General features: G+C 37.6%; 31 protein-coding genes, 2 tRNA genes, 4 pseudogenes and 1 riboswitch. Of the genes and pseudogenes, 17 read left to right on the forward strand and 20 right to left on the reverse strand.

All coding sequences use genetic code 11. The features are described 5' to 3' along the window. Nucleotides 1–117 precede the first annotated feature (117 nt). A tRNA-Gln gene (locus ACFIKX_RS05285) sits at nt 118–191 on the reverse strand. A gap of 368 nt (nt 192–559) precedes the next feature. On the opposite strand from ACFIKX_RS05285, the gene ACFIKX_RS05290 reads away from it, so the two are divergent. After that, a complete protein-coding gene (locus ACFIKX_RS05290; RefSeq protein ID WP_375629931.1) occupies nt 560–742 on the forward strand; it encodes a hypothetical protein in 183 nt (60 codons plus the stop codon). 1,656 nt (nt 743–2,398) lie between these two features. Next, nucleotides 2,399–2,604 (forward strand): annotated as a pseudogene (locus tag ACFIKX_RS05295) (DNA adenine methylase); the annotation flags it as partial. A gap of 137 nt (nt 2,605–2,741) precedes the next feature. On the opposite strand, the gene ACFIKX_RS05300 reads toward ACFIKX_RS05295, so the two are convergent. From ACFIKX_RS05300 to ACFIKX_RS05320, 5 genes are all read right to left on the reverse strand, one after another. Then, nucleotides 2,742–2,815, reverse strand: a tRNA-Gln gene (locus ACFIKX_RS05300). A gap of 64 nt (nt 2,816–2,879) precedes the next feature. Beyond that, nucleotides 2,880–3,638, reverse strand: coding sequence for an ABC transporter ATP-binding protein (locus ACFIKX_RS05305; protein ID WP_375629926.1), 759 nt, complete (start codon nt 3,636–3,638; stop codon nt 2,880–2,882). Beyond that, nucleotides 3,635–4,510 (reverse strand): iron chelate uptake ABC transporter family permease subunit, encoded by an 876-nt coding sequence (locus ACFIKX_RS05310; RefSeq protein WP_375629923.1) that lies wholly within the window; start codon nt 4,508–4,510, stop codon nt 3,635–3,637. Before ACFIKX_RS05310 ends, ACFIKX_RS05305 begins: the two co-directional genes overlap by 4 nt. Before the next feature lie 67 nt (nt 4,511–4,577). After that, nucleotides 4,578–5,534 (reverse strand): ABC transporter permease, encoded by a 957-nt coding sequence (locus tag ACFIKX_RS05315; RefSeq protein WP_375613670.1) that lies wholly within the window; start codon nt 5,532–5,534, stop codon nt 4,578–4,580. A gap of 103 nt (nt 5,535–5,637) precedes the next feature. Further along, complete coding sequence (locus ACFIKX_RS05320) at nt 5,638–6,588, reverse strand: siderophore ABC transporter substrate-binding protein (protein WP_375612402.1); 951 nt, start codon at nt 6,586–6,588, stop codon at nt 5,638–5,640. A 198-nt stretch (nt 6,589–6,786) separates the two neighbouring features. Here ACFIKX_RS05320 and ACFIKX_RS05325 point away from each other — a divergent pair, with 198 nt between their 5' ends. From ACFIKX_RS05325 to ACFIKX_RS05360, 8 genes and pseudogenes are all read left to right on the forward strand, one after another. Then, nucleotides 6,787–13,164, forward strand: coding sequence for an autotransporter outer membrane beta-barrel domain-containing protein (locus tag ACFIKX_RS05325; RefSeq protein ID WP_375661225.1), 6,378 nt, complete (start codon nt 6,787–6,789; stop codon nt 13,162–13,164). Nucleotides 13,165–13,841: 677 nt separating this feature from the next. After that, nucleotides 13,842–16,961, forward strand: a complete 3,120-nt coding sequence (locus tag ACFIKX_RS05330) for an autotransporter outer membrane beta-barrel domain-containing protein (protein ID WP_375629913.1) — start codon at nt 13,842–13,844, stop codon at nt 16,959–16,961. A gap of 1,176 nt (nt 16,962–18,137) precedes the next feature. Then, entirely contained in the window at nt 18,138–20,909 is a 2,772-nt protein-coding gene (locus ACFIKX_RS05335) for an autotransporter outer membrane beta-barrel domain-containing protein (protein WP_375629910.1), read from the forward strand. A 446-nt stretch (nt 20,910–21,355) separates the two neighbouring features. Next, nucleotides 21,356–24,841, forward strand: a complete 3,486-nt coding sequence (locus tag ACFIKX_RS05340; protein WP_375661226.1) for an autotransporter outer membrane beta-barrel domain-containing protein — start codon at nt 21,356–21,358, stop codon at nt 24,839–24,841. A gap of 231 nt (nt 24,842–25,072) precedes the next feature. Next, nucleotides 25,073–25,513, forward strand: a complete 441-nt coding sequence (locus ACFIKX_RS05345; RefSeq protein WP_375661227.1) for a hypothetical protein — start codon at nt 25,073–25,075, stop codon at nt 25,511–25,513. Between the two features lie 28 nt (nt 25,514–25,541). Further along, a pseudogene (locus tag ACFIKX_RS05350) lies at nt 25,542–26,269 on the forward strand (autotransporter outer membrane beta-barrel domain-containing protein); the annotation flags it as partial. Between the two features lie 172 nt (nt 26,270–26,441). Then, nucleotides 26,442–29,789: an autotransporter outer membrane beta-barrel domain-containing protein gene (locus tag ACFIKX_RS05355; RefSeq protein ID WP_375661228.1), complete on the forward strand. Its 3,348-nt coding sequence runs from the start codon at nt 26,442–26,444 to the stop codon at nt 29,787–29,789. Continuing rightward, nucleotides 29,735–29,944: an autotransporter outer membrane beta-barrel domain-containing protein gene (locus ACFIKX_RS05360; protein WP_375661229.1), complete on the forward strand. Its 210-nt coding sequence runs from the start codon at nt 29,735–29,737 to the stop codon at nt 29,942–29,944. Before ACFIKX_RS05355 ends, ACFIKX_RS05360 begins: the two co-directional genes overlap by 55 nt. A gap of 811 nt (nt 29,945–30,755) precedes the next feature. Here ACFIKX_RS05360 and ACFIKX_RS05365 read toward each other — a convergent pair. From ACFIKX_RS05365 to ACFIKX_RS05380, 4 genes and pseudogenes are all read right to left on the reverse strand, one after another. Then, nucleotides 30,756–31,520: pseudogene (locus ACFIKX_RS05365) on the reverse strand (autotransporter outer membrane beta-barrel domain-containing protein); the annotation flags it as partial. 532 nt (nt 31,521–32,052) lie between these two features. Continuing rightward, a complete protein-coding gene (locus ACFIKX_RS05370) occupies nt 32,053–33,024 on the reverse strand; it encodes a WD40 repeat domain-containing protein (protein WP_375613645.1) in 972 nt (323 codons plus the stop codon). Nucleotides 33,025–33,034: 10 nt separating this feature from the next. Continuing rightward, nucleotides 33,035–34,057: a CobW family GTP-binding protein gene (locus ACFIKX_RS05375; protein ID WP_375612283.1), complete on the reverse strand. Its 1,023-nt coding sequence runs from the start codon at nt 34,055–34,057 to the stop codon at nt 33,035–33,037. 21 nt (nt 34,058–34,078) lie between these two features. Continuing rightward, nucleotides 34,079–34,822, reverse strand: coding sequence for a creatininase family protein (locus ACFIKX_RS05380; RefSeq protein WP_375621597.1), 744 nt, complete (start codon nt 34,820–34,822; stop codon nt 34,079–34,081). 2,223 nt (nt 34,823–37,045) lie between these two features. On the opposite strand from ACFIKX_RS05380, the gene ACFIKX_RS05385 reads away from it, so the two are divergent. After that, nucleotides 37,046–37,402, forward strand: a complete 357-nt coding sequence (locus tag ACFIKX_RS05385) for a hypothetical protein (RefSeq protein WP_375612285.1) — start codon at nt 37,046–37,048, stop codon at nt 37,400–37,402. Between the two features lie 810 nt (nt 37,403–38,212). Here the strand turns inward: ACFIKX_RS05385 and ACFIKX_RS05390 are convergent. Further along, nucleotides 38,213–39,547, reverse strand: coding sequence for an NAD(P)H-dependent oxidoreductase (locus ACFIKX_RS05390; protein WP_375612286.1), 1,335 nt, complete (start codon nt 39,545–39,547; stop codon nt 38,213–38,215). Between the two features lie 163 nt (nt 39,548–39,710). On the opposite strand from ACFIKX_RS05390, the gene ACFIKX_RS05395 reads away from it, so the two are divergent. After that, the gene (locus tag ACFIKX_RS05395) at nt 39,711–40,190 is read left to right on the forward strand and encodes a MaoC family dehydratase (protein ID WP_375612287.1); all 480 of its coding nucleotides are present in this window, start codon (nt 39,711–39,713) and stop codon (nt 40,188–40,190) included. A gap of 171 nt (nt 40,191–40,361) precedes the next feature. Here the strand turns inward: ACFIKX_RS05395 and ACFIKX_RS05400 are convergent. From ACFIKX_RS05400 to ACFIKX_RS05415, 4 genes and pseudogenes are all read right to left on the reverse strand, one after another. Beyond that, nucleotides 40,362–40,656: pseudogene (locus tag ACFIKX_RS05400) on the reverse strand (integrase); the annotation flags it as partial. 451 nt (nt 40,657–41,107) lie between these two features. Next, nucleotides 41,108–41,767, reverse strand: coding sequence for a methionine ABC transporter permease (locus ACFIKX_RS05405; protein ID WP_375609233.1), 660 nt, complete (start codon nt 41,765–41,767; stop codon nt 41,108–41,110). After that, the gene (locus tag ACFIKX_RS05410) at nt 41,760–42,794 is read right to left on the reverse strand and encodes a methionine ABC transporter ATP-binding protein (RefSeq protein ID WP_375612288.1); all 1,035 of its coding nucleotides are present in this window, start codon (nt 42,792–42,794) and stop codon (nt 41,760–41,762) included. The genes ACFIKX_RS05405 and ACFIKX_RS05410 overlap by 8 nt, the downstream gene beginning before the upstream one ends. Nucleotides 42,795–42,842: 48 nt before the next feature. Beyond that, the gene (locus ACFIKX_RS05415) at nt 42,843–43,661 is read right to left on the reverse strand and encodes a MetQ/NlpA family ABC transporter substrate-binding protein (protein ID WP_375629897.1); all 819 of its coding nucleotides are present in this window, start codon (nt 43,659–43,661) and stop codon (nt 42,843–42,845) included. A 454-nt stretch (nt 43,662–44,115) separates the two neighbouring features. On the opposite strand from ACFIKX_RS05415, the gene ACFIKX_RS05420 reads away from it, so the two are divergent. Next, nucleotides 44,116–44,754 (forward strand): SH3 domain-containing protein, encoded by a 639-nt coding sequence (locus ACFIKX_RS05420; RefSeq protein WP_375629894.1) that lies wholly within the window; start codon nt 44,116–44,118, stop codon nt 44,752–44,754. A gap of 284 nt (nt 44,755–45,038) precedes the next feature. Here the strand turns inward: ACFIKX_RS05420 and ACFIKX_RS05425 are convergent, their stop codons facing one another. The 4 genes from ACFIKX_RS05425 to ACFIKX_RS05440 all read right to left on the reverse strand — a co-directional run bounded on the left by ACFIKX_RS05425 (nt 45,039) and on the right by ACFIKX_RS05440 (nt 49,503). Next, nucleotides 45,039–46,070, reverse strand: a complete 1,032-nt coding sequence (locus ACFIKX_RS05425) for an aspartate-semialdehyde dehydrogenase (RefSeq protein WP_375629891.1) — start codon at nt 46,068–46,070, stop codon at nt 45,039–45,041. A 1,257-nt stretch (nt 46,071–47,327) separates the two neighbouring features. Continuing rightward, entirely contained in the window at nt 47,328–47,708 is a 381-nt protein-coding gene (locus tag ACFIKX_RS05430; protein WP_375612292.1) for a helix-turn-helix domain-containing protein, read from the reverse strand. Between the two features lie 912 nt (nt 47,709–48,620). Beyond that, on the reverse strand, nt 48,621–48,827 hold the full coding sequence (locus tag ACFIKX_RS05435) for a Trm112 family protein (RefSeq protein WP_273791466.1): 207 nt from the start codon (nt 48,825–48,827) through the stop codon (nt 48,621–48,623). 13 nt (nt 48,828–48,840) lie between these two features. After that, nucleotides 48,841–49,503, reverse strand: coding sequence for an LON peptidase substrate-binding domain-containing protein (locus ACFIKX_RS05440; RefSeq protein WP_375610818.1), 663 nt, complete (start codon nt 49,501–49,503; stop codon nt 48,841–48,843). A gap of 446 nt (nt 49,504–49,949) precedes the next feature. Beyond that, nucleotides 49,950–50,047: riboswitch (glycine riboswitch) on the forward strand. 136 nt (nt 50,048–50,183) lie between these two features. On the opposite strand from ACFIKX_RS05440, the gene gcvT reads away from it, so the two are divergent. From gcvT to ACFIKX_RS05460, 4 genes are all read left to right on the forward strand, one after another. Further along, entirely contained in the window at nt 50,184–51,296 is a 1,113-nt protein-coding gene (gene gcvT / locus ACFIKX_RS05445; protein WP_375629887.1) for a glycine cleavage system aminomethyltransferase GcvT, read from the forward strand. Nucleotides 51,297–51,302: 6 nt separating this feature from the next. Next, complete coding sequence (gcvH, locus tag ACFIKX_RS05450) at nt 51,303–51,671, forward strand: glycine cleavage system protein GcvH (protein ID WP_375618535.1); 369 nt, start codon at nt 51,303–51,305, stop codon at nt 51,669–51,671. A gap of 5 nt (nt 51,672–51,676) precedes the next feature. Beyond that, on the forward strand, nt 51,677–54,472 hold the full coding sequence (gcvP, locus tag ACFIKX_RS05455) for an aminomethyl-transferring glycine dehydrogenase (RefSeq protein ID WP_375629934.1): 2,796 nt from the start codon (nt 51,677–51,679) through the stop codon (nt 54,470–54,472). A 718-nt stretch (nt 54,473–55,190) separates the two neighbouring features. Beyond that, nucleotides 55,191–55,337: a hypothetical protein gene (locus tag ACFIKX_RS05460; RefSeq protein ID WP_375629883.1), complete on the forward strand. Its 147-nt coding sequence runs from the start codon at nt 55,191–55,193 to the stop codon at nt 55,335–55,337. A 677-nt stretch (nt 55,338–56,014) separates the two neighbouring features. Here the strand turns inward: ACFIKX_RS05460 and alr are convergent. After that, nucleotides 56,015–57,130, reverse strand: coding sequence for an alanine racemase (alr, locus tag ACFIKX_RS05465; protein WP_375612295.1), 1,116 nt, complete (start codon nt 57,128–57,130; stop codon nt 56,015–56,017). Nucleotides 57,131–57,671: the final 541 nt, after the last annotated feature.

Raw genomic sequence — 57,671 nt, forward strand, 5'->3', positions numbered from 1 at the left:
ACATCTTTAAAACTCTTTGAGAAAAAATAAATTGGTACAAAACCTAGTGGCAAAATATACAAAACCTGCTGGCAAGCTACAGGCAAGCTACATACAAAACCCGCTGGCAAGCTACACTGGCTGGGGAACTTGGATTCGAACCAAGATTGACGGAGTCAGAGTCCGCTGTTCTACCATTAAACTATTCCCCAATAAGCCAATTTTACCATTTCTAGCAGATTCTATAGTGTAGGCAAGTGCAAAAAATCTTTAGATTATCGATAATAAAGAGCGATAGGGATATCATTATAATCCCCGTAGTGGCGGTCTCAATATTTTAGCATATAGCAATAAGCGAATAAAAACATATAAATAGAGCACTCCGCGAATGGAGGCATCACAAACTCTTGTTGAAATATTCTCTAATAGGTATATGCCTGTCAGGCAACAGCTACTAAATCATGGAGAATTTATGAGTAATATTCCTACTTATCCTGTTACCCCAAACCTACAGTTGGTATACGTTTCAAACATAGAGTACTCTACGGCTTTTTACAAATTCATCTTCAAGAAAGAACCTGTGTTTGCCTCGCCACGCTATGTTGCATTTGCTTCTTCGGGGGATGCTCTCTTTGCTCTCTGGTCTGGGGGCGATACGCCTGAGGAAAATGCACCTCGTTTTTCAGAAATCGGCATTATGTTGCCTACTGGAGAGGACGTAGATAAGCTCTATGCGGAATGGAAAGAGGCAAACCACTGTTGAGATAAATGTTTTGAAGGAACCGTATACTGATGTATTTGGACGTACCTTCCTAATCAAAGATCCAGACGGACATATTATTCGTGTTTGTCCACTGGATTAAAAAGCTTGAGATCTGATCTTTAATCGTCTGAATTATAATACCTGAATTATAATAATTGTCTGTTTCCAAAACCTATAAGCTATGTACGCTAAGAGGCTTACTTACGACGCGTGGCTTATCCGTTCGGTGCTGTTCCATTATATTCAGCCCCACAACCTGTCTGTTTCCACAGACGGTCTCATTGGCTTGGACATCAGTCGACGTTATTGCATGGCCAGTGATCAGTACTTGTAAAATCATAGAATCTATCCCTCATCGCCTTATGTGGAGTCTTTTGTTGGAATGGGAGGAATATTCTTTACAAGGAAATTGATATCTTTATGAAGTTAAAAAGGTATTGTACATAAAAACTAATAAAATCAATACATTAAGTGCAGTTATTTTGTATGAATCCACTTAAGAATCCATACTTTTATGCATGTTTGAATTGATCATTTTTTATATAAGAATGCCATGGATGTATAGACTATAAAAAGCAAATCATGATGCAAATACTATAACGCATGGGTGCATTCAAATGAAATGAAAAGCGGTTATCATTGATAACGTATCATAAATTTTATGATACGTTTTTATCACAGCACAAATCACATTGTTTTAAATTTCAGTCGTTTGGAATTATCGATAACATAAATTGCATACGTTTAAGAATGGGATGTGTTTTGCTCTTTATTTGAGTGCAACCTTAAAAGGAATAATCGTTTGAAACTATCATAAGTTTATGGATTGAGTTCATAAAGATTGCATAAAAGAATTTAAAGACAAGATCGTTTTTAAAAACGCTTACTAAAAAGTTAGTAAATGATAGGCAGGCATTATATAGATACTATCATCACAATATAGAATGAAAATCACAATGTTATGTCTTATGAAATTGAAAGCCTTTTAATGATATAACGCAAGCAAGCGAGAAAAAAACGTTTTAAAAGTTACAGTTTAAAAATACGAAACCAAATGAGCTCTCTCAAAATTTGGGGGGCACCTATTGAAAAAAAGATGAGGCAGCAAAATTCAAAACCATTGTAACATCTAAGGTATGGGATTTTATTCAATTTTGAGTCAAAAGCTATAATGTTTAAAGATGGCTCTTCTAAAGATAACGCCTCCAAAATTGGATTGGTTAATTTTGCCAACTCAAATTTGAGCTGGTTAATTTGCAAAGAAGTTACATTTGAGTGCAAAATGAAAAGATACTTATGAAAGCCTTATTGAGAAGACATTCATTTAAGATGCATTTTCTTTTGATTGGATTGATAAAGTTACCAAGCGTTTATAGATTCTATAATGCTAATGAATGATATCAAAATCATAGCGATCATTTACGTTTCTTTTGATAAGTTTTCATATTTCTAAATAGAGCACTTGCAATATGATACGTTTTGTATATATGAATTTATTACTCCATTGTGGATGATTCATTTGAATCTTATAATCAATATCTGAAAGCCGCGTCATATCATTTGGCTCGGCTTTCTTTTTTGAATTCTCTCTTTAGATAGATTTATAGCTATTAGATAAGGCTTTCCCATAAACAGAGCCAGATATACGTGTATTACTATGGAAAGGATTTATTTGTGAGGAGATTACCAGACAATGTTTGCTTTGCTTGCGCAAGAGAAAAATTCTTCTCTCTCAATGATGTGTCTCAGATCCGAAAAATATTTAGCCAATTTAAGATAAAAGGGGTTGCCACATCTTATACATGTGGTTCAAAGAATCCGCACCGGCTCAAGAGCTTATCATCTCAAATTGCAATTTTTAGAGGAAGAGAAAATATGCATTAAAGGGATTTTAAATAACCCTTGAAAGTTTTTGAAGATCCTTTGAAAAAAATAAATTGATGCAAAACCTGCTTTCAAATTATACAAAACCCGATGACAAGCTACAATCATTAAATACTGGCTGGGGAACTTGGATTCGAACCAAGATTGACGAAGTCAAAGTCCGCTGTTCTACCATTAAACTATTCCCCAATAAGCCAATTTTACTATCCCTAGCAGATTCTATAGTGCATGCAAGCGCAAAAAATCTTTATGATTATCGATAATAAAGAGCGATAGGGATGTCATTAATTGTTTTGATTTGAATATCGACATCATAAATGTCTTTAAGAATTTTTGGTTGCATAATTTCTTTTGGAGTCCCACAATAGGCCGCTTTCCCATTTTTCAATGCAACAATCATATCTGAGTAAGATGAGGCAAAATTAATATCGTGCATAACAATAAGAATGGTTTTTTTCAGTTCATCAGCTGTGCGGCGTAATTGCTTCATCATAGAAACCGCATGTTTCATATCCAGATTGTTTAATGGTTCATCTAAAAGAAGATAATCAGTGTCTTGGCAGATAACCATGGCTATAAAAGCGCGTTGACGCTGACCGCCAGAAAGCTCATCTAAAAAACGGTCTTGTAAATCTTGTAAGCCGAGATAGCGTAGCGCACTGTCGATAAATTGTTTATCTTCATGTGTATACCAGCCTTTTGAATAAGGATAGCGTCCGAAACTTACTAAATCGTACACGGTTAAGCGAAAAGACAAAGGATTTTCTTGACGCAGAATTGAGAGTTTTTGAGCCAAAATATCGTGGGGCATTTTATCAATATCAAAGCCGTCGATATGAATTGTACCATTATGGTGTGGCAAAAGACGTCTTATCAGCATTAAAAGAGTTGACTTTCCCGAACCATTGGGCCCAATAAGAGAAATAATCCCCCCTTTTGGAAGATGAAGGCATAAATTATCGATAATCAATCGTGTTCCGTAAGCCTTGGAAAGATGATTGATCTCAATCATTTTAGTTTTCCCTTCATCAGTAACATTAAGAAAACAATTCCCCCACAAAACTCAATGATAAAACTTAAACGCCCTGCCATATGAAAAATTTGTTCTAAAATAAATTGTCCCCCCACCAGACAAATAATAGCCAATAATATTGCAATTGGAACAACAATACTGTGTTTTGCTTGAGGAGAAAGTTCATAGGAAAGGTTGGCAACTAACAGTCCAAAAAAGGTGACGGGGCCTACCAATGCGGTGGAAATGGATACGAGAATGGAAATAAAAATAAGGACAGCTGTCGCACTTTTGTGGTAATTAACGCCAAGATTGAGGGCATTTTCACGTCCCAAAGCCAAAATATCAAGAAGATGACGGGAATGCCATCCAATCAGACTCACAATGAAGACAATGATTGTGGCAAAGCTTATTAATGGTGTATTAAATTTATTAAAATTTGCAAACATAATATCGGTTAAATTCATCATTTGGTCTGGATTTAGTTGCAATTGCATAAACATCCGTAAACTGAAAAAAAATCCGCCTAAAACAACACCGATTAAAAGCGTCAAATGAAGTCCTTTTAGGCTTCCTGAAAAGAGCCAGCGAAAAAGGCTTATTGAAAAAAGAATAAGAATGAGGGCTTCAAGAACGAGCTGTCCTTCTTCATTCAAAAAGGGCAAAGAAAGAGAGCCTACAAAATACATTAGGGCAGTCTTTATTAAAATATAAAGCTGATCAAATCCCATAATTGAAGGAGTAAGAAGACGGTTATTAACGATTGTTTGAAATAAAACCGTGGAAACGCTTATTGCATAGGCAATAAGAAGCAAAGAGGAAAGTTTTGTAAGACGAAATTTCCATGTATAAACATTGATGTTCCACGTCATGTAAAGACTAATGACAGTGCATGCTATGATGATAAGTGTTGTTAGTACACATATTGTTTTTCTTCTTCTATCCAAGACGCTTTCTCCAGCGTAAAAGCAGTATCATAAAAATAAAACTACCGATTACACCCATTATGGTGCTGATGGGAATTTCAAGAGAGGGATGAATGATTCGTCCTAAAAGATCACAAATCAAGACCAATCCTGCACCGCTGATGGCCACCCAAGGAGCGGTATAGCGCATATTATCTCCCATGAAACTTGAAACAATATTTGGAATAATCAACCCAACAAAAGGAATACGGCCAATGGTACACACAACAACAGCAGTGATTGAGGCGACAATAAAAAGACCAAAAAACATGACAACACGATAATTCAATCCAAGGTTATTGGTTAAATCTTCTCCCAAACTTGCAACCGTAAAGCGATCAGCAGTACAATAGGCCAGAATACAAAGGGGAAGAGATAGCCATAAGAGTTCATATTTTCCTTCAAGAACCATCGAAAAACTGCCAAATAAGTAAGCTTGAAGAGAAGGAAGTAACATTTCATAATCTGCAATGGCATTGGTTAAAGAGCCAATAATATAGCTTAGCATAATCCCTGTAAGGGGTACAATGAGAGCAGATTTTAGAGGAATGCGTCGCAATAAAAACATAAAAAGTAAAGTGCCTACCATGGCAAAAATTGTCGCAACGACCATTTTTCCTAAAACAGGAATATCGGGCCAAAAAATCATAATAAAAAGAATGCCAAGGGAAGCAGATTCAATGGTTCCAGTGGTTGATGGCTCGACAAAGCGATTGCGTGTTAATAGTTGCATAATCATGCCTGAAAGTGCAAGTGCTGCGCCTACTAAAAGGATTGCAATGGTACGAGGAAGACGTGTTTGCCAAAAAATAAGCCACGCATGGGGATCGGCTGCGAAAAGGTTAGAAGGTGTGACATCAGAATAACCAACAAAAATGCTGAGGATAGACAGGAAAATTAGAAGTGTTATGGTTATCCAGTAATTCTTCACGTTAAATCATTTTCTAACAAAATCTACAAAAAGCAAAGACTGCTTAATAAACAACCTCTGCTTTTAAATTTTATTTATATAGCAAGCAAGCTCTTTCGTGCGCTTATTTGCTCTTTGTAAAGGCTTCATTGATCTGCTGTGCGGTTTCAATGAGTGCCGTTAAACCGCCATTTGCACGATACCAACTCCAAGAGTCCAAATAAATAATTTGGTTTTGTTTGCTTGCTGTTGTGCGGTGAACAAGCTCATTGTTGAGCAATTGTGCTGCGGATTGTCCTTCCCGTCCAATGGCTGCATCGCGATCAATCACTAACAACCAATCAGGATTGGTTTCAAGAATGAATTCAGGAGAAATGAGTTGTCCATGTTTTTGCACGGTAAGTTTATCGGTTGCAGGGGCAATTCCAAAAGCGGAGTGAAAAATATCGAAACGTGATTTTGGTCCGAAAGCACTGATTTTTCCACCAGAGGTCATGAGTATGAGCCCGGTGCCTTTTCCTTGGGTATTTTTACGGACTTCAGCAAAAGCTTCATTGATTTTTGCAATTTCTTTTTCTGCTTCTTGTGTTTTACCAAAAATTTTTCCAAGGATAGACACATTTCGTTTTATATCTTCAAGAGAATTTTCGTTTTCTACGGTTAGATCAATTGTTGGGGCTATTTTGGATAAGTCTTTATATTTTGCTTGAGTTCTGGAGGAAATAATAATCAAATCGGGTTGAAGAGTGGCAATTTTTTCATAATCTGGCTCAAAAACGGTTCCAATTCTTTCATATTTTGCATCGTCAAATTGTTGCAGATAGGAAGGTTTTTTTCCTTCAGGAAGGCCGATAACTGCTTGGATACCAAGGCGATTCATATTATCTAGCGAGGCAAGATCAAACACAACAACCTTTTGCGGAGAAGTGGGAACAGAAGTCGTGCCTGAAACATGATCAATTGTTATATTTGTCTGGGTACTCGTATTTGCAATACTCGTATGCGTCCACAAAATCGTTGCAAAACTAATTGCAACCAGTAAAACAGAAGTCATCCATTTCATATATTTTATCATCGTGATTTTATCCTTTTATCTAATATTACAAGGGTTTGTGCACTTAAAAACTTAACTTTGGTATTTTTATGCACAAAATGAAGCGTAAATAAATAACACTATGTTGTAAAGTTGACTGATATATGTTACAAATCGTTCACTTACCTCATTTTCACTTAATTCTAGTGTTTTTGCAACATTATTTAGAAAGTTTGACATATGATCAATGTATTTAAAAAGCGTACACGTTTGTACGCACTGACAACAAGTGCTTTCTTCTTTTTACAAGGTGTAGATGTTTCTATGGGGAGTAGTTGGTTTTCACTGCCTTCAATTTCATTGCCAAATCTAAGTGGATTATCATCTCTGGTGCCATCTTTTAGAAGTTCATCAAAATCTCCTGCACCTAAAGTAGTTGAATTACCTGCACCTCCTTCGCCACAAGTCGCTAGCCAAGGGGATGGTGGTGGCGCTGGTGTCCCTGGTGCTGTCCCTGGTGCTGTCCCTGGTGCTGTCCCTGGTGCTGTCCCTGGTGCTGTCCCTGGTGCTGTCCCTGGTGGTGGCGCTGGTGGACTTGGTGGCGCTGGTGTTCCTGGCGGTGTCCCTGGTGGCGTTGGCGGTGTCCCTGGTGGTGTTGGCGTTGGCGGTGTCCCTGGTGGTGTTGGCGTTGGCGGTGTCCCTGGTGGTGTTGGCGTTGGCGGTGTCCCTGGTGGTGTTGGCGTTGGCGGTGTTCCTGGTGGCGTTAGTGGTGGCGGTGTCCCTGGTGGTGTTGGTGGTGTCTCCGGTACTAATACTCCTGCTTCTGGTGCAAATTCATGTTCTGATGGGAGTTTTAAGACCCTTAACTCTGTGATCTGTTCTGATGGGGGGTCTCATACACTAAAGAGAAGTACTATTGGTGTGTTGAAATTTGGCGATAATGCTATGCATGCAACAGGACAGGTTACTCAGAAAGACGTGTATACCGCAGGTGATAAAGAAGTCTTGTATTTAGTTCGAGGGACAACTGTTGAGTTAGAGAAAGTGTCTATTAGGGGGAAGGCTTTTCCAGAAGGTAATGTTATTTTGAGTTCTAATGAAAATGATGATTCTAACAATTTTAATGGTTATCTTAATGCAAAAATGGGGGCGGGGGTATTAGCAACGCTTAATTCAAAAGTTAAGCTAGAAAATTCAAGTATTAAGGAATTTATAGTCGGGGTTGATGCACAAAACGAAGGAAGGATTCATATGAAAGGTGGGGGGATCTATTATAGTCAGATAGGAGCTTCTACTGATTTTGCGTCATTTGTTTTTCTAGATGGAGTGAATTTTTATGCAGTTGGGGTTGGGTTGAACAGTTCTGGTAGATCTGGAATTATGATGCAATCTGGGTCGATTAATCTTGATAAAGGGGCGGTGGGAGTTGTAGCAGGGTATAAAGGGGTTGTAAAATTAGATGAGGTTAAGATTAATATTAAAAAGGGGATAAGCGGGCGAAATAGTGTTGCTTCTGTTGATTCTACAGAATCTCCAAATCTTATTTTCTTGTCAGATGGGGGTTCTATTTCTTTTAATAAAGGAAAAGTTGAGAGTTCTGATGCAGTTGTTTTGTGGGTTACTCCTGGTATTGACGAGTTTTTAGTCGGTGCAATGGATGATCGTGCTTTCGGAGCTGGTGTTTTGGCGAGTCGTTTTGTTATTGATGCTAATGGTGATCGTAATGATAATGGTGATTCTATTTATACAAAAGATGATATGCTTGAAATGAATGCACTCTATGATGTTTATCACGTTATGGATGATGCTTCTGAAGATGTTCTCTCTACTCTAAAATGGACTGTAGGTAATAGCAATGCTTTGCAATATATGCAAAGTATTACGGGTGATAGGGAGAATAAAAATTATTTTAAGATTAAAGCTGATATTAAAGAATCAACTATTCAAATAACCGGGAAAGATTCTTATGGCATATATTTTAATACGGTATCTTCAGAAGATGAAAAAGAATCAGGTGAAGAAGTAACCGTAAGAAGTTACGACGATAATGAGAGCATGCCGATGGTTCTTTTAAAAAAAGCTACTCTTAGAATTCCAGACGGTGTAGCTATTTATGGTGGTGATTTAAATGGTGCTGTTATTTTAGGAGAGGGTAGTGTTCTTTCGGGTGATCTATTTTTAAAAGCTGAAGCTCATTCTAAACTGTTAGTGCATGCTCATAAATCTTCAATTATAGGTGAAGCTCGTGTTGATGAGAATGCAAATGCTGCACTTTATTTGTCTCATTCAGGATTGTATTTAACAAAAAGTATTCATCATAAACAATCGGAGAGAAATACAAATCATATAGATTCAAAGCTTTCGTTTGTAGATCTTTCAGATAGTAATATTGTATTTTTGCCTCCAAGAAGTGAAGATGAAGGTTATCAAACACTGCAAATTGGAAATAGACGAGATGAAAACACTCTAGGTAGTGGGTTACGTGCTCAGGGAGATGCTAGGCTTTATGTTAATGTGAATTTTGTTTCTGATAATTTAGATAATGTTAAGCTTGTGTCTGATAAGCTTTTGATTCATGGTGATGTTTCTGGAACAACGAAGGTGTATGTAAATGATACTTCTGTCATCACCACTTTAAATAGCCAATTAGAAAATGGAGCGAAAGTTCAGCGTCAAGGTGTACAAAATCAAGATCGACGGGAGGAAAATAGAAAAAAACCTGCCTCTCTTCAAATTATTCAAGTTTATGGAGAAGCAGAAGAAGATTCTTTTAAACTTGCTAATGAATATGTTACATTGCAGGGATCACCTTATCAATATGTTCTTAGGGCTTCTGGTCCAATGCAATATAGTGCTTCTGGTCCAATAAGATATTCCAGTAGACCAAGAAAACCTGAAAATAGACCTGAGGTAGTGTGGACTTTCAGCTTAGAAAGTAAATTAGAAAATGGTGAGAGGCGGCAAAGTATAGCTCATGGACCTCGTAATCGTATTAGTCCTAAGACACCTTTTGTGCGACCTGTTGTTTTTGATGTTTCGTCATCTGAAGATGCAGGCACTGTGTCTGGGGTAAATAGTTCTTCAGGATTAGATTCTTCATTAGTACCTGATCAAGTTACTGCTTCTGTTTTGCCAGGGAATCCTGAAACACTTGGGAGATCTGATGTAGAAGAGGCTGATGTATCTGTTGGAAATCCTGTTACAACTTTTGAATCAGAAGGACATACTCCATCTGCTTCACTAAGAGTTTTGACAACTGAGGAGACTGTTGATGGAAGTGAAGATACTTCTCTTATTGCTTCTCCTAATGGAACAGATAGTCAGAATGAAGTAGAAAATGCTACAGTGATCCACAGTGATACTGATACAGTTGATGTGAATAGTGATATTACAGAGGTTGGATTAATTCCGTCTCAGGCTGTTATATCTTCTGCTCCTCAATCTTTTACGCCGGAGAGTTCTGGACTTGGAAGGTCTGACACAGGCGATTCTGATGTGGAGTTAGGTCTTTTGGCTGGAATTTCGTCAGTCGCTGGAACTGAAGAAGGTACTTCATCTTCTACGTTAGATGTTCTTCCTGCTGAGCCTTCTGCTCCTCAGTCTTCTTTGTTAGGAAGTTCAGAGACTATAGAACCTACTACTTCTGGAAAAACTGGAAAGCCTAAGGCTTCTTCTTTCTTAGTTAATTCTACTGCGTCTAAGCAAGAGAAGCCTGCATCTAAGGAGATGGGAGATAAACCTGTAGGGCGTGTTCTACTTTCTACTGGCGGAGCCAATACACTTAGATCTGAATCGCAAAACCCTGGGGTTGTATATACTGTTACATCAACCAATGGTATAAAGCAGGAAGGTGGTTCTTCTCAATGTAGTGGAGATATGGGGAAAAATGGTGCGGAGAGATTGCAAGTTGCTTATTCTTGTGCCGATGGAAAATTACACACGATAACAGGACAAACACTGAAGGCGCGTGGTGATACTCAGCATTCTATGCATGCAAAGAGTAATACAGTTGTTAAGTTAGAAACTGCCACTATTGTTGGAGCAGAATCTGATAAAGGAAGTAATTTTGGTGTTACGCCATCAAAGTTTGTGAGTGCTGTGCTTGCAGAAGAAAAAGCAGAGATTGTTTTGGATAAAAACTCAACAATTCAATTTTCTGTAATTGGGCTTGAAGCTAAAAGTGGCGGAAAAGTTAAGATGATTGGTGGAACAGTAGATGCGCTTTATGTGGGTGCTTTGGCAGGTTCTGGATCGTCTGTTAACTTAAAGGATACAAAAATTAACGTGACGGGGAATTTTGCTGCAGCTGGTCTGGTGAGTCAGGCTGGTGAGGTAACCATGGACACTGGAAAGATTGCTATTGAAAGAGGAGTGGCAGTAAGGTCGGAATCTGGAGGCAGCGTTAAGTTAGACAAAGTTAGCATTACTGCGAAAAAAGCGCAGAATAAGTTAGATTCAGCAGAGAATTTAGAGCGTGCAGCTTTTCTGGTGAGTGATAATGCTTCTGTTGATTTTAAGAACGGAAATGTTGTTACTGATGCCCATGCTGTGTGGGTTATGAAGAGTGGTGATGCTGTTGAGACGGGTTCTTCTAGGAGAAGGAGATCCTCTGACGTTCGTCCTACTATGAATCACGTAAATATCGAGTCTTCTGCTGTTAAAGTGGAAGGTGACGGAGTCTACGGTATATATTTTGATGGGGGAACACAGAAGGAAGCGAGTCAACAAAATCGAAGTCAGGATTTAACAACTGAGAAAACAAATGTTGTTAAGCGGAGTACTGTGTCCAAACAGGAAAAAACGCCTATAGGCATAACAGGGACAGTTTCGTTGAAAAAAACTGATTTTGAAGTTGCAAATGGTATAGCTATCTATGGTAATAATTCTGGTGGTCGTGTTTCATTAGAAAATAAAACAACTCTTGCTGGTGACTTGTTATTAAAAGCTGAGAATGATTCGAACATATTGGTTTCAGTTGATAATTCTATTGTTACAGGCGGTGTTCGCGTTGATAAAAATTCTTATGCAAAATTAGACTTGGTTAATAATTCACAGTGGATTCTAAAAAGAAGTGCACAGAGGAATTTGGGGACTCTAGATTCAGGATGTGCGGATTCATGCATTTCTTCTGTAAGTCTTGTAAATAGTGCTATTGATTTTGCACCTTCGGAATCTGAAGGAAAATATCAGACTCTCCATATTGGAAATGGGAAAGGAACTGTTTATGCGGCACAGGGTAATGCTGTAATTCATCTCAATGCACGTTTAAATCCTCGTGATCCGAGTGATCAGCAAGTCACTGATCGGCTTGTCATTCATGGTGATGTTTCTGGAAAAACAAAAATACATGTACGAGGTGATGCGGGCAATGTAGGAGATGGTAAAGCGAATGCCAAGATTGCTCATACTGTTTCAATTATTCAGGTCTATGGTCAAGCGAAGAAAGACTCTTTCCAACTCGATGGCAATTATGTTGCACTGAGAAACTCACCTTACAAATACACCCTTCGTGCTTATGCTCCAGAAGCGACTTCGAAACAGGAGCATGTTCAGCAGAAATTTGTTAAGGATGGTGGAGAATTTTGGAATTTCCGTTTAGAAAATCAGTATGTTAAGTCTGTTGGATCTGCTGCCCTTCCTGAACAATTTGTAAGGTCTGTTGTTCCACAGGTTCCAACTTATCTCAGCTTGCCTAATAGTGTATTCCACGCTGGTTTAATGGATATTAGCAATCAAAATAAGCAATTGGAGACGTTGCGGATGACTTCTACAGGAATGGTAGAGGTTCGTGAAAATCCCGCTTTATACTTGCGCGGCTATGGTGGAAATTACCGTTATGCTTCAGATCTGTCCGCACTTGAATATGGTTACGGAGGTGATCTTAGTTATAATGGTGTAGAGGCAGGTGTTTTGCTGCAAACTATTGAAAATGCTGACAGTGCTATATCCTTTGGCGTTATGGGAACTTATGGAAAACTTTCTCTGCAGCCTGTGAATGTTGAGTACAGTCAGAAGAGTGCATTTGATAAATGGACTGCTACGGTATATGGTAGCATGCAGCATAATGTTGGCTTCTATGTCGACGGTCTTTTATCCTATGGTCTGTTCAAAGGTGATGTTCTCACCCTTGCACGCGGTAAAACAGCAACATTAAAAGGTAATCCTTTGAGTGTTTCTTTAGCTGGTGGTCAGACAATTATGACAGGATATAAGGGCTTTGTCTTTGATCCGCAGGTTCAGGTTGTGTATCAACATCTCCAGTTTAATAAAGCCCGTGATATCGACAATTTTGATATTGAAATGGGTAACCTTAATCAGTGGGTAGCACGTGTTGGTGGACGCTTAACCAAGATTCCTACAGGTTCTGAAGGCGTGAATGCTATTGCTTTCTATGGTAAGCTTTATCTTGCTCATGGTTTTGAAGGAAAACAGTCTGTGCATTTCAATGATGCTTTCAAGTTAGGAGCTTTTGGTTCCTCTATAGAGGCTGGATTAGGTTTTAATGCCAAATTGTTGCCACAGTTCTCTCTGCATGCTGATATTCTCTATCAACATAAGCTTAATAAGGCTGGTTTTTCGGGAACAAGTTTTTCCGGAGGAGTACGTTATCAGTTTTAATATAAGGTACACTATGTACCTTTTTAGAAAAGGCAGCACATTGTGCTGCCTTTTTTCTTTGTAACAACTTGTGTTGTCTTTAAAAGATTTTCGTCTTCTTGATTGAGCAAAAAAAACATAGTTTGTTTTGTGTATGAGAGCACTTTTCTCCGCTAAAGCGAATTTTCTTAAAATTTATGCTGCTACTGATGCGATAGAGTGCTTCGCTTTTATCGGCTTTTTAAGCGTTCAGCAGACCGGTATGCGTTACGTTATCCTTTTTGGTACTGTATTGATATTATCTAATATAATATTTGATGTTTTCTAAAGCTCGTTTTTGAGAGTTTGTTTTTTACGGATTTAAATCATTGTTTCATTCATCTCCTTGTGGATTAATTTTTAAAGTTCACAAGGTTTGATTGTGTTTTTAATTAATTGCACGCACTGGTTTTATTTTTTCTTTACACGAAATACAGAATGCATTATACACTCATAAAGTGTGTTTCTGTAATTGTTCTCTTATAGGTGGTTTTGGCGTAGAGCTTTTGCCAAATTTATTGGGATAATTCATTACACAGTTCAGATGAGCATGAGGCATGTTCTTTTGTTACACTTTTCGTATTTTTGAGGTGTGCAATGGGGTGTTTTGTAAGTGCTTTTGTTTTTAATGAGAGGGGAAGGAAAGTTTCGAGGGAACTATGATTAAAGTTTTTAGAAATCATGTATGTTTATGTGCTTGTACAACAGCTATCCTCTCTTTGCTTCAAAATGGAAGAGAAGTGTATGCCGCTACAGAGGAGGTCGGTAAACCTTATGTTATAACTGTTACTCCGATTAACGGTATTAGTGTTACTTCTGGTCCTCATCTTAGTGGGAGTAATGCGTATAAGCCTCCCTTTAGTGGAGAGAGTGGGCAGAATTATTATCCTCCTAATATGATTCCTGTTGGCAATAACGATGAGGGTATTCGTGGGGGAAGTGATTATCGTGGGTTGAGTGGAATGGAGGGATCGAATAATGGTCATATAGATAACTCTGTTAAAGATGCAGGCTTTGATGAAAGAGGTATAAAGCGTGGGTTTTATTACTATGATGGGTTGTATTATATATGCGATAATTGCAGGGAATCCAAAATTGATAATAAATCTTATAGGATTACAAATAAGAACGTTTCCAATTATCCTGATGATCCTACTGCTATAACGGTAAAAGGAATAGGCACAAGGGTTAGTGGGGAGGATGTAACGGTTAGTAGTCAAGTTGCTGATAAAACTTTTCTAGTGGGGGTGCATGTATTAGAGAACGGTAAGATTGTTTTGGAAGATCCGATTATCAAAAATACAGTTATAGCCCTTCGTGCGAGTGATGGAGTGATTGAGGTAAAAAATGGAAAAATTAAGGAAAGTCATGAGGGTGTTGATGCAACAGAGAATTCGTTTGTTCTTTTAGAGGATACAGAAATTAAGACAGCTAATGGGAATGCAAGTCTTTTAAGTTATGATCATTCAGAAATTTGGATGTCAGGTGGATCAGTTGATTTTATGAACAGCCATGGGATTTCTTCGATGTTAGGTGGAAAAGTAAATCTCGAGAATGTTAAAATTACTGGGAAGGGTGATAAAGGTAAGGATCGTGCGGTTGTGCATATGGATTTAGGGGGGGCTGTTAATTTAGAGGGTAATATTGTTAGTACTGGTGGGGGTATCCATGGCATATTATTAGAAAATATAGTCAATTCTATTCCTCTTCAGGAAGTTAAAGATTTATCAAATGAGGATTCTGATTCAAAGATTCCTGTGACTGAAGTTAATATGAAATCCTCTTCTGTTACCGTAAATGGTAAGGGATCTTATGGTATCTATTTTCGGGGAGAGAAGCCATGGAGTGAAGGTGGGGATAAAAAAGAAGAAATTTCATCAGAGGAAGAAAAAGTTCCACCACGATTAGAAGTTGTTAATTTGGATAAAACAGAGTTTTCTGTTTTAGACGATGCGGCTCTTTATGGTAAAAACATGATTTCTGGTGCGGTGGGGTTGGTACACAGCACTCTTCGTTCAGGGAATTTTTTATTAAAAGCTGAGGAAGGTGCTTCTATAACAGTTTTGGCGGATGCTTCTACTCTTGAGGGTCGCACACACGTTGATAAAGACTCTAATGCTGAGCTTTATTTGGGAGGCCGTTCTAAATGGATTTTACAACAACCGTTGCAAAAAGATCAACACGAGGCTGCACATGATTCTTCTATTTCACTCGTGAGTCTTATGGATGAGAGCTCTATTAATTTTAAAAGACACGAATCTTCTTCTGTTGATGATTATCAAACCCTTCGTATTGGAAAGGGAAAGGGTGAAGTTTATAGAGTACGGGATGGTGCCTCTATTTCCCTTAATACATATCTGAATAGTGGTGGTGCTCTTAATCATCAAAAGACGGATCGTGTTTTAATTCATGGTGATGTTTCGGGAAAAACAAAGCTCCAAGTGCATGGAGTTGCAGGAAGTCCAGGAGGATATACGGGAAAGGGGGGGAATGCTGAAGGTATTTCAATCATTCAGGTTTCTGGACAAGCAAAGCAAGATTCTTTTCAGTTGGAAGGTGGTTATGTAGCCTTAAACGAATTACCTTATCAGTATAAGCTTTATAGTTATGGTCCAGAATCTGAGTTTGGAAAAGCAAGTATGGATCAGAGATTAGTTGAAGGGAGTGGAGATTTTTGGGATTTCCGCCTTGAAAGTAGGTCTATAGATTCTGATGTTCAACCTAAACCAGATCCTGCTCCTAAGCCAATTCCGGGACCAGAACCTTCTCCAGAACCAGCTCCGGAGCCTCATCCTCGTCCTAAGCCGGGCGTTAAGGCTGTTGTTCCGCAGGTTCCGACTTATCTCCTTTTGCCTAATGCCTTACGTCATATTGGTTTGATGAATGTTAACAATCAAAATAAGCGGTTAGAAGCTTTGCGAATTACTTCTGGGGGCTTATTAGAAAGTCGTGAAAATCCTCTCTTTTTTGTGAGCGGTTATGGCGGCAATCATCGTTATACTTCAAACCTTTCCACGCTTGAATATGGTTATGGCGGCGAGTTTGATTATAATGCACTAGAGGCAGGTGTTTTGCTGAAAGCAATCGAAAATATGTATGGTTCCACTTCTTTTGGAGTTATCGGGGCTTACGAGAGATTTTCTTTGCAACCTTTGAATGTTGAGCAGAGTCAAAAAAGTACATTTGATAAATGGTCAGTTACGGCATATGGTGGTATGCAGCATGATGCAGGTTTTTACGTTGATGGTCTTGTGTCTTACGGCTTGTTTAAAGGTGATGTTCTAACAACTGCACGGGGCAAGACGGCAACATTAAAGGGTTTCCCTTTAAGTGCTTCATTGACTGCTGGTAAAACGTTTATGGTGGGGGAGGACGGTTTTGTTTTTGATCCGCAAGTTCAGGTTGTTTATCAATATCTTCAATTTAATAAGGTGCGTGATGTGGACGGCTTTGATATTGATTTAGGAAAACTTCATCAGTGGGTAGGGCGTGTTGGAGGGCGTTTAACAAAGAGGCTGGTTGCTACTGATGAGGCTCAGGTTGTTTCTTTCTATGGCAAGCTTCATCTTGCTCATGGTTTTGAAGGAAAACAATTTGTGCATTTTAAAGATGCTTTTCAGCTAGGTGCTTTTGGTTCTTCGTTAGAAACTGGATTAGGTTTTAATGCCCAATTATCTCAAAATTTTGCGCTTTACGGCGATTTGGTTTATCAGCACAAACTAACGAAAGCTGGTTTTTCTGGAACGAGTTTTTCAGGTGGATTGCGTTATCATTTCTAGTATTATTTCTGTTTTTGATTAATCTTTCAAAAAGCTACAAGTTATACTTGTGGCTTTTTCTCATTATCTATTCATTTTGTGTTATAGCATTTTTACGAGAGTGTGACTTTGCATATCTTTAATATGCTTTTAGGTTGGACTTCTTTCGTTTTTTTGAAAAGTCTGAAGGCTTGTACGTTATCGTTTCAAAACGCGTATTTCAGAGTGATTATTATACTATTTATAATATTTTGATTTATAAAGATATTTTTTAATTTAGGGTGCTGAAATATTTTCAAGGATTTTATGATGAATCCATAAAAAGCATTCCTTTGTCTATTATATGTAAGATTGGCAAGTGGATAATCATTTAAGAAAGGAGTCAATATAATTTGGGGAATTATATTAAGAGGAGAGGATTTACAATATTAGAAATTGGCAAAGACAAAGATGCTACTCAGGCACAATGAGGGCTGTATCCGATAAACTTGATATTATATCTGCTGTCGTTATGAAATGGGGATGGAAATATGAGATATATCTGAGAAAATTGGTGAATGAGAAACATAATGACGTATTGTTTTTTGAAAGTGTGTTTTCTTTAAATGCATAAATAAAAAGATGAAGTCATGTGTCATCTTCACTTTTTAAAATATGGCTCTGAATGTTTTTGAATATTGTAAAGTTGAATTAAAAGGAGAAGGTAAAATCGGAACTGATTTTTACACGTTCCTACTTTTTATTAGACTGTCTTACCATGAAGATTGCCTAAAAGGCATATGTGAACTCTTGTTTCTCAATTTTGGCATATGTTTTGTCTGCTTACAGAGTGTACACTGTTTCAATATAATATTATCGTAAGGATGTTGATTATATCCGTTCTGGCGGTGATTAGACGGCAGTTAAAGTAGGTGTTCTTAATGCATGTCAACTGACTAAGGGTGTTTTTGACTAACAACGTTAAAGGTGATTTTTCTGTCGTTCTTCAGTTATATTTTTGCAAATTCTTTGTAAAAGCGACAGATTTAGATTGTATTTTCGAGTAATTTTTTAATTCCATATTTACATAAAACACAAAAAATATTAATAAACTCACAATATTAAAACCTAAACGTATTAAATATTTTTCTTTTGGTTAAGTTTTTTGATACGTTATGTATAGATCTTAGTAAGAAGAGGGGGGATTATGGTGGAATTATGGTCAATCTATTTAAAAATCGCTTCTCCTTATGTACTTTTACAACGGCACTTCTTTTTTTGACACACAATGTTGGTGTTTTTGCACGCAATGCTGAATCTCAGGTTATCTCTGGAAAAAAGCAGTCTTCATGTGATCAGAATGCAGCGTTTTATCAGTGTGGTGGTGGAGAGCATGAAATTAATAATAAAGTTTATTCGCTAATGGATAAAAATGTTAATGGTGTTTATGGAGCCATAGAGGCGTCTAAGGAAGGTACAATTATTCGTGGCAAGAATGTAACTGTTAGGGGTATTTTGGATGAAAAGAATAACTCGGAAAACAATTTTTGGAAATATGGAGTAAAGGTATCAGAAGAAGCGGGCGTCTTTCTGAGCGATTCCACGTTGAGTGGGGTTTTAGTGGGGGTGGAAGCTCAAGGTGGATTCATCGTAATGTCTGGTGGATCAATTGATGCAATCAAAGTGGGGGCTTTTGCTGGAGGAAAATCTCAAAGTGGTGTTGATTTAACGAATACGCAAATTAGCCTAGGGAGAGTTGGGGTTAAAGCAGGAGAAAAAGGATATCTTATTTTAGAGGGTGTCTCTATTACCGGCAAGGGGAGTACCGGCAAGGATGATCAAGGGCTGGATGCAGGTCGTCAGGCAGCTTTTCATATATCTGAAGATGGTTATGTTCAGTTTATGAAAGGTTCTGTTGATGTTACTGATGCTCATGGGCTTTTATTGCAGGGAGATAAAGCTCCTCAGATTAATATTGGAGATTCCAATATTACAGTGAAAGGTAATGCATTTTATGGTATACACTTTGAAGGTGTGGCAGCATCAGAAGGTTCGTCAGAGGGAAAATCATTGCGCGTTGATTTGAAAAAGACGCGTTTTGTCGTTCCAGATAGTATAGCTGTTTATAGCAGTCAATCTGGAAAATCTAAAATATTTTTAAAGGAAACAAAGCTTTTTGGGGATTTGTTGCTGAAGGCTGATCGTAACTCTTCTATAGAGGTTGTTGCTGATGCTTCTGCACTTGTCGGTCAAACTCAGGTTGATAACAGTTCTAAAGTCGACCTTATCTTGGGAAATAATTCACAGTGGGCTTTATTGCAACCAAGACAGAAAAAATTACAAGATCCTAATTATAGAGGTGTTTCGTTTATTTCATCGGTACACCTTTCTAATAGTTCCATTACTTTTGAAAAACCAAAGTCCAGTACTAATCATGCATATCAAACGCTTTATATTGGAAAAGGAACAGGTATTGTTTATCAGGCTTTTGGTGATGCTTGGATTCATTTGAATGCACGTTTAAATCCTAGTGATACAAGTGATCATCAAGTAACGGATCGGCTTCTCATTCATGGTGACGTTAAGGGAAGAACTATAGTCCATATACAAGGGGTTGCGGGAGGTTTAGAAGAAAAAAACGAAAAAGCGCATAGTGTTTCAATTATTCAAGTTTATGGAGATGCATCGTATGACTCTTTTCAACTGAATGGGCAGTATGTTGCATTAAATGGCGCGCCTTATAAATATGTTCTTCGTTCTTATGGCCCAAGTGTTACTAGAGGGGAGGAGCATGTTAAACAGAGATTTTCTTTGAACGGAGGAGCATTTTGGAATTTTCGTTTAGAAAATGAATATGTTCAAACTGCTGATTATAGAGAAACTCCTATGGTTTCTCAACGTACACCTCCTGCACGTGCTTCTGTTGAGGATATTATTCCCGAATCTTCTGGTGATGTTGTTCCAGCGTCTTCTACAGATAGTCTTTCTGAAATTGAAAATGTTTCTCCGTCTCAACGAGGTGTAAGATCTGTTGTTCCTCAGGTGCCAACTTATCTACTTTTGCCGAATAGTTTGTTCCACGCTGGTTTGATAGATATCAGCAATCAAAACAAGCAGTTGGAGATAGTACGGACTAATCTTAGTGGAATGTTGCAAATTCATGAAAATTCTGCTTCATTTTTGCGTGGCTATGGTGGAAGTTATCGTTATGCCTCAGATTTATCTGCGCTTGAATATGGTTATGGGGGAGATCTAGGGTACTATGCACTAGAGACAGGTGTTTTGCTACAAACTGTTGAAAATGTTGACAGTGTTATATCCTTTGGGGTGATGGGGTCTTATGGAAAGCTTTCTCTACAACCTCGAGATGTTGCACAAAGCCAAAAAAGTACATTTGATAAATGGACTGCTACAGTTTATGGAAGTATGCAGCATGATGTAGGATTCTATGTTGATGGTTTGTTATCTTATGGTCTGTTTAAGGGAGATGTTCTGACAACTGCGCGGGGTAAAACGGCAACATTGAAGGGTAACCCTTTAAGTGTTTCCTTGATGAGTGGTCAGAGAATTGCCACAGGATATGAAGGTGTTGTTTTTGATCCACAGGTTCAGGTTGTTTATCAGCATCTTCAATTTAATGAGGCCCGCGATATTGATAATTTTAATATTGAGATGGATAAACTTGATCAATTGATGGTGCGTATGGGTGGTCGCTTGATAAAGACTCTTACTGCGTCTGAAAAAGATCGTGATGTTTCTTTTTATGGAAAGATTCATTTTGCCCATGATTTTGGAAAAGAAAGGTCTGTGCGCTTTAAAGATTCTTTCCAGTTAGGGGCTTTTGGTTCTTCTCTAGAGGCTGGATTAGGTCTTAATGCTCGCTTGTCTCAAAAATTTGCGCTTCATGGTGATTTGGTTTATCAGCATAAGTTGAGTAAAGGTGGTTTTTCTGGAATCAGTTTTTCTGGTGGATTGCGCTATCGTTTTTAGGATGATCATCTTGAGGTAAGTTGTTTAAAAAACCACAAGCATAGCTTGTGGTTTTTTATTATTTGTTTGCAACTTTTTAAATAAGTTTTTTAAAAAAATGTTTTTTTTTGCATGAGCAAGTTTGTTTCTTTTTAGAAACGAGATAAGGCTTTCTGGTTTGCAGTTTTTGCTTCTTATGCTGTTTTTCTTCTTTGAGTTTATTTTTATTAAATTCTCTTGAAATCACTGCTTTGGGGTGGAATTTTTATTTCTATCTATATTTTTACGCGTTTTTATAAATAATACAATTTTAAATTGTGATATTTTGGGATTCTGGCTTTACATAAAACATAGGGCGGATATATAAAACACAAAACGTATTTTAAATTATCACGCGTAACCAAAGTTATTAAACAGAACGCGTGTTTTTTGTTTTTAGAGAAGGGGAAGAAAGTTTGTAGAAAATTATGTTTAAAAATCATCTCTCTTTATATCATTTTACAACGGTTATTTTTTTCTTTGTATACAATACTGATGCAGGTGAGATTTCTTCTGAGAAGAAGCCATATTCATGTAACGAAAGTGCCTCATTTTATCGCTGTAATGATGGTAAAACGCATGAAATTGCCAAGAAAACTTATCAACTTACGGGTGAAAGTTCTGATGCTGCCATAGAGGCATCAGGGAAAAATACAGTCATTGAGGGAGAGGCTATAATCATTAACGGTGTTTCGAATGCACATGGACATTCAGAAACAAACGCTTGGACAACAGCTGTAAAGTCCTCAAATGGGGGAGGCGTTGCTCTATTTGATTCCATGTTAAATAACGTGTCGATAGGGGCCGATATTAATGATGAGGGAGCTTTTGAGATGCAGAATGGGGTGATTAAAGCAACCAGAATGGGGATCAGTGTTGGGGGTAAAGGGTCGTTTGTTTCTTTGACCAAGACAGAGATTAAGACATCTTCTGATGCGATAGGTCTTTTGAGTCATAATGGTGCAAAAATTTATATGAAAGGAGGAAAAATTAATTTTGCTGATGGTATTGGTGTTCAAACAGGAGGAGATGGAGAAATTAATTTAGAGGGCGTTTCTATTAGTGGGAGGGGGAAACTGGGAACAAATACAGATAATTATCGTGAAGGTTCTGCTTTTAGTATGCTTCAGGGGAAAGGCTCTCTTAATTTCCAGAAAGGAAACGTTAATGTCGACAATGTTCATGGTATTGTAGTGCAGGGGAATAACCATAATGCTGCTCATATAAAATATTCCAATATTTTTGTGAGAGGGAATGGATTTAATGGCATGCACTTTTTTTGGGAAGCTGTCTTAAATGATAAAAAAACAATTATACCTGGAAAAGGGACTGTCCATTTGACAAAGACAACTTTTATGGCTCCAGAAAGTACGGCTATTTATAGTCGAGAATTCGAAAGTTCTGTTAAACTCTTACAAAATTCAAAAATTTCTGGAGATTCACTCCTGAAAGCTGTTGAGCGTTCTAATGTAAAGATTGAGGCTGATGCTTCTACCCTTGTAGGAGGCGCACATGTTGATGAAAGTTCTACAGCTACGATAGATTTAAAAAATGGTTCAAAGTGGACTTTATCGCGACCAAAATATGACAAATTGCAAAATTCTGATGCTTTTGGTTCTAATTTAGGGGACTATTCCTTCATTTCATCGGTCAATCTTACGGATAGTTCTCTTGTTTTTGAAGAATTAAAATCTAAAAAAACAAATGGTTATCAGACACTTCTCATTGGAAAAGGATCTGGGACTGTCTATAAAGCGCACGGTGATGTGAATCTTTATCTTAATGCATATTTGGATAAAGGCGGAGCTCTGCAAGAGCAAAAAACTGACCGGCTTTTAATCAATGGTGATCTTGAAGGAAAAACAACAGTTCATGTGTATAGTGTTCCTGGAAGCTCAGGGGCATTGACGGGAGATGGTGGTAATAATCAGGGGATTTCCATTATTCAGGTTTATGGAAAAGCCATGGAAGATTCTTTTCAGTTAAATGGGGGGTATGTCACACTTGAAGCCTCCCCCTATCAGTATCATCTTAAGAGTTATGGTCCAAGCTCTTCTTTAGGGGCGGCAGATTCCAATCAAAGAGTGCTTAAAAACTCCGGAACATTTTGGGATTTCCGACTTGAAAGTCAATTTGTTGATTCTACTTCTCTTGATTCCACTAAAGTTTTTCCTGTTCATGATTTGGTTGTCCCCCCTTCTTCTGATGATATTCCTTCTGTTCTTAAAATTCATCCTAATATTACTGGAGGTGAGGATGGTTCTATTGATTCTAACTCTCAGCAAAAATCTCAGGAGCCAAGTCTTTCTTCTCCTGTAGATTCTCCTGATAGGGATTCCCATCTTACGACCACACTTAATGTATCTGATGTTTTTGTACTTGAGATCCCCAATCCTCTTTCCTCTCTTGCACCTGTTGTTCCCGCTATTGCTGAATCTAATCCAGTTGCTCCACCTGAATCTGGTTCACCTGTTCCGCTATCTGTTTCACCCACTCCTTCTGTTGTTTCCCCAGTTGCATCTGGTTCACTTGTTCCGTCATCTGTTTCACCCACTCCTTCTGTTGTTTCCCCAGTTGCATCTGGTTCACCTGTTCCGTCATCTGTTTCACCCACTCCTTCTGTTGTTTCCCCAGTTGCATCTGGTTCACCTGTTCCGTCATCTGTTTCACCCACTCCTTCTGTTGTTTCCCCAGTTGCATCTGGTTCACCTGTTCCGTCATCTGTTTCACCCACTCCTTCTGTTGTTTCCCCAGTTGCATCTGGTTCACCTGTTCCGTCATCTGTTTCATCCACTCCTTCTGTTGTTTCCCCAGTTGCATCTGGTTCTTCTGTTCCGCCATCTGTTTCACCCACTCCTTTTGTTGTTACTCCACCTGCGTCTGGTTCTTCTGTTCCGGCATCTGTTTTTGAGCCTTCTTCTCATTTTGAGCCAAATGTGAGAGTCGTTGTTCCACAGGTTTTGACTTATATTCTTGTGCCAAATACCTTATTTTATGCTGGTTTGATGGATATCAGTAATCAAAGCAAGCAGTTGCAAGCGCTGCGAACTGTTCCTGGTCGGTTGTTGAAAAATGATGAAAATCCCGCTTTGTTTTTGCGCGGTTACGGTGGACATCATCATTATACTTCAAATTTGTCTGCATTTAAATATGGTGATTATGGCGGTGAGCTTGATTATAATGCACTAGAGGCAGGTGTTTTACTCAAGAAAATCGAAAGTGCATACAGTACGACATCTTTTGGGATTATGGGAAATTATGGCAAGCTTTCTTTGCAGCCTCGAAAGGTTAAACAAAGTCAAGAAAGTATATTTGATAAATGGACAATCACAGCATATGGAAGCATGCAGCATGATACGGGTCTCTATATGGATGGTCTCTTCTCTTATGGTTTGTTTAATGGAAATGTTCTCACACTTGAGCGAGGTAAAACGGCTGCATTGAGAGGGAAGCCCCTAAGTGTTTCTTTAATTGCTGGTAAAACGTTTATGATAGGCAGCCGATATTTTATTTTTGAACCACAGGTTCAGTTTGTTTATCAAAATCTCCAGTTTCATAAGACTCGTGATATTGATAATTTTAATATTGATATGCGAAGTCCAGATCATTGGGGGATGCGTATTGGTGGGTATTTAACGAAGACACTTACATTTACTAAAGATAAAGATGCACATGTTCTCTCATTCTATGGTAAGCTTCATTTCATTCGTAGTTTTGATGATAAACAATTTGTATATTTTAAAGATGCCTTCCAGCTTGGTTCCTTTGGGACTTCTTTAGAAGCTGGATTTGGTGTTTTTTCGCAATTATCTTCCAAAATTATTTTTCATAGCGATCTGATTTATCAGCATAAATTTACGAGTGACGGCTTTTCCGGAACGCATTTTTCTGGTGGATTAAGTTATCATTTTTAATTGTATTTTTCTTTAATACATCCTTTGTGAAAGACATAAATACAAAACATGGTTTTGTTGTGTTGTTTTTCTGATTTTTGACTTTACATATAACACAAAACAAATTATATGTAACGGTACATAATAAGAATAATGAGTAGATGAACTAGGTGTGTCTTTTCAGTTTTTTATGAAGATAAAATAAAGAGAGTTTAGACTAAATTATGATTAAAGTACTAAAACGCTATGTGTGTGTGTTCTCTTACGACCTCTATTTCTTTCTTCGTGCACAATATAGATGTGAGTGCAGAAGATTATAACCCCTCGTGTAATTCTCTTTTTAAGTCGTATTCGTGTGATACAGTTGATGCTTCTCGTACTTTTGGAAGTCGTAATAAGTTATATATGAGTGGATTGGGTAGGAGGACTACAGGTGATATTTTTACAATACCATCTCATAACATAGTTATTAAGCCGCAAAAAAGTAAAGGGGAAAAAGGCGTTTCAGGAACTGATGGAATTTTAGAATTAAAGAGATCTGAGAAGATTACATCAGCAGTGGTTGTGTCAAAAGATAATAAAACTTCTTTTAAAAAGAGTTCTATTACAGGAAATGGCGAAAAGAAAAGTGGTAGAAATGCTACGTTATCTCAATCTGTGTTTGGTGTGAAGCAGGGTGGTTTTTTCCTTTGATGAAGGTAAGATTCAGGTTTCTGATGTTCATGGTATAGAGGCAAGTGTCTTGCTCAATGCGATTGAGGATACACATCACACTTTGAGCTTTGGAATAATGGAGAATATGGAAAAAAACTCTCTACAACCTCAAGATGTTAAAGAAAGCAAAAAAGTACATTTGATAAATGGTCTATTACAGTATATGGCAATATGCAGCATGATGCAGGCTTTTATATCGACGGACTTTTTTCCTATGGGTTATTTAAAGGGGATGTTCTGACGCAAGCAAGAGGCAAGACAGCAACATTGAAGGAAACACCTTTGAGTGCTTCATTGATTGTGGGCAAGTCATTTATGACAGGGCATAAAGGGGTTATTTTTGATCCGCAGGTTTAGGTTGTTTATCAAAATGTGTGGTTTGATAAGGCGTCTGATATTGATGGTTTTGATATTGAGATGGGAAAGCTTGATTTGTGGGTGATGCGTGTTGGTGGGTCTTTAAGAAAGACGCTTGCTGCTTCTGAAGAGGCTCTTGTTGTTTCTTTCAATTGCAAGCTTCAGCTTGCCATTAGTTTTAGAGGAAAACAACGTGTGCAGTTTGGAGATGAATTCCAATGAGGGCTTTTGGTTCTTCTTTAGAAACTGGAGTGGGGGTTGAAGGCTCAGTTGTCTTCAAACTTTGCTTTGCATGGAGATGTAACTTATCAGCATTGCCTTAGAAAAGGAGGTTTTTCAGGGATTATTTTTTCAGGTGGTTTATACTATCGTTTTTAGATACCTATGAAATATAGAGTAGTTTTTACATAAGTTATAGAGTGTTTTATGAAGTATAAAGTGCTTATTTAAGTTTTATACTTGCTATTGTTAGTGTGTTTAACTTAATGTTATGGGGAATATTTTTTATTTTTAACTAACAGGGGGAGAAAGGCAAATTGGGAATAAAGTTATGGTTAATGTATTAAGCGGGTATAGATTTTTATTTATTACAACGGCTATTGTTTCTTTTTTGCCAATCATGAGTGTTAATGCGAATTTTAATAATTTAGGAACTTCCTGTAATGTATCAGGGAGTTTTTTTACATATAGCGATAGTAAAAAACATACGATAAGTAATAAAAATTATACTCCTTCTGTCTCTTCTCTAGATGATTTTGTTGCTGTCTTCTCTATAGAAAAAGAGGGAACTGTTTTAAATTTATTAGAGACAAATATTATCTCGCATAGGCCAAAGCAGTCATTTTTATATAGTGCATCTGTAAAAGATGATGGCAGGCTTGTTCTAACCAATTCAAATATTAAGGATATGTCCGGTTTTCGTGTTCAGAACGGGCAAGTTGTGATGAATAGAGGGAAGATTGAAGGTAGTTTGCAAGCTGTATGTGCAGAAGGAAAAAAAACCGATATTGCTTTAGTGAGCGTAAATATTGATATTGTATCAGATAATTTGAATGCAAAAGGGATTGGATTTGTGAGTAGTTCTGATGCATTCGTTAGGATGTCAGGCAGTACTATTACTTTTAATGAGATTGGTGCGTTTTCAACACAATTTGGGGGAAAATATCTTATTGATACAACCAAGATTCAGGGAAAAGGTAAGAAACATACGATTGTAGTTGATAATGAAACTATTGATGAATTTCCAAGAGCTTTTGACATATCACAGGGTGGTGATGTTCATTTGCGTGGTGATTCTATTCAGCTCACTGATATGCATGGCTTCTTGATTACGAATTTTGCAGGTTATGCAGATGCTGAAGGTAAATTGGTTCAAGAATACGCTTCATCAAATGAGTTTAAAAAGACAAATATTAAGATTGAAGGTACAGAAATTTCTGTTCAGGGTGAGGGAGTATACGGTCTGTATTTTTATGGATTAGGCCCAGATGTATGGGGTGATATGTTTAAGGTAGGGAGTGAAAAACTTTCAAAAGTAGAAAAAATTGTTTGGGGTGAAGCATCTTTGCATTTGTCACAGACAACTTTTTCAGTTCCCGATGGTATTGCCATTTATAGTACGGGAGATGATATTTATGGAGCTGAAGCTACCATTGAATTAACAGAAAGGACAAAGATCTCTGGTGATTTATTGTTAAAGGCTCAAAATAATTCTTCTCTATTGGTGAAAGCAAAGGATTCTATCCTTACAGGGGGTATTCGTGTTGAGGATGCATCAACTGTTCACTTAGAATTAACAAATGGCTCTGCATGGTATCTCACCAAAAGGAAACATACAGATTTACAGGAATCTCTTCCTGTAGATTCATTACTTTCGTCTATAAGCATTTCTGATAGCACAATTTTTTTTGATAAATTTATATCTCAAGATTATCAAACGCTATATATTGGAAAAGTATATATTGAGAAAGGAAGTAATCTAAATGACATAAATCCAATAGAGGGGATACAATATGATAAAGAAGCCTATAATGCAAAGGGAAATGTGCAGATTAAGATGAGTGCGTTTGTGAATAATGACGGCTCGTTTAATCCTCAAAAAACTGATCGTATTTTGATCTACGGGAATGTTTTGGGAAGTACACTGCTCATGATGGAGAAATTTTCCAAAACCTTAGAAGGAGAAGCTGGCAATAAAGGAAGTCAAAGTATTTCACTTGTTCAAGTTGCTGGGACAGCAGAGGAAAGTTCTTTTAAGTTAGCCAATAGTTATACTACGGTGAATGGATTTCCTTATCAATATAAACTTCGTGTCTATGGTCCAAGTTCTTCTTCTGGAAATGCAGATCCAAAGAATAGATTGGTTGTTGGAGAAGGGGATTTTTGGGATTTTCGTCTCGAAAGTGTTTACATTGGTCCTGAATTAGATTCTTCTGAAACTGCTTCTAAGCCAACGTCTACAGTTTTACCTCCTCAATCTGAAGAAGAGACGGTTCCTTCTAAACGACCAACAGAGACTATTTCACCTGAACAACCCCCTTCTGTTGAGCCTCCACTTATACCATCTACACCTTCTTTGCCTGAAGGATCTGAACCGTCTGAAACATTTATCCCTACGGATTCGACGCTGACTCCTTCTGCACCAGTTCCGTCTGAGCCTCCCTCTGTACCAACAGTTCCGGAGGCTCCTTCTGCTGTGCAACCTATGCCTGCACCGTTTGTTCCAGTTGAAGATTCTACTAATGATGTTCTGCCATCTGAGCCCTCTGCTCCGGAGGACACTTCATCTCTGGATACTGTTTCTCCTCCTTCTGCCCCTGTTGAACCAAAGCCTTCTCAGTCCTCTGATCCTTTAGATCCTTCATCTAATCTCTCTATACCGCTTGATGTTCAGTCTAATCTCCAAATTAGAGCGGTTGTTCCACAGGTTCCAACTTATCTTCTTTTGCCAAATGCCTTATTTCATGCTGGTTTAGTGGATATGACCACGCAAAATAAGACGTTAGAGACAATGCGGAATGCTTTTCATTCCTCCTGGAAAGATGATAAAAAGACAGCCTTTTTTCTGCGTGCTTATGGGGGGAGCCATCACTATGCTTCCAATTTATCTGCTTTTGAATATGGTTATGGTGCTGAGCTCGATTATAATGCATTTCAAGCAGGTGTTTTGTTAAACGAGATTGAGAGTTTATATGGTCGTACATTCTTTGGAGTTTTGGGGAACTATGGAAATCTTTCTCTACACCCTCAGGATGTTGAACAAAGCAAAAAAAGCGCATTTAATAAATGGTCTGTTACTGCTTATGGAAATTTGCAGCATGATACCGGTTTTTATATAGATGGGGTGGTATCGTATGGTCTTTTTAAGGGTGATGTTTTGACTCTTTCACGGGGCAAGGTTGTGGCGTTAAAGGGTAAACAGTTTAGCGGTTCTTTAACGAGTGGTAGAACGTTTGCAACAGGGTATAAAGGTGTTGTTTTTGNGGATGGGGTGGTATCGTATGGTCTTTTTAAGGGAGATGTTTTGACCCTTGCACGGGGCAAGGTTGTGGCGTTAAAGGGTAAACAGTTTAGCGGTTCTTTAACGAGTGGTAGAACGTTTGCAACAGGGTATAAAGGTGTTGTTTTTGATCCGCAGATTCAGGTTGTTTATCAGCATCTTCAGTTTAATCAGGCGCGTGATATTGATAATCTTGATGTTGATTTAGGAAAATTTCATCAATGGGTGGGGCGTGTTGGTGGGCGTTTAAGCAAGACGTTAGGTGTTGTGGAAGAGGGACGTGAAGTTTCTTTTTATAGTAAGCTTTCTTATTTGCATNCTCTTTTTATAGTAAGCTTTCTTATTTGCATAGTTTTGAAGATAAGCAATTCGTTTCTTTTAAAAACGATTTTCAGTTAGGTTTTTTTGGTTCTTCTTTGGAAGCAGGGGTTGGGTTTAATGCCCATCTTTCTTCAAAACTTTCTCTTCATGGAGATGTAACTTATCAGCATAAATTTAAGAAAATTGGTTTTTCTGGAACGAGTTTTTCTGCTGGATTGCGCTATCTTTTTTGAAGAGATGCAATGTGTTTTTTTATATAAAAGGCAGAAGATTTTTCTGCCTTTTAATGTATTGAAATTTATTTTACTTCATCAATATGGTTATTTTTTTGATATAAAAGATTACAATAGATGCTTTCTTCTATGCGATGAAGAATTTTTCTAAAATTTTGATATTAAGATATGGGGGCAGATTTCATTGTGAATGTGAGAAGCTTGAATGTTAAATGCTTGTGGCATAATCTTTCAAAAGAGACGATATTGATGGTTGGTTTTGTCCATTTCTTTATTAACTTTTATAAATCATAAGTTTAGTCTTTATGAGTTTTATGCATTGTTTTGAATTTTGTTTTAGAACTCTATTCACGTTTATATCATTTAATACGCATATTATTTGTTTCCTTTTTTAGGATGTTTACTTAAGAATTTTGGATAAATACTTGTTTTTAGAAAAAACAGAGGGAGTTTGAGGCCAAATTATAATAAAAGTAAAGTATGCTTTATCGTATTGTTACGGTTGTTGTTTTGTAAATGATAGGTGGCAGAGAAATTTCGATAAGATACAGGATATTATTTTCATTGCGGTCATGCGCGGATATCATCATTCTTTTTTCAGCATTCAATATTTGCGCAGATTTTAGCACTCGAGAATATTCATAAGAAGCAATTCACCTTTTTTCAAAAGTCCTTCTTTGCATGCCAGCTTCGTTTGTGATGGACAAGGGGTTAATTGATTAAATATAAACAGGTTTGAAATGAAAGAAATTTATAATATTCAGTTTTTATTCAATATGTAAAATGATGAATGAGCATTCTGAATTATTGCATGAAATTTTCCTAAATCAATATCACGCGTCTTATTAAACTGAAGATGCTGATAAACAACCTGAATCTGCGGAGCAAAAACAACACCTTTATACCCTGTTGCAAACGTTCTACCACTCGTTAAAGAACCGCTAAACTGTTTACCCTTTAACGCCACAACCTTGCCCCGTGAAAGAGTCAAAACATCATCCTTAAAAAGACCATACGATACCACCCCATCTATATAAAAACCGGTATCATGCTGCAAATTTCCATAAGCAGCAACAGACCATTTATTAAATGCGCTTTTTTGCTTTGTTCAACATCCTGAGGGTGTAGAGAAAGATTTCCATAGTTCCCCAAAACTCCAAAGAATGTACGACCATATAAACTCTCAATCTCGTTTAACAAAACACCTGCTTGAAATGCATTATAATCGAGCTCAGCACCATAACCATATTCAAAAGCAGATAAATTGGAAGCATAATGATGGCTCCCCCCATAAGCACGCAGAAAAAAGGCTGTCTTTTCATTCTCTTTCCAAGAAGAATGAAAAGCATTCCGCATTGTCTCCAACGTCTTATTTTGCGTGATCATATCCACTAAACCAGCATGAAATAAGGCATTTGGCAAAAGAAGATAAGTTGGAACCTGTGGAACAACCGCTCTAATTTGGAGATTAGACGAGGAATCCAAAGGGTCAGAAGACCCAGAAGGCTTTGGTTTAACATGGGAAAGAAGCAGAAGGAACAGAATCCGGAGATGAAGGAGATACCGGAACAGAGGGCGGTAATAGAAGTTCCATGAAATGATTATTAGATAGAATTTTCTAGGCAAGAAACTAAAGAGTGGAAGGCTGCTCGTAGGAAACTTTGCTCCTTGGAGGGGGAAATCAAAAAATTTTTTATTTAGGAAAATAGTGTTGAATTCCCTTCTTCTGATCGTAAGAATAAATCGTTGTTTCAATGATGATATCAGCTATTTTTTGCCGAATTTTTAAGAAAAATGCTTTTGTGGAAGTATGTAGCCTATATAGATGTTTATAGGGAGATGGGGGGCGGTCTTGAGAGTGATGTTTTTATTCTTGTATGGGGGTAGCAATGTTAAAAGGTCAAAAAACATGTTTAAGGTATTTTCTTGTCTAAAGGGGGGAGGAAAGGAAGAGGGAAGATTTAATGATTACGAAGATTTTAGGAGATTTTTGGGGGAGATTAGGGAGATAGGATTTCTGAGAGCTCTGGAGATGCAAGGGGATAAGATTTCTGGAGGATTGTGTGGGCATTCTTTATCGGCGATGATTGCGCTTTTGGGTGCTTAATTTAATCAGTGATCTTGATTATACCACATTCACCATTTTCGCTACCGAAGGAGAGGTTTTGCCCTGCTTGATCCCAATTAAGTGCTGAGATAGCACTTTTCCCATAACCTTTTAGAAGGACTTCTTTTCCATCATGGAATTGTGCCGCTAAAATCATTCCATCATTGAAGCCTATTGCTACAATTTCTTTGTTTGGGTGGCATGAAACGGTGCTAACAAGTGCATTTGCTCGTGTGCCTAGTTCTAGAGGTGTTTTTCCCATGGGGCCATCTTTTGTATGAAAGGGCCAAACAATTGCGGCAGAGGCACCTGATGTTGCTAGCCATTTTCCTTTTGCACTCCAAGACCAGCTTTTGACTTTGCTTGGGTAGCCACTCATGCGGAGGTGCTGATTATCAGTGAGACGCCAGCCGTGTAAGGCGTTTTCTTGCATGGTGGAAATGACATAGCGGTTGTCTGGTGAAAAGGTGACACCACAATGAGCTCCTTTCCATACCAATGTGGTGGGAGATATTTGCGTTGATAACCAATGAAGAGTGACTCCATTGTAATGGGCAACGGCAAGTCGCAAACCTTTTGGGGCAAAAGCAAGGCCTTCTACACTGCGTTCATGTGTGAGCTTTTGTCGTTCTTTTCCAATATGCGCAAATGCGAGGCGTGAGGAGGAAAAAGCAAAAGCTTTTTGTGGACCAAAAGCAACGTTGTTTATCCATTTGCGTTCTTTTTGGCTTAACACTTCCGTGTGATCTGCTGCGGTTGTTTGACAGACTTTTCCATCTTCTCCACCGGTGATGATCGCGGTATTGTCATGGGAAAAATGGCTTGAAATTATTCCTTGGTGCACTTCAACGATTTGTGGGGTTGGATTAAAAAAAACAATGAGACCTTCTACGGAAACAAAGGCTGGTTTATTGCCTATAAAACCGCAGGAAAGGCAGTAACTTTTGAGATCATAATGGGTAATGTTTGGCATTATCACTCACTTATGCGCAATTTTCAAAACCAGTTTTTAATTTTTCAGCATCAAGAGAGCGTCCTATAAAGACAAGGCGGCTTTCTCGTTTTTCATCTTCACGCCATGGGCGTTGATGTTGTCCTTCAAGAAGCATATGTATCCCTTGAATGACGTAACGATCATCGTCTCCTTGAAAGGCGATAATGCCTTTAAGACGCAAGATATCAGGTCCTTGTTGCTGTGTAACCTGCTGGATCCAAGGGAAAAACTTTTCTGGTTGCAGAGCATCTGTTTTTAAACTTACAGAAGTGATGGTAATATCATGAATGGTGGATGCGTGATGATGGTCATGATCATGATTACAATCGGGACCACATACATGATCTGCGTGATGATGGTCAAGAAAATGGGGATCATTATCTAAAGTGCGTTGGAGATCAAAGGAACTACGATCGAGGAGTTTATCAACAGGGATGTTAACGCGCTCTGTTGCGTAAATTATGGCTCTGGGATTAATGGCCAGAATAAGGGATTCAGCATGGCTGCGTTCTTGTTGGGTGACAAGATCAATCTTATTTAAAAGAATAATATCCGCGAAGGCAATTTGGTCTTCAGCTTCACGACTTGTTTTTAATTGAGAGGGAAAATGCTTTGCATCAACGACTGCTATGACACTGTCGAGAGCTGTTTTTTCATGGATAGTATCATCCATGAAAAAAGTCTGTGCTACGGGAACGGGATCAGCAAGCCCTGTCGTTTCTATAATGATCGCATCAAATCGATGAGAACGTTGCATCAGGCTTTCTAAAATGCGAATGAGATCACCACGTACGGTGCAGCAAACACAGCCATTATTCATTTCATAAATTTCTTCGTCTGATTCAATAATCAGGTCATTATCAATACCAATTTCACCAAACTCATTGACAATGACGGCATAACGTTTGCCATGATTTTCACTGAGAATGCGGTTGAGAAGGGTGGTTTTTCCAGCACCAAGATAGCCTGTGAGAACCGTAACGGGAAGTTTTTTGGGGTGTATCGTTTCCATGGAGAGACCTTTTATTGTTCTTTATTGCCATGTGTTTATGTTAAATCGATTGATATCATCAAGTAAATCACGAAGCTGAGACAGAACATGAGAAAAGATTGCTTCACCGGCTTGTGGTGTTGCTTTGCTTGCATTTCCTGCCGCACCTTGCGTATTTAGATCTTTCATTGTCCAACCAAAGGCATGAGGACCATAAGCGCGTAAATACCGATAATTGGCAATCATATCCGCTTGTTTATTATGAAAATTTTCTGCCTTTTCCATATGGACTTTTTCTGGTGCTAAATAGAGCATGAGAGAGGTTTCGATAAAGCCTCCATGGATATCAAGATGTTGTTGAGATGGCTCCATGAGACCTTGTGGTAAACCAAAACGGCTCCAGCTTGTTGCTACAGCGAGCATGGAAAGGCGCTTTCGTAATTCGGTGATAACAATGCTCATTAAAGGTGAATTTCCTCCGTGAGCATTGAGAAGAAGAAGACGGTTGATCCCTTTGTGATAACAGTTTTCACCAATCTTTATCCATCGCTTAATCGCATCAGAAAAGGTAAGGGTTTGTGTACCTGTAACATCCATATGTTCTATAGAATAGCCAATCTTTTCAACCGGTAAAAGTGCGATATGAAACTGCTCTTTTGTTTGTAAAGTGAGGGCTTTTGCAAAAGCTTCAGCTATAATCCAGTCGGTTTCGAAAGGAAGGTGCTCTCCGTGATATTCGTGTGCGCCCAAAGGTAAAAGAGCGAGAAAAGGTGGGTTAGATACCATAAATTATTGCCTAAAAGAGAAGTTAACATAGACAAAGTGATCGAAGGTGCTGTCACTATTTAATCTATCTATAAGAGAAACGCAAATAGGCGTCTTTTTACATCACATATGGATGCATAAAAATGAGAGCTTTGTTAAAAATAGAGAAACTTTTATTGAGCAAAGCCAACGCAACTTTTCTGTAATATGAGGCAATATTTCTCAAGATAATTATCTTTTGTAAGTATTTCTGATTTATATTATCATTTTTAATAAGTAAATATTCATACATATTAAATACTTATACATCAAATAATGAAAAATATTTTTCATTATTTATTGAAAATGTAATTTTTTCTGTAAGTTACATATTCTTCTTTTATTATGGAGCGATGATAATCAAAGTATTTCTATTATTGCGATAGTACAGACTTTAGTTGCAATCAGGTGTTCTAAATTCTTAATTCAATTATCTGTATATTACAAAAGAATAGAAATGTTTGTTGATTGATTTTATTTTGGATAGTGTATTAACAGACTTTAGTGTTCATGAGAAAAAATGAATATAAAGGGAAGAATTCACTAAGATAGAATTTGCTCTCTCAGAGAGCAGTTTATAAGATGATTCAAAAAGAAACACCGTTGGATACAAGAAACACCGTTGGATACATGATAAACAGAACGCCATTGTGTTGCACATCGACACGCTTGTTTTAAAGAAACATTTAGTACACCAAAGCCTATTTCACGACGCAGCTTGTGAATGGTATAAGGGTAAAACCTTATAATATAAAATCTATTGTGTTCCACCATCTTTACACTTTAAAAGTAAAAAGGGGCACCATCATTCACTTTGTCAGTTTTCAATACTATTTTAACAGCGCTTGATAGTTAAGATACCTCATAAGTAATATTTTCCTTTCTTCAAGTGTATTTATACACACATCGATCTCGTTTGTGATTTGCAAGTGAAGAAATTTGATTGATTCAATATAAACAGAGTTAAAATATAAGAGAGCTTTATAATCGTCAGCTTTCTCATTCAACAGGCAAAACAATAAATTATTATTATAGATCAGTATCCTACTATTAAAATGATTGGATAATAAATTTATTATTCAATATCAGTTTTATGGCGTTATTTTTTCAACGCGCTACTTAAGTTGGTATTTTAAAAATGCAATTTTTTAGTAATTTTCTCCATTCCTTTTCTTTCAAGCATTTGATCAATTCTTTATTATTATTCATTTTTCACAAATTGCAGACATTTATGTGAATATTGCCAAAAATTTATTTCAAAGAGAATTATTTTTTATTAATACAGAGTAAATATAATTACTCAAAATATAAATAAGGCTACGCTCTACAATATTGACGAAAAATATGGAATAACTTTTATGAAAATTAAGAAAGAAAGTTTTTTCAGTATTTTGGGGATCATCTCATTTTTCATGACTCTCTTTTTATCTGGTTTTAGGTAGTTTGTTGGTGTTCTAGTATTGCTTATAATGTTTTTGTAAATCTGATAGATTTACTTATTTTATGCGTTTGTTTTATTAGATTTTAAAGTCAATATTTTGAGTTCGTTATGCTGTATGAGATAAAGGGGCTGAATTACCTTTTTGAAGATGCTATGCAGTATTTTTTCTTTATATATCAGTAAAAGTTGAGAATCATTTTATTAACATCTCTTCCATTTGAAGATAGAGATCTTAATTGCTTTTTTACACTTTATACCTATTTTATAGAAAATGAGTACAATATTTTAAGGTTTATTTATTAGGATAGATTTGTTTTATATCAAGTTTTTATTCGATACCAATTTTATTTTTCAATGTTACTGATGAGTGATATAATAAAAATCCATTAAGTACTATTTCATTTTTATATTTATTGAAATAATAGACAATCATATATCATTATATTGGCAGTTTTAAATTTTATAATTCTTTAAAATTAATTACATTTTAAATTATTTATAAAAGCTCTATTATATAATTTTTTAAATGAATTTGTTTCGTAATATTTCTTATAATAATAAATTTAAAAAATTCTTATTATTTTTATCATTTATTGTTTTTTATCTTTACATGTAATACATAATGTGTTATTTGTTAATAACAAAATTACATATAATATTTTATTATGTGCAATTATATAAATGATTAAATATAATTTTTGGTTTTTATATATGTGAATATTCTTTCATTTTTTCAGTGAAGAAAAAGAGGAGCAAAGAAAGCTATGTTTAAAATATTTAAAAATCGTGTATGTTCATTTACTTTTACACTATTTATTCTTTTTTTTATACAAACTATAGAGGGAAATGCAAGTTTTGTAAAAAATAAAGTTCAAGAGAGAATGGCAATTACTATTCCTACACTAGAAAAAAATGTAGCTATTAAAGCTGTGGATAGAGTTGTTATTCAAGGCGTTGAGGAACAAGATGTTATTGCGTTAGGGAAACCTGAAAAAGCTGCTGCCTTTTCAGGTTCAGCCTTTTGGGGGGGAATAAGTATTTTATCACTTCTTGCTTCTTTATGTATTGGGGATGTATTAGGTACTGTTGTAACTCTTTTTGCAATATTTAGTACACTTTAGTAGGAAGCTCATCGACAGAGTCGAGGATTTTTTTGTTCACTTCATTATTTTTAAAAAATAAATATTTTATTATTTATACTATACTAGATAATAAAATCACTAATCTTAATACTAAATGTAGCTTTTATTAACATTATTAAAGTTCAAGATCCTACATTTATGTTGTTTTTTACAAATTAGCGTAACCTGATTTTTTTTTTACAGTTTATGATTATTTTCTAGTAATAAGGCTAGTATACTTACTATCTTTATCAGTCTTTTAATATTGTCTACCTTTTCTCATATGAAGATTATTCGTCAAAGGTATATTTTATCCTTTTTAAATTTTTTTATCTTTCATAAGGGGATAAAATAAAAAATATCCCTATATCCATGGCTCTCATGCAATAAGAAAAATGAGAAATTATTATTTATCATTTTAAATTTGTTTATGTTAAATCCATCAGAAGTATTTTTTACGTATAACAAGTTGCGTTCGTGTATGGATAAAATTATTAAAAAAAGACTAAAAATTCTTCTCATTAATTATCTCTAAGGTTCAAGGACTGTTGTAGTATTGGAAAATAAATGATGGTGCTGGTTTGTATCTTCATAGAGTAAAGATAGTGATACACAATGAATCTTATGCCATCTCATGGGGTGGTTTATACTGTCGCATTTACGGGACATATTGTGAGAGGGAAGTGGTGATGTGCATCGTTGGAAAATGCTTTTATTAAAACATAAACCTGTATTTGCGATAGAAGTGTATTCTGGGTTATTCTGTTGCCTAAGGGAAGGATACTGTTAAGTAAGGTAATTCAGGAGCATTTATAGCTTAGCGGAAGAAGGGTAATGAAGTAAAAGGTCTTGTTTAGCACGAAGACGTGCAATCCATTGATCTTCACGAATAGCAGTATTATGTACTGTAATGAGTTCGTTTTTTTTAATTGTAGCTGTTACTGTTGCTTTTTCTAAAAGGCCACAAGGAATGGCGTGGTGAGCGCGTGCTTCTGCGATGTTCATTATCCAAGCACGATAAGTATAAAGACCGATAAAGTCTAGCTGATCACCTGGATGTAAATCTTTTTTAGCAACAGCACAGACTTCTACTACGGGATGGCTAAGAGGAACCATATCTTTTTTGCCATAAAGCATAATACGTGCGCAGGTGAGGGGAACTTCCATTGCTGTTAAATGATAGGGGCGATGAAAGGTGAAGTAAGGCCCCTGACCAATTTTTAAATCTTCCATACGTTCGCGTAAACGCGGGTGTGCTATTTCGGCAATGACAAAGACACCAGGTGAAACACCTGGACCTATTGAATAATCTACAACACCATATTGTTGTAAAATGCCCCCATCTTGTTTTGGAATAAGCACTTTGTTTAAATCTTGTAGCGCTGCTCGTGGTCCATGCATTCCTGGGCAATCGGGGAGAAGTCCGGTGGCATTGGCAATGGCTGCCATTTCAACCATCGTTTTGGAACCATCAATAAATTCAACCAACATGCGCACATTCATATTACGCCGGAATGCTTCTTCTTCGTAAGCGTCAGGTGTAGCATCAAAGCGCAGAGGATTATTTTTTCCTTTACCCGCTGCAACAATCTTATGTCCAAGGGCTGAAACAAATTCTATGAGTTCCATACAAGAAGTAGGTTCATCGCCGGCACCAAGTGTATAAATGAGCCCTCGTTTTTCTGCTTCATGTTTGAGATAAGCGCCAATTGTAACATCTGCTTCAACATTCATCATGACAAGATGTTTGTTATTCTCAAGCGCTTTGATACCAATCTCTGCTCCTGCTTCGGGATAGCCTGTTGCATCAACGATAATATCAATTTGTTCATGGCGCAAAACAAGGTTAATATCATCTGTTGCTGCAATCAAACCCTTTTCAATGCTTTGGGTGAGAGCATAAGTATTTTCAACTTCACAGACATGTCCATCTTCGCCATAGGCTAGTGTAGCGGCATCAAAAATACGTGACGGTGTCCTCGTGGCTACAGCAGCGACTGTTATACCATCCATATGCGCAATACTTGATAATAAATCTGTGCCCATTTCACCACAACCAATCAGTCCAATACGGATAGGGGGATGGTTTTCTGCACGTTGTTTCAAATCATGCGCTAAACCTGTTAGGTTCACATTGCTTGCCATTCTTTTTTCCTATTTGAAAACTACTCTGCTAAAGAACTTTTCTCATTCATAAGGTGCATTTGTTTTTAAGACAATTAATCTTTTATTCTTGATGCTCTAATCAATGGATTTTATAAAAGCAAGAGGGGTGGTTTCTTTTATCAAATAAAATAGGAATAGCGTTATGCAGCAAAAAATAACAGTACAAGATGTCACCAGTTTTATTGGGAAAGAAGTGGGATTATCGGAGTGGCGTCTTGTTACACAGGATATGATTAATCAGTTTGCATGTGCTACAGATGATCATCAATGGATACACGTTGATGAGGAAAAGGCTAAAAAGACACCTTTTGGCGGCACGATTGCTCATGGTTTTTTAACATTATCGCTTTTGTCTACGCTCGCTTATGAAGCTCTTCCAGAGTTAGAAGGGAGCACAATGGGGATTAATTATGGTTTCGATAAAGTACGCTTCATGAGTCCTGTGAAAACAGGGGTACGGATACGTGCGCGTTTTGTGTTAGACGACGCAGAAATTCGTCCTTCTGGTCGAGTGGTTTTCCATTATGGGGTTACGGTGGAAATTGAAAAGTTAAAAAAACCAGCTCTTACAGCTCAATGGCTTATTGTTGCTGTTGTGGAAGAAAAACCTTCCAATATCTAGATTATTTGAGTGCTTTATTTTATAAAATTTTTATACAATTCTATTAGAAGTTTCTTCAATGATGATATTGAGAATAATCTATAGGATAATAGATATGGTGGAGCTATCATAGCGTTGATAGCCAGAGCAGGTTGCTATCTTTCCTAGATCGTTTTGAAGAGGAGTTTCCTAATGAAGATAGTGCATTGCTTCACGCTTTTGTTTATAGCGTTCTTTAATGGGATCATACCCATCACGTAAAACAGAACGCTTCAAATGGAATATACTTGCGTTGCCAATTCACGGGTTTATTTTAAAGCAACATCTCTCAACGTTCGTTACGCCCATTTCGCAATGGCGCCTGTGAATAGTATAACGATAAAGCCATTGAGCACCCCTATCTTTATGCTTGTGAAGAAGAAAGCTGGCACCATCATATTATAAGCCGCCAATGTTAAGACAGGTCTTGGCGCTTGAGATAATTCATAAGAGGCATGCCTTTCTTTCTTGTATAGTTTTACTCACACGGCTCTTCCCGCTTGTAACGTGTAAGCGAGAGGTTTTGGTTGATTCTATATGGAATAAATTGGGAATGAGAGGATCTTACGGTATTCAGAGTTCTCGTTCAATATGAATAACGCCATATTATCATTATAAATTCAATGTGTTATCTACGGTTTGGAGAGGTTGTGGTCAATGTCTTAATTTAAAGAGAGTCTCACATACTGTGAGATCTCTTATTTTATCCCCTTTTATATTCTTTTATATTAAAGCCATTAAAACTATTTTCTTTCATGTTACAAACGGATGGGGAGAGATAAAAACTGTTTAAGAAAAAAGTTTCTAATCTCTTATGAGTGTTTTCGATAGGCAAGGGTTGGTGCACTTGGAAAGTGGCAAAGGGGATGATGGTATTGGCATGTGAAATTCTAAGTCTTTTAATGTTTTGTTTTATCAAGTTTTTGTACGATTTTATCAGAAGTCCATTGGGTTGTAATATTAAGCACGATCAAAAGGATGATGACGATGGTCATGATGAAGGTATTGTAGCGTTGGTAGCCATAGCGGATTGCCATATCCCCTAAACCGCCTCCACCAAGATATCCAGCAAGTGAGGTGGCTCCTATAAGAGAAATGACCATGACTGTAAAACCTGTAATCAGGCTAGGGAGAGCTTCAGGAATAAGAACATGTCTGATAATTTGAAGACGACTTGCACCCATCGAGCGGATCGCTTCAATGAGACCGTTTTCAACGGTTTTAAAAGAGAGTTCCGCCATGCGTGCATAAAAAGGGATAGCTGAAATGGTCAGTATAAAAATTACAGCAGGCATTCCTATCCCTCTTCCTACAACGATACGCGTAACGGGAAGAAGATAAAATGCAAGAATGATAAAGGGAATGGCACGAATACTGTCAATGATCATGCTTAAAGGGCGATTGATGAGAGATGAGGAAAAAATCCCTCCGCGTGCTGTTGTGTGAAGAAGAAGACCAAGGGGAAGCCCTATAATAAATGCCATAACAGAAGCACTAAGTGTCATCAATATTGTATCAATAACAGCTTGGGGAAGTTCATGAGACAGAACATTAAACATAGCCTAAGACCTCACAATATCGTCCTTTTTTCGTTAACCATTGAACAGCTTTTTCTAAAGCTTCTTTATCTTCTCCAGGAAGAGCCAAGAAGAGTCTCCCGATGGTTTCATCTTGAACTGTATCAATGCCACCATGCAAAATACGTGCTTTTAAACCACTCTCATTTTCTAGAAGATGAAGAAAAGGCTGCTGGGCAATTTCACCGGCAATATTAATTTCAATGACAGCTTCTCGTCCGATTGGTTTGAGATTTTTCGCAAATTTTTCAGGAAGTTGCGGGGTTACAAGCTTGAGCATGGCTATGGTTGTATCGTCTTGCGGTGATGTAAAGATGTCTTTCACACGTCCTTCTTCTACAATGTTTCCCTGATTAAGAACAACAACGCGATGCGCTATGGTGCGCACAACTTCCATTTCATGGGTGATGAGCACAATCGTGAGATTGAGGTGTTTATTAATATCAGCAAGGAGCTCTAGAATAGATTGTGTTGTTTCAGGGTCAAGAGCAGAGGTGGCTTCATCTGATAACAATATTTTAGGATTAGCAGCGAGCGCACGAGCAATGCCAACGCGTTGTTTTTGTCCCCCGGACAATTGTGCCGGATAGCAATATTCTTTCCCAGATAACCCAACCAATTCAATCAGTTCAAGGGCACGTTTATGGCGTTGTTTCTTACTTACACCACTTAATTTAAGTGGCAATGCAATGTTATCAAGAATATTCTGCGATGAGAGAAGATTGAAATGTTGAAAAATCATCCCAATTCGTTGACGGTAAGGCGCCCATTCTATCTCTGATAGATTAGAAATATCAACACCTTCAAAAAAAATGGACCCTGCATCAATCTTCTCTAACCCATTTAAACAGCGAATAAGTGTTGATTTTCCTGCTCCACTGCGCCCAATAATGCCAAGGATTTCACCAGCATGGATATTTAAAGAGAGATTATTAATTACCGGAACACCAGCCGTTTTGTTAAAACAACGGCTGATGTTTTTTAAGGAGATAAGAGTAGGTTTTTCCATTCACAATTACTCGGATATTTGGCACAATTACTCAGATATTTGGCACAATTACCAAGATGTTTGGGCGGTATTGCCAAAAATCTCTTTGATTTTTGCACGGATAAGATCGTTGTTGTAAGCGGCAACTAATTTTTTAACCCATGGTTCATCTTTTTCGCTCGTGCGTACAACGATGATATTATCATAAGGATTATTTTTTGCGCTCTCCCATGCGACTACATCTTTTTCGAAGTTTAATCCGGAAACAATAGCCCAGTTTGTGTTTATAATTGCAAGGTCAAAATCGTCAATAGCTCGTCCTAACATACCGGCATCAAGCTCACGAATTTGCAGGTTTTTAGGATTTTCGATAATATCAAGTGGAGATGCAAGAATATTATGAGGATCTTTTAACTTAATGAGACCTAAAGAATTAAGAAGAAGTAAGGCTCTTCCACCATTAGATGGGTCGTTCGGAATACCAACATGTGCACCATCACGAAGATCTTTTAAGTCTTTTATTTTGTGTGAGTAAACACCGATTGGAGCAATAAATGTATAGCCGACAATTGAAAGTTTATAGCCACGTTGTTTCATTTGTTCATTAAGATAAGGGGCGTGCTGAAAAGCATTCGCATCGATCTCTCCTGCGTTAACAGCATCATTAGGCAAAGCGTAATCAGAAAAATAAACGAGTTCAATATCTAAACCGGCTTTTTTAGCCTGTTCAGCAGCTGTTTTCCAAATAATCGCATCTCGCCCTTCCATAATACCAAGTTTGATTTTTGTTTTGTCTGCGGCCATGGAAAAAGCAGTAGACAAAAAAAGTGCAAAGAGAGAGAGGAATAACCCTATAATCTGACCGCGAGAAAAATTTTTTAATGTCATGTGCTTTTAACTTTCTTTTTCGAGAAATTTTTTGAGGGAAGTTTCAATATACTCTGTATTTTTTTAGGCAGATTTAAAGTTATACAAGCTTTAGAGAATATTCAATCACTTTTATTTTTAAAAGAGTATTATTTTTCCTTCTATTTTAGTTGTTTTGGGGGGCTGATCATCATTTGTTGAGGGAACCAATGCCCCTTTAAAAACTTCTGTAAGGGACAATTGATTGAAGAACCGGTCAATCAGATGATGCTTTAGCCGTAAATTCATGAAGAACATACTGCGCAATCAAGATCAAAAGGCCGTGTTCGTGTAGGCGATAAAGAGAAATTTTGTTGCAATGTTGAGGGGGCTTTTGGGCGGGAAATAAAGGTTGCTGATCATTGGATTTAAACGCGGCAAATTTTTGCAAAGGCGAATTTTTGTCCTTCATATGTTTTAGAGAGGAAGAAAAATAATGTTAAGAAAGAAATTTTTATCAACAATGATGACTTTATGGGCTTTAGGAGCGTCGGGGGTGGCTGTGACTGCTTCTCACGTGGAAGCTGGAACCATTGCAGGAACAGTTGCTCGTGTTGCATCAGGTCAGGTATCTTTACGCACAGGTCCTGCGAAAGCTTATAAAGTTATCTCAATGGTTCCAATGGGAGCAAAAGTGCAAATTTATGGCTGTCTATCCAATAAAACTTGGTGTTCTCTTGGTTATCACGGAAAGGTTGGTTGGGCATCTGCACGTTACGTCAATGTTAACGATGTTCCTACCATTGCTTTTAAAAAGATGCCAGCAAAATCAAAATCCATGGTAAAATCGCCAAAAGAAAAAGTAAAACAGGCTGTTTCCGACTTTAAAGCTCTTCCGGCGATTCAAAAAACACGGAAAAATATGCAAAAACTATACAGAACAGATATGATTATCGATTCTACAGGTGTTAAAAAAAGGGATGAACGAACAATTTTAAATCCGTCGCAAAAAGCACAAGGCGTTTCTGTAAAGCACGTGAGTGCTTATAATCCCTCCTTTCCTGATAATGTCAATTACAAAAATTTTGAACGTAATGAAACGCGTTACCGTGTCGTGACCTATCCTGCTCGATAAGGGTAAAGTTAATTTCACAACCGGAATGACAAAAAGGATCAGCAGCATGAAGCAAACAATGCTTATGCTGCTGATCCTATTGTAGCGTAAAATGTCATTAAGGCGGCAATGCTTAACTTAAGGTGGCGAGGCATTCAAGGATATTCCGAGTCAAATTTGACAATACCTTGGATTACAGTTCTTTAGGATGGTGATATGAACCTTCAGCTGGGGAAGGTTATACTGAAGAGAAGCCGGACTTTTGACAGACCGGCTAGGGGTTCTTTGTCCTTTGGGACAGGGCGTTAATTTAGGGATTTAGGTTTTATCAAATTACGAGAAATGAGCAATTCAGCAATTTGAACTGCGTTCAATGCTGCTCCTTTTCTTAAATTATCGGCGACAACCCAGAAAGCTAAACCATTTTCAACGGTGATATCTTCACGAATACGGCTAATAAAGGTGTCATCTTCTCCGGTACATTCATAAGGTGTGGTATAGCCACCATCTTCGTGTTTATCGATAAGCTGACAACCTGGTGCATCGCGGAAGAGCGCTTGTGCTTCAGATGCGCTTAGTGGTTTTTCAAATTCAACATGGACGGCTTCGGCATGACCGATAAAGACAGGGACCCGAACAGCAGTGGCTGTTAATTTAATTTTCGGATCGAGAATTTTCTTCGTCTCAACCGTCATTTTCCATTCTTCTTTTGTATAACCATCTTCCATGAAAACATCAATATGAGGAATGACATTAAAGGCAATGCGTTTAGTGAATTTTTTTGATGTAATTGGGTCTGCAACAAAAACTGCGCGTGATTGTTCGAAAAGTTCGTCCATTCCTTCTTTACCAGCTCCAGAAACAGACTGATATGTAGAGACAACAACACGTTTAATGATTGCAGCATCATGGAGAGGTTTTAAAGCTAAGACCAGTTGAATTGTTGAACAATTAGGATTTGCTATAATATTACGCTTAGAAAAGGCATTTATAGCTTCGCCATTGACTTCAGGGACTATCAACGGAACATTGGCATCATAGCGCCACGTGGAGGAATTATCGATGACGACACAGCCGGCAGCAGCAATTTTAGGGGCGTATTCTTTGGAAATGCTCCCTCCCGCAGACATAAGACAAAAATCTGTGTCAGAAAAATCGTAAGTATCCAGTGCTTTTACTTTTAAAGTTTTGTCTCCATAAGAAACTTCTTGTCCTAATGAGCGTCGTGATGCTAGAGGGACAATTTCATGCGCAGGAAAACCACGTTCTTCTAAAATTGTAAGCATTTCACGACCAACATTTCCGGTTGCGCCGACAATTGCAACTTTATAACTCATTTTCTATATACTCCTCATGTCTCTCCACGTTTATTCCCCGTGCTATACTCAGGAGAGAGTGAGTTGGTCAAGGAACATCATTAAATTATATTTTTGATTTTCAACAACTCAATTTTGTGCACACCAATCATCATTGTTAGCACAATAAATTGTTTTATTTCAAATAATACGTCTCTTTTAATCTTTCAGAATTGAAAAATTGAATATTGTACGCTAAACTGTTATCTCTTTTAGAGAGCACTTTAATTAAGTGAATTCCGTATCTTCTGTCAATTGTTTACCTTCACACTTTTGAATTTTTTTAAGATGCTATTACGTATCGCGTTGGGGGAATTTAAGTGTTGAAGTATTTGATCTTCTCCCTATGCCCTTAAAAGCGAAGCTTCCTATTCAGTCTGTAAACAGCCAGATTCTAGCGGTACTTTTAGCGGCTTCCCATTTTTCACTTGAAACTTAAGGCTCAACAAGCAGGCCTAAAAATATTTAAAAAGATATTGGGCATCTAAAAAACATTTGAATGTTTCAAGGAGGTATGCGTGCTTCATATCCTCATACCTTAAATGATAGAATTTATGGCACAACAGGATAAACTTAAGTATCCATATATAGATAAATTCTTATGAAAGTTATAAATATAGTTTTTCGTGTCTATTTTTAATTTATATTTCTTATTTTTACTTTAATCCTGTTATGCTATAAAATATCATTATTTGGAGTATGGTAGTATAAGATCTTTGATTTTTCTCGATATATTTAAGTGTTTTTTTAGTGCGTTGGAATATTCTTAGGCTTGTTTGGAGAGCCTTTTGTTTAAGTGACTCATATGAGTGGAAAGTCGTTGAACACTCACATATTTATGTTTAATAAAAGAGCAAGTTAGCACCTCATACATTTTTTCAGCACACAATGTCGTTACAGCTCTTGGTTTGTGAGACGATTCAATAAGAGGTATGCCTTTTTGTACATTTTTACTCACACGCCAACTTTGCTTGTAATGTGCAAACAAGTGATTTTGATTGATTCAATATAGAACACGTTTGAAATGAAAGAATTTTACGATATTCGAAACACTTATTCAATATCAATAACGTTAGATTATGATTATAAATCAATGCACTATTTCTAAGTTAAACTCGTTAGAATTCCGATTATTTACAAATCAGATTAGATTAAGCATTTTCATTCTCATGAAGTGTGGGGAGACAGTCACAATTCTTGTCAAGATTATTAAGGACTTTGATTATCCTTGCAGTGAATTTATGAAAATAAGGGGTTGTTTTTTTCATCAGAAATCAACTGCAAAATTGCTCTTTGTTTTTTGCGGGTCAGTATTCTGAAATTTTTTAAAAGTAAATATTCTGCTTTGCTTGCTATTCTGTCATCACAATGATAGAGGTTCTCTTCTTTTTTTGCGCCATCAGCATAAAAGAAGGAAACGGGAACATCTAATATATGAGCAATTTCCTGTAAACGTCTTGCACTTACGCGATTTAAGCCTTTTTCATACTTTTGGATTTGTTGGAATGTTACGCCTAAATGACTTCCTAATTGTTTTTGAGAAAACCCCATGACGTTTCTTCTGAAGCGAATTTTTTTGCCTAAAGAAATATCGTAAAAATGTAGATTTTTGGCTTTCACTTGATGTCCCCACCGGTTGCGAGCGCCCTCGCATTAGTATTCCGGGGTCTGGAAGTGCTGAAACCGAGTCAGCCCCTTGCTTTTAGTGCTGAAAGCACTTGGACATAACAAGAGCCCCCGGAAATTCCGGGATATCCGCAAAAGCGGGCTAATCTTTATGCTCGGTTTCGGGCTTCCAGGCCCTATTGATCGTCGCGTATACGACCAAAAACACAAGCCTTCTTCATAAGGCAATTACTTTCAATCGTCAATTGAAATTACAACAGTGTTTCTTGTTTGTTTTTTCAAGTTTTCATGTAATCAATACGTATATTATACATAAAAATATTGCTTGAGATACTTTTAAAAATTGTAAAGAGGAATTAAAGGGTGATGGCAAGGTAATGGGATGATTTTCTCCTTTAGGATTTTATGTTTTCTCCCCCAAATTAGGTTGCTTCTCCGTTTCAAAGATTACGCAAACAGATAAATATTCTTGTCCCGATATGGTATACATAAGATGATATAACTTGTCGTTTTTATTCATCTTAAATCGAGGTATCTCAAATATGTTGTTCGTAAATAGTATAAATTAAAGTCCATGAAATATAACAATCTTTATGTTTAATATAATAAATTTCATTTACCTGAGTTGGTTCAAAATGTTATTATAATTCTTGCTTTTAAGAAGTTCATAAGAGCCATTTTTATTCAGATGCTTGTGTGGTGCAAGCGAATGGTTTTGATTGCTTCAGTATGAACAGGCTGGAATGAGAGAATCTGATGATATTTTTGGCTTTTGTTACAAGGTGTAAAGCGATATAAATATCTTCATTGTAAAACTCTTTTTTCAGAAATCGTAAATATTGAGATATCATATTGATAGAGACTTGATAACAGTGGGCTTGTAGAGGGAAATTGCATGAGGATTTTTTATTTTTTATGCGTTATTTCTTCATTGTTTTGCAAAGGGCGCGCTTCTGAGGCAAGCATAATGGGAACGCCATCACGAATAGGATAGGCAAGTTTGGCTTTGAGAGAAATGAGCTCTTGTGTTTTTCGGTTGAAAGAGAGCGTGCCTTTCGTCATTGGGCAGACGAGCAATTCGAGCATTTTGGGATCTGTGGTCATTTTTTTCATGTTTGGACATTCATTAGTTTAAGCGGTAATCTGTTCCTGTTTGTTTCATGAGCGAGCGTTCTGTTAATGCAAGAAGAGTTTGGGCACGGCTTTCGATATCTGGAGCTTCAAGGAGAGCTTGTTTTTCTGCTGGTGTAAAGGGGATAAGAGCTGAAAAAGCATTAACCAATATAGGTGTAGGGGCTTCTATGATGCTGCTCCAATTATATTCCATTTCATGTATGGTTAGATATTTTTCTACAACGTCGAGTAAGTTCTCTCGGTTAATGCTTTCTTCAATATCAAATTCTTGCAAGTCTTTTATGTTTGATTGGATGAGAGCTGTTCGATAGGATTTTGTGTTTTTCAATTCTTGTTCTAAAGTGAAGCGGCAAACACCTTGTAAGATAATGAACAGTTGTCCATTTCCTGTTTCACTGTAGTTTGTAATGCGCCCTATACAGCCTGTTTTATAAAGTTGTGTAGAGAAGCGATCTGTATCCGATGAAAGTGGTTGAATAATGCCCAATAGACGATCAGTTACCATAACATTTTCAATCATTTCAAGTGATTCTGGTTCAAAAATATTGAGTGATAAAAAACCACCGGGTAGTAAGAGTGCACCTTCTAAAGGAAAAAGAGCAATTTGTTTTGGAAGATCATTTTCGCAATTGTAAGAGATATTACCAGCTTTCATGAGTATTTTGTCACCTTTGTTCGGTAGTTTTAGTCTGTAAATAGTCGCTATTTATGACACTATTGAGAAAGCAGAAAACCTACTTCTTGTGCATTAAAATCATACTTATAAAATATTTGAAGTCCTTATTCTCAAAAAGAATATGAAACCCTATTTTTAAGGTTGAACTGCGCGCGAAAGAATATTGCTTTGCGATCTTTTTAGTGTGTGACGTTTTGTATGATTTTCAAGAGGTATTTTTGTTTATAGCTTTTGATTTTTGTCTTAAATTTCCTAAAATGTGTTCCTTGCAATTTTTGTAAGGTTCAAAAGGATAATATTATAAATCTTTTGAAGCAGCTTATGCAAGTTTTAAAATGAGAACATTTTCATCACTTTACTAATGACAGTGTGATAAAGATAGGCTATAGGTTTAAATATGCTGGAAAGAGCGTTATCGTTTCTTTCATTCTTTTGCGGGAGAGTGCAGATTGCAAATTTTCGCATTGCCGCCGAAGGGGAAATAGCCCATAATCTCTCAGGCTTTAAGGACCGTAAAAGGAAGAAGGCAGATCTGGAAAGTCGGGAAAACCCGCGCCGAAGGTGTAAGCGAAAGATCTTTTCGCGAGTCTCTCAGGTTGATGACAGAGGGGGCAGAGACGACCATATTCTATGGGCGTTAGCGCAGCTTTGGAGTTATTATGGGCACAGCACAAGAAACATCTTTTTTAAAAACACTTCCTTTATATGATTTGCATGAAAAAGCAGGAGCAAAATTTGGTTCTTTTGCGGGTTGGAACATGCCTTTAACTTATCCTCTTGGCGTTTTAAAAGAGCATCTTCATACGCGTGCACATGCAGGACTTTTTGATATTTCTCATATGAAATTGATTGCGGTTGAAGGGGCACAAGCTGTGGAATTTTTGTCCTATGCTTTTCCCATTGATGCAGCAGCTTTAAAGATTGGGCATTCACGGTATAATTATTTGCTTAATGAGCAGGCTGGTATTCTTGATGATCTTATTATTACCCGTTTGGAAGAGGGTCGTTTTATGTTGGTCGCCAATGCTGGGAATGCACAGGCTGATTTTTTAGAATTGGAAAAGCGTGCGGTTGATTTTGAATGTCAAGTGATTGCCCTTGAAAGGGTATTGCTTGCGCTTCAAGGTCCTGAAGCGGCAGCCGTTCTTGCTGATGCCGATTTACCAGGGAATGAATTGTTCTTTATGCAAGGATTCGAACCACAACAGGATTGGTTTATAACGCGTTCTGGTTATACGGGAGAGGATGGTTTTGAAATTGCTTTGCCTATAGGGCATGCGCATATGTTGGCTGAAAAATTGCTGAGTGATTCTCGTGTTAAGTGGATTGGACTTGCCGCACGCGATAGCTTGCGGTTGGAAGCGGGGCTGTGTTTGCATGGAAATGATATTACCCCTGATACGACACCTATTGATGCGGCTCTAACATGGGCTGTTCCTAAAAGTGTTCGAGAAAAAGCACAATTTTATGGTGCAAAGGCTTTTCTTGAAGCACTGCAAAAAGGACCGGCTCGTTGTCGTGTTGGATTAAAACCGCAAACGCGTCAACCTATTCGTGCCGGTGCGGTGCTTCTTGATGATCAAGGTAATGAGATTGGCATTGTAACATCAGGTGGTTTTGGTCCTTCTTTTGATGGTCCTGTCGCGATGGGTTACGTTCCTGTTGATTTTAAAGTTGAAGGGACACAAGTCTTTACAGAACTGCGAGGCAAAAAGATTGTATTATCAGTTCATTCTCTTCCCTTTGTTGAACAACGTTATTTTAAAGGATGATTTTTTATGTCTAAAACTTATTTTACACATGACCATGAATGGCTTAGCGTTGAAGGGCAAGTGGTGACTGTTGGGGTTACGCATTATGCGCAAGAGCAATTAGGGGATTTGGTTTTTGTTGATTTACCACAAAGTGGAACAAAACTTTCCAAAGGAGAGGCGGCGGCTGTTGTAGAATCAGTGAAGGCGGCTTCAGATGTTTATGCTCCTCTTGATGGTGAAGTGGTCGAAATAAATGAAGCCTTGGCTGATAATCCTGAATTGGTAAATCAGAAAGCCGAAACAGAAGGCTGGTTATGGAAAATGACATTGCAGGATGAGACACAACTGGAGGGGTTGTTAGATAAAGATGCTTATAAGGCTTTGATTGGATGAGTACTATGATCGAGCGTTCTTTTTCTTCTCGACATATTGGGCTGCGTCCTGATGAAACACAAAAAATGCTTGATGTTTTAGAGCTTGATTGTGTTGATACACTCATTTCTCAAGCTGTTCCACACTCTATCCATTTGGGACGTTCATTGAATCTTCCAGAGGCTGCTAGTGAAGGACAAGCCTTGGAAGAACTCTCCAAGATGATGGAGCGTAACCATGTGCACAAAAGTTTTATTGGGCAAGGATATCATGGAACTTATGTGCCTCCGGTTATTTTACGAAATCTGTTTGAAAATCCTGCTTGGTATACTGCTTATACGCCTTATCAAGCAGAAATTAGCCAGGGTCGTTTAGAGCTTTTATTTTATTTTCAGACATTGGTTAGTGAACTAACAGGTTTGCCTGTTTCTGCTGCTTCCCTTCTTGATGAAGCAACTGCTTTAGCTGAAGCCAATGCCCTTGCTTTTCGCTTTTTCCGTGAGAAAAAAACAAAAATTTCTCTTCAGAGTCTTTTACACCCTCAGACTTTGAGTGTTGCGCAAACGCGTGCTGAAACACAAGGGATTCAGATTAGCCAAAATGGCGAAATTGATTCTGATACAGCGGCAATTGTTTTATCTTGGCCAGATACAAAAGGTTCTTTTCATGATTACAGTGAGATCATAAAAGAGGCAAAGGAAAAGGGAGCTTTAGTTATCGTTGTAGCTGATCCTTTAGCGCTTACCCTTCAGGAGCCACCTTCTCAATGGGGGGCAGATATCGTTGTTGGCTCTATGCAGCGTTATGGCGTTCCGATGGGATTTGGTGGTCCACATGCTGGTTACCTTGCCGTGAGTGATGCGTTAACGCGTCTTATTCCAGGGCGTATTGTTGGTCAATCCGTGGATACCAAAGGACGCGTTGGTTTTCGTTTAGCTTTGCAAACACGTGAACAACATATTCGGCGCGATAAAGCGACGTCAAATATTTGTACAGCGCAGGCTTTATTGGCTAATATGGCAACCGCTTATGCTGTTTGGCATGGGCCAAAAGGCTTACAAGAAATTGCGCAGCGAATTCATCATTTAACATGTCGTTTTGTTGCTGGTTTAGAAGCCGCAGGGGTTCATGTTGAAGGGAAAAGCTTTTTTGATTGTGTGAGTATTTCTGTTAAGGGAAAAGCGCGAGAGATTGCGCATCAAGCCAAAATAGGTGGGCGCCTTATTCGTGTTCTCGATGATGACACTATTGCAATCAATTTTGATGAATTATCGACAGAAGAAGATGCTGGTGCTTTAGCGCAGCTTTTGGGGGCACAACTCGTTGATAAGGTTTCTCCACGACTCTTTGGAAAAAAACGGGATGCTGCTTTTCTTTCTCAGCCTTTTTTTCATGCTGTTCATTCAGAGACAGATATGATGCGCTTTTTGCGTCGTTTAGCGGATAAGGATTTGGCGCTGGATCGCGCTATGATCCCTCTTGGTTCTTGTACAATGAAGCTTAATGCAGCTGCTGAATTGATGCCTGTGAGCTGGGCGAGCATGGCCAATATACACCCCTTTGTTTCACAAGAGGATGCAGCGGGTTATTTGGAGATGATCAACCAGTTAAATGCGTGGTTGTGTGAAATTACAGGATTTGCGCAAGTTTCTTTTCAGCCAAATTCTGGTGCTCAAGGTGAATATGCTGGGCTTTTGGCTATCCGACGATATTACCAATCACGAGGAGAACATCAACGTACAGTTTGTCTTATTCCTGCATCTGCGCATGGTACCAATCCAGCTTCGGCCCATATGGCAGGGATGGAAGTCGTTGTGGTAAAATGTTTAAGCGATGGTGATGTTGATGTAGACGATCTCAAGATGAAAGCGCAATTGCATAAAGATAAATTGGCTGCTCTTATGATTACTTATCCTTCAACCCATGGTGTTTACGAGGAAAGCATTAAGGAAATTTGTTCTATTATTCATGAAAATGGCGGACAAGTTTATTTTGATGGTGCTAATCTCAATGCCCTTGTGGGGCTTGCTCGTCCTGCGGATATTGGCGCTGATGTTTGTCATATGAATCTTCATAAAACATTTGCTATTCCTCATGGTGGTGGTGGTCCTGGTATGGGACCAATTGGAGTTGCTGCGCATCTCAAACCATTCGTACCAGGTCATGAACAAGATGGGACAACGCATGCGGTTTCGGCTGCTCCTTATGGAAGTGCGTCTATTCTTGCAATTACATGGATGTATATTCGAATGATGGGGGCTGATGGCTTAAAATATGCAACACAAATAGCCATTTTAAATGCCAATTATATTGCTGCACGTCTTTCAGCCGCTTATTCCATTCTTTATCGGGGCAAGCATGGACGTGTTGCGCACGAATGTATTGTGGATACACGCGTGTTGAAAGAGCAGTATGGGGTGAGTGTTGATGATATTGCAAAACGTCTCATTGATTATGGATTCCATGCGCCTACGATGTCGTTCCCTGTTCCGGGAACTTTAATGATTGAGCCGACGGAATCAGAACCAAAAGCAGAGATTGATCGTTTTTGTGATGCTTTACTCTCTATTGCTGAAGAAGCGAAAAAAGTTGGGAATGGGGGTTGGCCAAAAGACAATAATCCATTGGTGAATGCCCCTCATACAGTGGCAGATACTTTAGATGATGCTTGGGCACGACCCTATTCGCGACAAGAAGCTGCTTTTCCCAACAGTTCTCTTGATCCAGCCAATAAATATTGGCCTCCTGTATCGCGTATTGATAATGTTGCGGGAGACAAAATGCTCATTTGTTCGTGTCCGCCATTGGGAAATACCTATTAAATAACAAATATGTATTTAATTTGTTTATTTGCATAAACAAAAAAGCCCACACATTTTGTGTGGGTTTGTACTTGTTGATCATGTTACTATGGAATTATTTGTCTATTTTCTAGAATTTTGCATTGTTTTTTATAACATGAGCAAAATCGAAAAAGTCGACAAAAAGCCGTATTTTGTCGGCAATAGGCATGCTCTCCTTTGCTTTCTACCGTATGACATGGTTTTAGTGACTAGGTGGCATTGGTCTAGCCAGCTAATTCATGTAAACGAGAGCGAAACCTACGGGGGATAGGTCACGTCTGTTGCATGTGTTGTGATATACTCCTTCTCACTAGGGTGACGACGACCGGTTGTAGAAAGAATAAAATCAATTTTAGTGTTTTTGATGATAAAGACACGCGAAACTCTGTTGTTGCATCTTTTCGAGTCAAGAATTGTCTAAATATTTCTCTTTAATCTGCTGTTTATAAATATGACGCAAAAATATGTAAGAACACCTGTCAGAATGAGCAAACGTAAAGCCAAATGTATTATGGTTGTTTTTTACAAGGTATCTTATAAAAGCCGGCACATCTTTCCACTTCATTGCAAGTCAGTTTGTGACTTTACGGCGCTGTTTTTCTAAGAGCCCGTGTTCTTTCGCTGTTACCTGTAAATCAACATCCAAACTTAACGCAGCGACATGTTTTGAGTCAGAGATTGAGAAAAAAAGAGCTTTATGAGTAGTTTCTGCTGTCTGTCAGATGAGGGCGGGGGATTGCGTATTTCTGTTGACGTAACCTTTGAAACTGGAAGACAATCTCATTTTGGAAAATGTAAAGCTGTAAAGGTGAAAATCAATCCTCAGTTTGTCATCTCCTCTTAATTCAGCTTTGCGGCTTTCAAAAGCATTTAAAGCAATATTTTTTAATAATGGGGATTACATATTGCTCCATACTTTTATTTATTGTGTTCTTTAGTGGGGGAATGATCCTCATGTAAAACAGAACGCTCCAAAAAGAATATACTTGGGTTGTTAATTCACATGTTTGTTTTAAAGAGATATTTCGCTCCTAATCCCATTTCGCGACGGCGCTTGTGAATGGTGTAAGGGTAAATCCATTGAGAGCTCCCCAATCTTTATGCTCTATGAAGAAGGAAGTTGGCACTATCATACACTTTGCCAGTTCGTAGGTGCTGCTTACAGCCTTTGGTATTTGAGGCGGTTCATTAGAAGCATTATTCTTTTCTTAAATCATTTTTATCTACACATAGTCTAGGTTGTGGTATGCAAGCGAATGATTTTAATTGGGAAATTAATTTTAAAAACTTTGTAGTAGATTCTTTTTTGTCAATTTATGGGGAAAGGCTAAGTTTTTGTATTTTAGATGAAAGCTACTTCCATAAAACAGTCCATTAACTTGTCTGTTTTGAGATTTCTGTGAATGTACGGTATCTATGACCATTCTATGTGGTTGATTGTTGTAAAATCTTTTGTAAAAGCCCCTCAATTTTCTAAAATGATGATTTTTATCAATTTATTTCTTTATGGCTAAAGAGTTTTTATGTGTAAATGTATTTATAGCGGGAGCCAAGAGATGTTAGAATTTCATTGGGAAGGGTATCGGCATCTATAGATACTTTTTCAAGTGTTTGATGGGGACCAATGAGTTCTACCCAGTCACCAGTTTGAGGTTTTTGTTCAAGATCGGTCGTATCTACAATAATGGAATCCATAGAAACCCGCCCAACCATGGGAAGTTTGTGCCCGTTGAAATAAACAGTTCCTTTATTCGAAAGAGTACGGAGCCAGCCGTCTGCGTAGCCTATAGAAATGGTTGCAAGAGTGCTTGGTCTGTTGGTTATAAAGCTTTCTGCATAACCAACAGGTGCTCCTATATCAACAACGCGGCTTTGAATGACTTGGGCTTCAAGTTTTAAAACAGGTTTCAAAGGTGATGGGTGTTTTCCCCGCGGATCAACTCCGTAAAGTGCAATGCCTGGACGAACAAGATCAAAATAAAAATCTGATCCTAGAAAGATACCTCCAGAATTGGCAAAGGAAACTTTGCAAGCAGGCAATTGCGCAAGGATCGTTTTGAAAGAAGTCAATTGGGCATAATTTGATGGGTGGGTATCATCTTCTCCGTTAGAAAGATGACTAAGAATATATTTTATTTCTGCTTTTTCGAAAATTGTAGGGTGTTTGATGAGTTTTTGTAATTCTTTTTGATCCAGTCCTAATCGGTTCATATGGGTATCGATTTGAACAATTGCTGGAAATTTTTTATCTTTTTTTTGACAAATTTTTTGCCAATTTTCAATGGCATTCCAAGAGTTTAGAACAGGAACAATACCAGATTGTGCGACAAACTCTTCTGCTAAGTGTGGAAGTCCATTCAGAATGGCAATTGTGACATTTGATGGTAAAATGCTTTTTAATTGGAGTGCTTCTCTGATTTGGGCGACAAAAAAAGTGCGACAACCAGCTTGATAAAGGGCAGGAGCAATTTTGTGAGCTCCTAATCCATAGGCATTTGCTTTTACAACTGCTGAACATTGTGTTGGAGCTACACGTTTGGCTAAAGTGATATAATTGGCAACAATGGCACTGACATCGATGGTTGCTACAGCTGTATAGAGTGATGTATTTATTTCATCATTAACGGATTTGTTCATTTTAAAAGCTTATCTGTGTTCGTGAAATACGGAGTTTTTTGGTTGTTTCATTGAGGTTCTTTACGATATAGGGGAAAGACACTATTTGCTATGGTCAAAATCATTAAGAAGCCTATGCTGCCATTAAAGTCGTTTTTTATGTAAAATGGTACTCTGGATATAAGAGATAGTTTAGTTTTATTTGTGTTGTTATCAACATGGTATCTTCTAATGATTTGTAAAACATAGACTTTTTTACTTATTTGCCCTCGTTTAGGCATATAAAAAAATAAACATAATTTATTGTATTGTATCATTTTGAAGAGTGCAATGTTAGACTATTATTGCTGGTGTGATTGTTTTGATTAAATATTGCATTGGCTTCTTATTTAGAGAAGGTAAAATGATTAAATTAACCACGTTAAATCAATGCATTACAAGTTTTCTACCATGAGGGGGAAGATTACTCATCTGTGCAATTTTGGATGTTGTCTCATGCACTTAAAATTATTTTTTGTTAAATGGAAAACAATGTGTAAACACTTTCTGATACATTAAAAAC

The sequence above is a fragment of the Bartonella sp. CM86QHHN genome (assembly GCF_042194695.1).
Taxonomy (GTDB): Bacteria; Pseudomonadota; Alphaproteobacteria; order Rhizobiales; family Rhizobiaceae; genus Bartonella.

Coding starts and splice junctions, on each gene's coding strand:
- ACFIKX_RS05305 (WP_375629926.1), bottom strand. CDS start 3,638: ATGATTGAGATCAATCATCTTTCCAAGGCTTACGGAACACGATTGATT.
- ACFIKX_RS05310 (WP_375629923.1), bottom strand. CDS start 4,510: ATGACGTGGAACATCAATGTTTATACATGGAAATTTCGTCTTACAAAA.
- ACFIKX_RS05320 (WP_375612402.1), bottom strand. CDS start 6,588: ATGATAAAATATATGAAATGGATGACTTCTGTTTTACTGGTTGCAATT.
- ACFIKX_RS05325 (WP_375661225.1), top strand. CDS start 6,787: ATGATCAATGTATTTAAAAAGCGTACACGTTTGTACGCACTGACAACA.
- ACFIKX_RS05330 (WP_375629913.1), top strand. CDS start 13,842: ATGATTAAAGTTTTTAGAAATCATGTATGTTTATGTGCTTGTACAACA.
- ACFIKX_RS05335 (WP_375629910.1), top strand. CDS start 18,138: ATGGTCAATCTATTTAAAAATCGCTTCTCCTTATGTACTTTTACAACG.
- ACFIKX_RS05340 (WP_375661226.1), top strand. CDS start 21,356: ATGTTTAAAAATCATCTCTCTTTATATCATTTTACAACGGTTATTTTT.
- ACFIKX_RS05370 (WP_375613645.1), bottom strand. CDS start 33,024: ATGCCAAACATTACCCATTATGATCTCAAAAGTTACTGCCTTTCCTGC.
- ACFIKX_RS05375 (WP_375612283.1), bottom strand. CDS start 34,057: ATGGAAACGATACACCCCAAAAAACTTCCCGTTACGGTTCTCACAGGC.
- ACFIKX_RS05380 (WP_375621597.1), bottom strand. CDS start 34,822: ATGGTATCTAACCCACCTTTTCTCGCTCTTTTACCTTTGGGCGCACAC.
- ACFIKX_RS05385 (WP_375612285.1), top strand. CDS start 37,046: ATGTTTAAAATATTTAAAAATCGTGTATGTTCATTTACTTTTACACTA.
- ACFIKX_RS05390 (WP_375612286.1), bottom strand. CDS start 39,547: ATGGCAAGCAATGTGAACCTAACAGGTTTAGCGCATGATTTGAAACAA.
- ACFIKX_RS05395 (WP_375612287.1), top strand. CDS start 39,711: ATGCAGCAAAAAATAACAGTACAAGATGTCACCAGTTTTATTGGGAAA.
- ACFIKX_RS05405 (WP_375609233.1), bottom strand. CDS start 41,767: ATGTTTAATGTTCTGTCTCATGAACTTCCCCAAGCTGTTATTGATACA.
- ACFIKX_RS05410 (WP_375612288.1), bottom strand. CDS start 42,794: ATGGAAAAACCTACTCTTATCTCCTTAAAAAACATCAGCCGTTGTTTT.
- ACFIKX_RS05415 (WP_375629897.1), bottom strand. CDS start 43,661: ATGACATTAAAAAATTTTTCTCGCGGTCAGATTATAGGGTTATTCCTC.
- ACFIKX_RS05420 (WP_375629894.1), top strand. CDS start 44,116: ATGTTAAGAAAGAAATTTTTATCAACAATGATGACTTTATGGGCTTTA.
- ACFIKX_RS05425 (WP_375629891.1), bottom strand. CDS start 46,070: ATGAGTTATAAAGTTGCAATTGTCGGCGCAACCGGAAATGTTGGTCGT.
- ACFIKX_RS05435 (WP_273791466.1), bottom strand. CDS start 48,827: ATGAAAAAAATGACCACAGATCCCAAAATGCTCGAATTGCTCGTCTGC.
- ACFIKX_RS05440 (WP_375610818.1), bottom strand. CDS start 49,503: ATGAAAGCTGGTAATATCTCTTACAATTGCGAAAATGATCTTCCAAAA.
- gcvT (WP_375629887.1), top strand. CDS start 50,184: ATGGGCACAGCACAAGAAACATCTTTTTTAAAAACACTTCCTTTATAT.
- gcvH (WP_375618535.1), top strand. CDS start 51,303: ATGTCTAAAACTTATTTTACACATGACCATGAATGGCTTAGCGTTGAA.
- gcvP (WP_375629934.1), top strand. CDS start 51,677: ATGATCGAGCGTTCTTTTTCTTCTCGACATATTGGGCTGCGTCCTGAT.
- ACFIKX_RS05460 (WP_375629883.1), top strand. CDS start 55,191: ATGAGTAGTTTCTGCTGTCTGTCAGATGAGGGCGGGGGATTGCGTATT.
- alr (WP_375612295.1), bottom strand. CDS start 57,130: ATGAACAAATCCGTTAATGATGAAATAAATACATCACTCTATACAGCT.